This is a genomic window from Phreatobacter sp., assembly GCF_052440005.1.
Classification (GTDB): domain Bacteria; phylum Pseudomonadota; class Alphaproteobacteria; order Rhizobiales; family Phreatobacteraceae; genus Phreatobacter.
On record NZ_JBQVQL010000025.1, the window covers coordinates 1 to 49,744 of the forward strand.

Genomic DNA, 49,744 nt, shown 5'->3' on the forward strand with positions numbered 1-49,744 from the left:
GGGGCGCGCCCGCCCCCCCCCCCCCCCCCCCCCCCCCCCCCCCCCCCCCCGGCGGGGGCCCGCGGGCCGCGCGGCCCGGCGCCCCCCCCCCCCCAGACCGATCCGGATGGCACCCTCCCCCTCACCCGCCTCGCTCACGCTCGTCGACCTCTCCCCGCCGGGGAGAGGTGATAGGAGCCCTGCCCGCCGCGGAGAGGTGAGTCCGAGGCCGCCGCGCTCATCTGCCATCCCACCCACGCCTCCCCGTTCCCGCGCCTCGACGGCCGGGGTTTGCTCCTCGCGGTCCCCGCGCCTCCGGAACCGAAGCGCGAGGGGTGAAGCGCCGTCAGGCGCGGAGGCGGCAGCCTCCTGGCCACGCGGGTCACCCCGCGGGCCCGGACTTCGGTGCCGAAGCCCGCCGGCTCGCGTGGAATCCGTTTTGTGGCCCGGATCAAGCATCCGGGCTGACCGAGGAAACGGACCCCACGCGAGCCGGCGCGCCTCACGGCGCTTCACCGCGGCATTTGTCGTCGACCGGGCCGCGCGTCCGGGGCGGCGGGGCGGGAGGGATGGCGCTCGGCCAACCACCTCCCGGGCCGGAAAGCGTCGGAGGGCGGACCCCGCGACGGCTCCCGGCCTGGCCTCGCGGAGACGCGGTGTCCCGCGTGTCCGAAGGCCCCGGCGGAGAGGGTCGCCCCCACCCGCCGGTCCCGCTCGCCCGCTTGAGCGATGCTCCTCGCGCAACGGTCACCCCCGGCGCGGATGCGCCCGCAGGGCCCGAAGGGGCGGTGTTCCCGGCGACGCTCCCGCATGCCGGCTGGTGAGGCCGCCGCACGGGAGAACCGCCCCTCCGCCCCATCACCCGCACCACCGGACGATGCCTCGACGAGGACGGAAGGTGCGGGAAGCATGAGGCAGATGCGGCGGATGGGGAGAAAGGCGCGCGCGAATTTTTCGGGGGCGCGGGAAAGGCGCCGGGGGATCAGCGGGTTGGGGCGGATCGGTGAGGGCGGCGCGACGAGAATTGTCCCCGGTGCGGGACGGGCGAGGCACCCCTGCCCCCTCCCCCCGCTTGCGGAGGGGAGGGCCAGGGTGGGGGGCCGTGACGCCGGCGGCGCGCTTGCGGGAGGATCAGCCTCCTCGGATGCAGCCCGACATCGGCCCCCCCCCACCCCTGACCCCTCCCCTCGGCCAAGCGGGGGGGGAATGGCGCGCGCTTCGTCATACCCGGCACACGGCCGGGCAAGACGGATGAGGGACATCAGCCGGCAGCGCCCGCCCGCCTCAGCGGGCGGCGCGGCGGAAGGTGCGGGGATTGAAGTCGGGGCAGGTCAGGACGACGCGGTCGCGGGCGGCGACGCGCAGGGTGCAGGCCGGGGCGGTGCCGTTGGCGCCGTTGTCGCAGATGCTGCGCTGGGCGAGCGCGGCGCTGCGGCGGGCCGGATCGAAGGTGCCGGTCAGGGTCTGGGTGCAGACCGTGCCGTCGGTGCGCCAGAGCCTGACAGCTGAGATGCGCGTGCCTTCGGTGCGGATCTCCATGCCGCGCTCGTCGCGGGTGTCGGAGGTCCAGCGCCCCGCGAGGTCAGCGGCGGCGGGCGTCTGGGCGGAGGCGGCGGGGACGATGGCGGCGAGGGCCAGGGCGGCAAAAAGGGAGGCGAGCAGCGGGCGGGACATGATGGGTTCCGGTGGATCAGGGACCCGTGTGTCGCGGGGAGTGGGGAAAAGGTTCAGGGGATGGGCCGTGTTCCCTGAGGCGGCTGGCGCGTTGCATCGCCCAAGTGCGTCCTTCGAGGCTCGCCATAGCATCGCGCGAACGCGACATGCGTTCGCCTCTCGCCATGGCCTCGCACCTCAGGATGAGGGGGGTGGGTGTCCGGCATGACGCGCGCCCGGCCGGAAACCGCCGTGCAAGACACAACCGTCCTCATCCTGAGGTGCGAGCCCCCGGCGATGCGTCAGCATCGTCCGGCGGCGATGCGCAGCATCGCCCAAGGGCGAGCCTCGAAGGACCCACTTGGCTAATGCAGGCCTGGCCTCGTGGTCCGGCCGCCCGAACCATTGCCCGTCATGACCGGGCTTGTCCCGGGCATCCACGCATTCTCTTGAGGCTGCGGTGGTCAAGTCGTGGATGCCCGCCACAAGGGCGGGCATGACGGTCGAGGAAACTCAGTCGGCACCACCCCATCGGATGACTCCTCTCCCCTCGTGGGAGAGGGTGCCCGCGTCAGCGGGCGGATGAGGGGTGACGCGCCCCCCCTCATCCGGCGCCTGACGGCGCCACCTTTTCCCACGAGGGGAGAAGGACAGCGGTCGGAAGCCGCCTGATGCCGCGCCGCAAATCTTACTCAGTCGAGCTAATTCTAATCAGCGTGGCTGCTGGAATGGGCAATAAGGGGAGTGCGAGCTTTGGTGCCGCTAGACCCTACAGTCGCTTCGAGTTCGGCCAGGAACCTTGCATCCAACCGGAGAAGACTTCTGTCCTCCCGAGCGCGCTCCACTAGCGCGCTGCAAGCTTGCAAATAATACGGATACATCCAAGAGTAGCGGTCGTCATTGCTGGCTTCACCTCGACGAGCTGCCGGCATGGTGTCCTCCCCTGATTCGAACAGCCTAACTGGTAGAAAACTTCGGCGCCACGGGATGATGTAAAAAATGTCGGAAAAAATTGTTAACAACAGTAAACGAAAAGTCAATTCGGCATATCCGTCTACTATCGACAACCCTGAACTGTTTTTTGGCATTGTTGGGCCAATAGGCGTCGACATAGATTCAGTCGTCTCCAACCTTCGACAGTCTCTGATGCAAGTTGGATACGAAAGTGTTATTGTTCACCTGACGAATCGGCTTAATGTCAATGTAGCCCCTACTTCGTATTTCGACCGATCCGAGACATTAATTCGCGAAGGCAACGCATTTCGTGAAGCAGCTAAAGATAATCGGGCCATGGCAGCGCTAGGAATAACTGCGATCCACGAACACCGCGTGAATATTAACAAGTCTCCAGATAAGCCTGTCTATGGCACAGCATATATTATACGGCAGTTTAAACGCCCCGAAGAAATTCAACTTATGCGTGAGGTGTACGGTCGCAAATTCATACAAGTTTCCGTTCATGGAAGCGAAGCAAAACGAAAAGAAGTACTTTTCAGCAAGATAAAGTCGTTTAATAGTGCCCCGAAAAGCGATTCTCATTGTGAACAACAGGCAATAGAGCTGATTCACAAGGATTACATGCAGTCAGATATTGAGCATGGCCAGTCTATATCCGATGTGTTTTATCTCGGCGATGTCTTCATCGACGGCGTTAATAAGGCTAGGATAAGAGAGACAGTTGAACGATTCATTTCCGCGCTATTTGGAGACAACAGAGTGTCTCCGTCCAAGGATGAATATGGTCTATACATGGCCGCGGCAGCGGCGTTGAGGTCTATTGACCTATCTAGGCAAGTGGGCGCCTCGATATTTTCCGAGAACGGCGAAGTTATTTCACTCGGCTGCAATGAGGTTCCTAAATCTAAAGGCGGCACATACTGGTCTGATGATGACGGCGACAAACATCGCGACATGGAGGTCGGCTACGACCCCAACCACAATCGAAAGAATGAAATAATATTTGATATCGTTCAACGCCTGTCGAACGAGGGCGTACTCTCACGGGACGTTGAAAAACTTAAAACTATTGAAGATAAGGTTGCAAAAATCTCTTCGTTTAAGAGCGTTGCAGACTCCCAGCTGATGGACATAATTGAATATGGTCGCATTATTCACGCGGAGATGTCTGCTATAACAGATGCAGCGCGGCTAGGTCGCAGCACCAAAGACGCCACGCTCTATTGCACTACGTTTCCGTGTCATATTTGTGCAAAGCATATTGTTTCAGCAGGTCTTCGGCGCGTCGTTTTTTTGGAGCCTTATCCAAAAAGTCATGCAAAAAACCTTCATTCAGATTCAATAACCTTTGATGATGTCGATACAGACAAAGTGCTTTTTTCTCCTTTTATTGGAATTTCTCCCCGCAGATATCGAGATATTTTTGAAAAAAGAAAAAGGAAAGATAAAGAAGGTCGAGCTACAATCTGGACTAAGGGCAAGCCGATACCAATGATTGACGACAGAGGTTCATCCTATACTGACTACGAAGAAGAATATGTTGCAGTTATATTACATCATTTCTTCAAAAAAAGAACTCGGAGAAATAAGTCTGACAGTAAAAGTTGACTGCACCTACCCCCTCCACCCCTTCCCCGGCTTGCCCCCGCCCTTCTTCCTGACCGCCCCGCCCGCCGGCACCTCGCGGTCCGTGCCCGGACCCATGCTGTCCAGCCCGGGCTTCGCCGCGCGTGAGGGCGGCAGGTTCGCCGACCGCCCATATTTCTTCGGGCCCCTGAAGCCGCCGGTGCGGTCGTCCACCGCCTCCTGCCGCGCGAGGGGGTCGTCGGAAATGGCGAGTTCGGTCTCGCGCAGGCGCTTGAGCTCGTCGCGCAGGCGCGCGGCCTCCTCGAAGCGGAGGTCGGCGGCGGCCTCGCGCATGCGCTTCTCGAGATCGCCGATGACCGCCTGGAGGTTGTGGCCGACCGCCGCGCCCTGTTTCGTAAGGCCCGCATCCACGGTGACGTGGTCCTTCTCGTAGACCGAGTCGAGGATCTGGGCGATCTCGCGCTTGATGGTCTGCGGCGTGATGCCGTGGGCCTCGTTCCAGGCCGTCTGCTTCTCGCGGCGGCGGTTGGTCTCGGCGATGGCGCGCTCCATCGAGCCGGTCATCTGGTCGGCGTAGAGGAGCACGCGGCCGTCGACGTTGCGGGCGGCGCGGCCGATGGTCTGGATGAGGGAGGTTTCCGAGCGCAGGAAGCCTTCCTTGTCGGCATCGAGGATGGCGACGAGGGCGCATTCGGGAATGTCGAGGCCCTCGCGCAAGAGGTTGATGCCGACGAGGCAGTCGAAGGCGCCGAGGCGCAGGTCGCGCAGGATCTCGATGCGCTCGATCGTGTCGATGTCGGAATGCATGTAGCGGACGCGGACGCCCTGCTCGTGCAGAGAGTCGGTGAGGTCCTCGGCCATGCGCTTGGTCAGCACCGTGACGAGGGAGCGGTAGCCGGCGGCGGAGGTGGCCTTCACCTCGCCGATGAGGTCGTCGACCTGGGTGCGCGCGGGCCTGATGATGGAGGGCGGGTCGATGAGGCCGGTGGGGCGGATGACCTGTTCGGAGAAGGTGCCGCCGGTCTGGTTCAGCTCCCAGCCGCCGGGCGTGGCCGAGACGTGGACGGTCTGCGGCCGCATGGCCTCCCATTCCTCGAAGCGGAGCGGGCGGTTGTCCATGCAGGAGGGCAGGCGGAAGCCATATTCCGCGAGGGTGGCTTTCCGCCGGAAGTCGCCGCGGTACATGGCGCCGATCTGCGGGATGGTGACGTGGCTCTCGTCGACGAAGACGAGGGCGTCGTCGGGGACATATTCGAAGAGGGTCGGCGGCGGCTCGCCGGGGCGGCGGCCGGTGAGCCAGCGCGAATAGTTCTCGATGCCGGCGCAGGAGCCGGTGGCCTCCATCATCTCGAGGTCGTAGCGGGTGCGCTGCTCCAGCCGCTGCGCCTCCAGGAGGCGGCCGGCGCGGTTCAGCTCCTCGAGGCGCCAGTTCAGCTCCTCCTTGATGCCGGAAATGGCCTGGACGAGGGTGGGGCGCGGCGTGACATAGTGGGAATTGGCGTAGACCTTGACGAAGGAGAGGTCGGCGTTCTTCTGGCCGGTGAGCGGGTCGAACTCGGCGATGCTTTCGACCTCGTCGCCGAAGAGGTTGATGCGCCAGGCGCGGTCCTCGAGGTGGGCGGGGAAGAGTTCGATGGTGTCGCCGCGGACGCGGAACGTGCCGCGGGAGAAGTCCATCTGCGTGCGCTTGTACTGGAGCGCGATGAGGTCGGCGATGAGCTGGCGCTGGTCGAGGCGCTCGCCGACCTTCACGCCGAAGGTCATGGCCGTGTAGGTCTCGACCGAGCCGATGCCGTAGATGCAGGAGACGGAGGCGACGATGATGACGTCGTCGCGTTCGAGCAGGGCGCGCGTCGCCGAGTGGCGCATGCGGTCGATCTGCTCGTTGATGGAGGATTCCTTCTCGATATAGGTGTCCGAGCGCGGGACGTAGGCCTCCGGCTGGTAGTAGTCGTAGTAGGAGACGAAATATTCCACCGCGTTGTTGGGGAAGAAGCTCTTGAACTCGCCATAGAGCTGGGCGGCCAGCGTCTTGTTCGGCGCCAGCACGATGGCGGGGCGCTGGGTCTCGTTGATGATCTGGGCTGCGGTGAAGGTCTTGCCCGAACCGGTGACGCCGAGCAGGACCTGGTCGCGCTCGCCCGCGCGGATGCCGGAGACGAGCTCGGCGATGGCGGTCGGCTGGTCGCCGGCCGGCTTGAAGTCGGAGACGATCTCGAAGCGCTTGCCGCCCTCCCACTTCTCCGGGCGCGCCGGCTTGTGCGGCACCCAGGTGCGGCCGTCGACCTCGGGCCGGCCCTCCTGGATCAGCTTCTCCAGCGCCTTGACGGTGGCGGTGACGCCGGAGGCGCCGATCTCGCTCTCGATGTCCAGCGCTTTCGCCTGGTCGACGCCGATGCCGAGCCGATGGGCGAGGGCCTTGTCGGCCATGGTCGCCTCGCCAGCGAAGGCGGCCTGCGGCGCCTCGGCGAAGCCTCCGGTGGGGCCGGTGCCGGAGCCGAGGCCGGCGGTGCCGCGGTTGATGGCGGGGTTGAGCAGATCGGCCAGCGCCGGCCCGAGCGGCTGCAGCTCCGGCTTCGAGGCTTTCGACTTCGGCGCGCGGGCCGGCTTCGGCGCGGACGGCGGACTCGCGGAGGCTTTGGGGCTTTTCGGCATCCCGGCAATATGGGCGCGCCGGGCCGGCCGGGAAAGGGCGGCGGCGGTCTTCCCGCCATGCTGCTGCCAGGGGGTGGCAGCGGCGTCGGGCCTCAGGCCGCCCGGCGGGCCACCGCCTCGCTGATCGGCGCGTCGAACTGCAGGCCGCCGGAGCCCTCGCGCGTCCAGACCACCCGGGCGCCGACCTCGGCGCCGTCGCTGAAGCGCAGAGTCACGCGCTGGCCCTCCTGCAGCTCCGCTGCGCCCTGGACCCTCGCGCCGGTCTCGGAGATGTCGGCGAGGCGGGCGTTCATGCTGCGGCCGTCGCTGAGCACCAGCAGCGCCCGCGTGCTGCGCCGCCGCACCGCGCCGCGACGATCCTTCACGTCGCTGGCGAGGTCGACGAGGAAGGCGTCGACGCTGTCGATGAGCTGGCGCGTCGCGGCCGACAGCAGATCGCCGGCGGCGCCGACCCTCGTCGCCTCGGCATTGGTCTCGCCGACGACGCCGGAGACGTCGGTGATGGCCCGCAGCACCCGGCCGGTTCCGTCGGAGGCGCGGGCGATCGCCGCGGCGATCTCCTGGGTGGCGGCCGTCTGCTCCTCCACCGCCGCGGCGATGGAGCCGGTGAGGTGGTCGATCTCCGACACGGTGCTGCCGATGCCGCGGATGGCGGCGACGGTGCGCTGGGTGGCGCTCTGGATGGCGTTGACCTGGGTGGCGATCTCGTCGGTCGCCGCGGCCGTCTGGCCGGCGAGCGCCTTCACCTCGGAAGCGACGATGGCGAAGCCGCGGCCCGCCTCGCCGGCCCGGGCGGCCTCGATGGTGGCGTTGAGGGCGAGGAGGTTGGTCTGCTCGGCGATGCCGCGGATGATGTCGACGATGGTGCCGATGCGCTGGGCGAGGTCGGAGAGGCCGGAGACCTCTCGGTCGGTCTCGGAGGAGCCCGCCGTGGCGCGGCCGATGCAGCTGCTGGTGGTGTGGATGCGACTCGAGATCTCGCTGATCGAGCTGATCAGCTCCTCCGCCGCCGCCGAGACCGCCTGCATGTCCTCGGAGGAGGTGGCGGAGGCGTCCCGGCCGAGATCGACCCCCTCGGTGGCCTGGCCGGCGACGCCCTTCAGCGCCGCGGCCGTGCGCTGCATGCCGGAAATCTCGGTGTCCACGGTCTTCACCACATCGCCGACCGTGCCGCGGAAGGCGACGATCATCTCGTCGAGCACCGACTGGCGCTGAAGCTCGCGCTGGCGCTCGAGCTCGGCCTCCTGCTCCAGCCTGTCCCGGGCGATGGCATTGTCGCGGAAGACCGCGACCGCCCGCGTCATGGCGCCGATCTCGTCGGTGCGCCCGGCGTCCCGCAAGTCGCCGCCGGTATCGCCTTCGGCCAGCTTCTCCATGTGGAGGGTCAGGGCGCGCAGCGGGCGGGTGATGGAGCGGGCAGCGAGCAGGGCCGCGAGGCCCGCCAGCAGGGTCACGCCGACCACGAGCCCGGCGGCGACGAGAAGCCTCGTCCGGGCCTCGTCCGCGGCGCCGGCGATGATGCCGGTGAGATCCTGGGCGAACTGGTCCTCGATCGCCTTCAGCGCGTTGACGCGGACGGTCGAGGTGCGGAACCACTCCAGCGCCTCGACGCCCTTGTCGCCCGACAGGGCGGCGCGGGCGGCCACCTGACGCAGGCGCTGCACCGCCGCCGTCTCGGGCGAGGCCGCGAGCGCCTCGACGCGCTGCCCCTGGTCCGGCGTGCCGTAGCGACGGGCGACCGCGAGGTAGCTGTCCTGGACCGCTGCGAGTTGGGCGAAACGCTGGAACCGTTCCCGCGCAAAGCCGTCGGGGGAGAAGGCGCCGCCGCCGGTGGCGCGCTCCAGCCCGGCCGCCTCCTTGGCGCGGAGAATGCTGGCATAGGCGACGACGGCACGGGCCGTGGCTCCCACCCGGCCGTGGCGCGCGAGGCTCTCCACCGGCTGCAACAGGGCGTCGACGATCGCGGTGTAGCGGGCGACGGCCTGCTCGGCCGTCACGGCGCGGGCCTGGACGGCGGCGCGCAGGGCGGCGAGATCGTCGGCGCGGGCGAGGGCCTCGCGGGCGACGGCCGAGTCCTGCGGCGCACCGGCGGACGCCTGCGCCACCGCCTCGCGCAGTCGGGAGAGGACCAGGTCGACCTTGGGAAGCTGGGCTGCCCCCGCCTCCGCGGCGCTCTGGTTGCCGGGGTTGCTCAGGACGGTGTTGGTAAGGCCACGCTCGGTCTGGAGTTCGTGCACGACCGCGCCGAAATGGGGACCCGAGGTGGCGACCGCCGCCATCTGCCGGGCCGCGCCCGCTTCCCGCCAGCTCTCGAAGACGATGTCGCCGCCGAAGCCGATGGCCGCAAGGAGAGGAACGACGACGGCGATGGCGATGCGCATGCTGATCGTCGCGTTGCGGCCGAAAGACATGATTGCACACTCCATGACTGTGCAACCTTTGTCAGTTCTGCATCCCTAATGTCGCGTTAACATCGAGTCCAATTCGCACTTTTCGGCCATGGCTCCACTTTTCGGCGCATCTTTTCCGGGTCGCTGGCACAGACGGAGGCAGTAATCGCGGGACGAAGAGTTTTGGTCGACTGCGAGGCCACCTCTTTGCAGGCCGGCGGAGAACGATCTCGCTGGCGCCGAATATGGCGCGCCACGTCCGACGCCACCCCCGAAAATTACCCCGGAACAGCCCGATGCCCGGCACCGGGCCGGACATCGGGAGCTTGTGCAGCGCGTTGCCGGCTGGATGACCGTCCCCCCGGCCGCCGCCCGGATCAGGCACGGCGGGCCGACAGCCGTTCCACCGTCGCGAACAACACCACCGCGACCGCGGCCAGAACGGCGAAAATGAGCCAGGGGCTGACGCCGAGCAGCGTGTGGAGCTGCACCTTCCCCATGGCGCCGACGGGCAGGATCACTGCCTTCACCGCGTCGAAGGTGAGGGCGTAGAGGATGCCGCCAACCAGCATGCCGCCGGCGCCGACGAGGGCGTGGAGGCTGCCGCCGCCGATGGCGGCCAGCGCCGTGCCCGGGCAATAGCCGTAGAGCACCATGCCGACGCCGAAGAGGGCGGCACCGAGGGAGACGGCGAGGAGGTCGGCCGGCTTGATGTGGAACTTCACCCAGCCGAACTGGGCCATGAGGAAGACGCCGACGCCGCCGACGATGATGGCGGTCATCATGATCTTCAGGACGGTGAAGTCCTCGAAGAGGAACTGCCGGACGATGGTGTTGTAGTCGGCGACGCGGCCGCGGTGCAGCAGGAAGCCGAAGGCGAAACCGAAGACGAGGGCGAGAGCGAGGGCGGCGGTGCCGGTGACGGGAAGGGTCATGGCGTGGGTCCTGATCAGCGGGCGGTGCGGAACATGGCGAAGGCGGTGGCCGTGCCGGTGGCGAACATCACGGCGAGGAAGACCCAGCCGCTGAGCGCCAGCTGGAGGCCGCCGGAAATGCCGTTGCCGCTGGTGCAGCCATTGGCGAGACGGGCGCCGTACATGGCGACGATGCCGCCGAGGAAGGCCACCGCATAGCGCTTCATCGGCGAGGGGCCGAAGCGGCCGGCCCAGACCTCCGGCACCTGCTCGATGCGGAAGGAGCCGGCGAGGAGCGCCGAGCCGAGGCCGCCGAACAGCGTGCCGACGAGGAACAGCGTGCCGTAGTCCAGGCTGAAGAGGTTCTTCGCCCAGTAGCTGTTCTTCGCCACCGCCTCGGCACCGAGGATCGGCGCGGCGACGGCGCCCGACACCTGCGACAGCGCCGTGGTAATGCCGAGCGGCGTGTTGACGACGAGGAAGACGATCCAGCTGAGGACGCCGATGCCGACGCCGATCACGTAGGGCGTCCAGTCGATGCGGGCGGCGGCGCCGGCTGCGGGGCGCGCCCCGTCAAAGGTTGCCTGTAGGGTCATGGTGCCATCTCCGAGGACGACGCGGGACAATCGGGGGATCACATCAACATATTCGCATTTTACGATGTTTCAAGATGGATGATGGGCGGGTGGCCGGCACCGCCCTTGCCGTCTTCGCCGGCTTGCCGGGAACACTGGAGAAAGGCCCAATGCTTACCCTCCCCGCTGCGTGGGGAGGGGGACTTCGGCCGCGCGTCCGGTCTCGTCGGTCGGGCCAGGCGCGCCCCAATCAAGACAGGCGGGACGCGGTAGTCCCCCTCCCCTCGCCCGCGAGGGGAGGGTGCGGGGGGGCACGGGATCGGGCGCTGCCGCCCTGTCAGGCCGCCGCGAGATCGCAGATGCGGCGGAAGTCGTCGCAATAGGCGCGGAAGGCCGCCTCGCGCGCCGCCGGATCCGGCTCGCGCAGCAGCGAGGAGGGGTGGACGGTGAGGAAGCCCGGCCGGTCGCCGAAGCGGAAGGGCCCGCGGTTGCGGCCGACCGGCACGGCCTTGCCGGCGAGGGCCAGCGCCGCAGTGGCGCCGAGCGCCACCACGAGGCCCGGCCGGACGAGATCGAGCTCGCGCTCCAGCCACCAGCGATAGTGCTTCACCTCGCCGGCGGTGGGCGATTCATGGATGCGGCGCTTGCCGCGCTGGACGAACTTGAAGTGCTTCACCGCATTGGTGAGATAAGCGCCGGACCGCTCGATGCCGGCCTCGGCCAGGGCGCGGTCGAGGAGTTGGCCGGCGGGACCGACGAAGGGGCGGCCCTGGAGGTCCTCCTGGTCGCCCGGCTGCTCGCCGACGAAAGCGATGGCAGCCCCGATGGGTCCCTCGCCCAGCACGGCGCGGGTGGCGCCGGGCACCAGCGGCTCCGACCCCGCGATGATGCGGTTCAGCTCCTCGAGGGAATGCGGCCCCGCGTCGAGCATGGCGGCGACCGCCTTGTCGGGATTGCGCTTGCTGGCCATGACCGGCTCCCTGTCCATCATGCCGTCAACGCGCGAGACCGCCGCGCGCACCATGGCGGGGATCGCAGCCGTCTCCGGCATGTTGCGCCAGTACTTCTTCGGCATCTCCGCGCGCATGGCCGTGGTGTTGAGGCGGGCGGGGTTGAAGGTGCTCTCGTAATAGTCGCGCCAGCCCTCCTCGAAGCCGTCGCCCGCCGCCGCCTCGTCGCGGGTGGCGGGCGGGCCAAAGACGAGGGCGCCGCCGGTCCAGCTCACCCGCCCCTCGGGGGTGAGGATGGTCCAGTCGAGGCTGCCGAAGCGGTTGCGGAAGAAGGGCGCGGCGGCAGCGAGGACGTGATGGTCGGGCTCGAACCAGGCGACGAAGCGCTCTCCGCCCACCGTCTCGACGCGGCGGAAGCGGAGGAAGGCGTGCATCTTGTGGAGGTCGCGGCGGATGGCCTTGCCCATCATGGCGAGGCGGTGGACGAGCGGGTCGCTCATCACTTCGAGCAGCGCCTTCTCGCCATGGGTGAGGCGCCAGATCAGCCGGTAGAGGAGGCCGTAACGCTCGGGATCGCGGTGGCAGACGACGAGCTGGACGAGGTCCGCCGCGGCCCGGGGCAGGCTCAGCGGCTCGCCCGCGGGAAGGACCGGTGCGCCGAAGAGATCGGTCGCGCCCCCTTGCGTCCAGACCACCGCCTCGGGCGGGGTGCCGGCGGCGATCAGGCTGCGCGCGGCGGCGCGGAAGCCGTCGAGGTCGGCGCCCGGCCGAAGACGGATCTGCACGATGGAAGAGGCGGTTGCGAGCATGACGGATCAGCCGAAGAGTTCGAGCTGCGCCGGCTTCGGCGCGATGCGGGCGCGCAGGTCCTGGCGGTCGATGAGCCGCGTCGGCCTGTGGTCGGGGGTGATCAGGAAGGGCCGCGCCCGCTTCAGGCCCGGGGTGAGCCGCTGGAGGTCGTCGAGGCGGAGCGTGGTGTGGCGGCGCGCCGCGAGGATGCGGTCGACGACGCGGGTGCCGAGACCCGGCACGCGCAGCAGCAGTTCGCGATCGGCGGTGTTGACGTCGACGGGGAAGCGCTCCCGGTGCTTCAACGCCCAGGCGAGCTTCGGGTCGATGTCGAGGTCGAGCATGCCGTCGTCGCCACCGGCCGCCACCTCGTCCACCGAGAAGCCGTAGAAGCGGAGCAGCCAGTCGGCCTGGTAGAGGCGGTGCTCGCGCTGCAGCGGCGGCGCCTTCAGCGGCAGCACCTTGCTCGGCTCGGGGATGGGGCTGAAGGCGGAATAGTAGACGCGGCGCAGCGCATAGCGGCGGTAGAGCCCGTCGCTGGTGCGCAGCACGCCCTCGTCGGTGGTGGCGTCGGCGCCGACGATCATCTGCGTGCTCTGGCCGGCGGGCGAGAAGCGCCGCCTCTCGGCCTTGGCCTCGACGATGCGCTCGTGCATCTGGCCCATGGCGGCGCGGATGGTGCCGCCGTTCTTCTCCGGCGCCAGGGCCTCGAGGCTCTGCTGGCTCGGCAGTTCGAGGTTGATGGAGAGGCGGTCGGCCCAGAGGCCCGCCTGCTCGACGAGCCAGGGGCTCGCCTCGGGAATGGTCTTCAGGTGGATGTAGCCGGCGAAGAGGTGGTCGCGGCGCAGGCGCTTCGCCACCTCGATCATCTCCTCCATCGTGTGGTCGGGATTCCTGACGATGCCGGAGGAGAGGAAGAGGCCCTCGATGTAGTTGCGCTTGTAGAAATTGACCGTGAGGTCGACCACCTCGTCCACGGTGAAGCGGGCGCGGCGGACGTTGGAGGAGCGGCGGTTGATGCAATAGGCGCAGTCGTAGAGGCAGTAGTTGGTGAGGAGGATCTTGAGCAGCGAGATGCAGCGCCCGTCGGGCGTATAGGCGTGGCAGATGCCGGACCCCGTGGTGGAGCCGAGGCCCTTGACGCCGCCCGAGCGTTTCGGCGCTCCGGACGAGGCGCAGGAGGCGTCGTATTTCGCCGCATCGGCGAGGATGCGGAGCTTGGCGGCGACCTTGGTGTCCATGGGACCTCTCGTGTTCTCTTTATGTTCACATCTCCACCATGGCAATTCAAGGGCGGCCCGCTGACGCAGCCGCCCGGCGGTTGATCCATGACATGGCGGCGAACGGTCTTTCGCCGTCTCCTCACCCCGCGAACACCGGAGGGAGCGCCATGAGCCAGCATGCCATTCACCCCGACGGGACCCCCGAGGCGGAGGTGCTGCCGGCATCGGCAGGGACCGCCGGCCCGGAAGGCGCCACCGCCATCGTCCAGGCAGCCGGCGACGCGGGGACCGGGGACAAGCCGGTCCGGGCTGCCCGCGGCCGCCAGCAGCTCGCCCAGATGAAGCGCGACCCGGCGACCATCCGCCGGCTCTTCGAGAGCGGCGAATACCCTTATGTCGGCCGCATGCAGACGAAGCCCTACGAGGCCCACATGCTCGAGCTGCAGCGCGAGCTCCTGAAGGCGCAGCGCTGGATCGAGGAGACGGGCGAGCGGATCGTCGTGCTGTTCGAGGGCCGCGACGCCGCCGGCAAGGGCGGCACGATCAAGCGCTACATGGAGCATCTCAACCCGCGCACGGCGCGGGTGGTGGCGCTCGCCAAGCCGAGCGAGCGCGAGCGCACGCAATGGTATTTCCAGCGCTACGTCGCCCACCTGCCCTCGGCCGGCGAGCTCGCCCTGTTCGACCGCTCCTGGTACAACCGGGCCGGCGTCGAGCGCGTCATGGGCTTCTGCTCCCCCACCGACTATCTCGAGTTCATGCGCCAGTGCCCGGACCTCGAGCGCATGCTGACCCGCTCCGGCATCCGGCTGTTCAAGTACTGGTTCTCGGTGTCGCGGGAGGAGCAGCGCCTGCGGTTCGAGGCGCGCGAGACCGACCCCCTCAAGCAGTGGAAGCTGTCGCCCATCGACCGCGCCTCGCTCGACAAGTGGGACGCCTATACGGAGGCGAAGGAGGCGATGTTCTTCTACACCGACACCGCCGACGCGCCCTGGACCATCGTCAAGTCGGACGACAAGAAGCGGGCGCGCCTCGCCTGCATGCAGCACTTCCTGTCGTCCCTGCCCTATCCGAACAAGGACCTGTCGGTGGCGGTGGCGCCCGACCCGCTGATCGTCGGGGCGACCAGCCACGTCATCGGGCGCGACGGCGGCATCCTCGGCAAGACGGTGCATCCCGATCTGCGGCGGACGCAGGCCGGACCAGCGCCATCCTGACACGGTTCCGCCGGGTGACGGTCTTGACGGCGCCGGCGCCGGTGCGCACCAAGGCCGGACCACATCCGCCCCGGAGTTCCGCATGTCGCCCATCACCCGCCGCACGACGCTCGGCCTGATCGCCTCGGGCCTCGCCGCCCCCGCCTTCGCCCAGGCCGACTATCCGGCGCGGCCGGTCACGGTCATCGTTCCCCAGGCCGCGGGCGGGGCCAACGACATCATCGGCCGCCTCGTCGCCGAGAAGCTGTCGGAGGTGATGGGCCAGCGCTTCGTGGTGGAGAACCGCGCCGGCGCCGGCGGCAATCTCGGGTCGCAGGCGGCCGCCCGGTCGACGCCGGACGGCTACACCCTGCTCGTCACCATCTCGGCGAGCCAGGCCATCAATCCGGCGCTCTATGCCCGCACCGGCTTCGACCCGGTGAAGGACTTCGCCCCGGTCTCGCTGCTCGGCACGGTGCCCAACGTGCTGGTGGTCAACCCGGCCTTCGAGGCGAAGACGGTCGCCGACCTGATCCGGATGGCGAAGGAGAAGCCGGGCTTCTACCACTACGCCTCCGCCGGCAACGGCACGCTGAACCACCTCGTCGGCGAGATGCTGAAGTCGCGCGCCGGCATCGACCTCAAGCACATCCCCTATCGCGGCATCGCCCCGGCGCTGTCGGACGTCATCGCCGGCCACGTGCCGATCACCTTCGCCAACCTGCCGGCCGCCATCAGCCAGATCCAGGCGGGCACGGTGCGGGCGCTCGGCGTCTCGACGCTGAAGCGCAACAGCTTCGTGCCCGAGGTGCCGACCATCGCCGAGACGGTGCCCGGCTTCGACGCCGAGCTGTGGATCGCCCTCTACGGCATCGCCGGCACGCCGCAGCCGGTCATCGACAAGCTGGTGGCCGCCACGCACCGCGCGCTGCAGGCCCCCGACATCAAGGCGAAGTTCGCCCAACAGGGCGCCGAGGTCGTGACCTCCACGCCCGCCGAGCTCGCGGCGAAGCTCGACGCGGACCTCAAGGTCTGGGCGGAGATCGTCAAGACCTCCGGCGCCCGCATCGAGTGATCGCCCGCGGCGGGTGAAACGCCGGCGGCCCCGCGACCGTAGAATTGCGGAGCGGGAGGGGCGATGACCGGGCCGACGACGTCGGGAACGATCCAGAGGCGGGTGGTGGCGGCGGCCGCCACCGGGCTCGTCGTGCTGGCGGCAGGCGCCGCACATCACGGCGGAGGCACGCTCGCCGCGGCGGCGGTGCTCGGCGGCCTCGCCGGGCTCGCCCTCTATCACGCCTCCTTCGGCTTCGCGGGGGCCTGGCGGCGGGTCCTCGCCGACGGGCGCAGCGCCGGTGCGCGGGCGCAGCTGCTGCTGATCGGCGCGGGCGCGGTGCTGAGCTATCCGCTGCTCGCCGCGGCGGAGACGTACGGCTGGTCCGTATCGGGCTTCGTCAACCCGATCGGCCTCGCCCTCGTGCTCGGCGCCTTCCTGTTCGGCATCGGCATGCAGATCGGCGGCGGCTGCGGCTCGGGAACCCTGTTCACGGCCGGCGGCGGTGACCCCAGAATGGTCGTGACCCTCGCCGCCTTCGTCGCGGGGTCGCTCGCCGCCGTGCTGCACGCGCCGGTCTGGCAATCCTGGCCGGCCGTGCCCGGCATCTCGGTCATCGCGGTCGCAGGCTGGGCCCCTGCCCTCGCCGGTCTGGTCGCGATCCTCTCCCTCGCCACCACCTGGCTCATGCGGCACGAACGGCGCCGCCACGGCGCGGTCGCCTCGCTCGGCGGGAATGGCGAAAGGTCCTGGCTTCACGGCCCCTGGCCGCTGCTGCGCGGTGCGCTGGCGCTCGCGGTGGTCGCCGTGGCGATTCTGGCGGCCACCGGCGCGCCCTGGGGCATCACGTCGGCTTTCGCCCTGTGGGGATCGAAGCTCGCAGGCCTTGCCGGCGCGGAGCCGGCAACCTGGCCCTACTGGGCCGGCGATCCGTCCATCCGCACCTCCATCCTGGCCGACCGGACCTCGGTGCTCGACATCGGGCTGATGCTGGGCGCGCTCGGCGCCGCCGGCCTTGCCGGGCGCTTCCGGCCCTGGACCCGTCCGGCGCCCGGCGCGCTCGCGGCGGCTGTCCTCGGCGGGCTCATGATGGGCTATGGCGCGCGGCTGGCGACAGGCTGCAATATCGGCGCCTTCGTCTCGGGCACGATGTCCGGCAGCCTCCATGGGCCGCTCTGGCTCGTCTTCGCTTTGCCGGGCACCTGGATCGGCGCAAAACTTCGCCCTTTTTTCGGTCTCGGACACTGAACGCCATGGCTCCTGTTTCGACCACCCGCCGCCACCTCCTCGCCGGTTTCACGGCCTCGCTGGCGGCGCCGGCCCTGGCGCAATCCGCGCCGCAGCGCCTGCCCGACACCGAGACCACGCGGGCGGGCGGCATGACCGCCTGGCTGAGCGACCCGACGACGCGCTACGCCCACGGCGTGCTGGGCGACGCCATCGAGGCCGGCGGCTTCGTGGTGGAGCGCGGCGGGAGGGCCCTGCACCACCGGCTCGGACCCGAGGCCGTGTTCGAGGACCGGCGCGTCAGGCTCGTCGATCTCGGCGGTGGTACGCCCGCCGCCCTCGTGGTGAAGTCCTATCTGCGTCGGGGCTCGGCGCTCGCCGCCTATGCGATCGGCGAGGAGGCCATCACGCCCCTCGCCGAGAGCGCGGCGATCGGCACGCCGAACCGCTGGCTGAACCCGGTCGGCGTCGCCGACTTCACCCGGACCGGCGCGCCGCTGGTGGCGGCGGTGGTGACGCCGCACATCGCCGGCTCACTCCGGCTCTACCGGCGCGAGGGCGCGCGGCTGGAGGAGGTCGCCCGGCTCGACGGGGTAACCAACCACATTATCGGTTCGCGCGACCTCGATCTCGGCCGCATCAGCGACGTCGACGGCGACGGCCTGCCGGAAATCGTCCTGCCCTCGCTCGACCGCCTCCGCCTCGTCGCCGTCAGCTTCGCCGGAGGCACCGGTCGCATCGTCGCATCCGTGCCGCTGCCGGCGCCGCTCATCCGGCTGGAGCCGATGAACGACGCACGTGCGGTGGTGCATCTGCAGGACCGCCGGACCCTGACCGTCGACCTGAAGCGGTCCTGAGCGGCGTCAGTTGGTGATGCGGATGCCGGCGCGCTCGATGACCGGCTTCCAGCGGTCGCGCTCGCGCGCCACCATGGCCTTGACCTCGTCGGGGCTCGAGCCGACCGCCTCGAAGCCGGCGCCGCGCAGCCGCTCGAGGGCCGCCGGGTCCTTCATCGCCGCGGCGGCGGCGCGGTGGATCTCGGCGACGGTGGCGGCGGGGACGGCGGCGGGCACCATCAGCACGAACCAGGACGCCATCGACAGATAGGGCACGCCGGCCTCGGCGGCGGTCGGCACGCCCGGCAGCATGTCGGCGCGGGTGGCGCCGGTCTGGACGAGGGCGCGCAGGCCGCCGGAGCGGATCTGGGCGGCGGCGAGCGGGATCGAGAAGAAGGAGCCCGCCGTCTGGCCGCGGGCGATGTCGCCGATGCCGTCGGCGACGGCGCGGTAGTGCACCGGCTCGCCCTTGAAGCCGGCGCTCTGGGCGAAGAGCTCGGCGGCGATGTGGCCGGGGCTGGTCACGCCGAAGGTGCCGAGGAGAGTGCGGTCCGCCTTCTTCGCGGCGTCGATGAAGGCGGCGATGGAGGCAGGTCCCCCCTGGTCCGGCACGACGAAGGCGAAGTTGGTGCGGGCGACCTCGCTGACATAGGTGAAGTCCTTGGCCGGGTCGTAGGGGAGCGAGGCGAAGGCGAAGGGCGCGATGGCGACCGAGCCGACCTCGCCGAGGAGGACGGTTGCGCCGTCGGCGGTGGCGCGGGCGACGCGGGCGGAGGCGACCTGCCCGCCGGCTCCCGGGACATTCTCCACCACCACATTGGTATTGCCGGCGCGCTGCATGGCATCGGCGAGGATGCGCGCCAGCGTGTCGGGGGCGGTGCCGCCGGCAAAGCCCACCACCAGGGTGATGGTGCGCGGCGCCTGGGCAAGGGCCGGCGCGATGCCGGCGACGGCCATGACGGTGACGGCGGCCAGGGCCGCCCGGATCGCTCTCTTCACGATAACCTCCCTGCGGCTTTGTTGATGGTGGTTGGCGGCCGCTCGCCTGGAAACAGTGGTCGCGCTACTCCAGTTCGTAGACGTCGAGCAGCACCCGGTCGGGCAGGCGCGTGCCGACGCAGACGAAGATCGACCGCATCAGCCAGAGATGGTCCGGCGAGGCGGTCTCGAACCGCGGCACGGTGCGGAAATAGATCTGCGCGGCGTCCACCACCTCGCCCCGGCGCAGCCGCGCCACGAGGTCCGGCGGGCCGCGGCGGATGCCGGTGTTCTCGACATAGATGCGGGCGCCGGCGGGCGTCTCGATGACGTAGCGGGCGTGGATGTCGGCAAGGCCCGCGTCGCGGATCGACTGGTAGTCGGTGCCGCCGGGCAGGACCTTGCCGGTCAGGCGCGGGCCCGTGACCTCGCCGCCCAGGATCGGAATGAGCCGGCGCTCGCCGAGCGGCGTCGGGCCGACCTCGAGGGCGGGGGCGACCTCGGCGGCGATGGAAAAGGCGGGGACGAGGATGGGTGGGGGCATGGGCGTCTCCAGCGCGGGGCGAAGCTCACCAACGCCCATGGTTATTGTCAATAACCATTTGCGTCGCGGGGCGGTCCGGCACCCTGTCACCTTTCCAAACTGTCACGTGAGCGTGCGCGGGAGGCGTGTTAGAAGAGCGCCATGATACCGGGCTCCCTCTGACATGCGCCGCTGGCTCTTCCTCTTTGTCCTCGTCTCCGCGCTCGGCGCCGGCGCCTGGTGGTTCACCGGCCCGGGCTCGCTGGCAGTGGCCGACCAGCCCGCCTGGCGCACCGCGCGGGCCGACCGCGGCGACGTGGTCGCGGCGGTGAACGCCACCGGCACGATCAACCCGATCTCGACCGTCGTCGTCGGCTCGCAGGTCTCCGGCCAGGTGCTGGAGATCATCGCCGACTACAATTCCCAGGTGGAGGCCGGACAGGTGCTCGCCCGGCTCGACCCGACGCAGGTGAAGGCGCGGCTCGACGGCGCGCGCGCCGACCTCGCCAACGTGCGGGCGGCGCGCCAGGTGCAGCTCGCCCAGATCGAACAGGCCCGCTCGGAGATCAACCGGGCGGAGGCCGTGCGCCTCGACGCCACCGCCAAGCTCGCGCAGGTGGAGGCCCAGCTCGCCGAGGCCGAGCGCAACTTCGTGCGCCAGCGCGAGCTCGGCGCCCGTGGCGCGGTGGCGCAGGCGGTGATCGACACGGCCCGCGCCAATGCCGAGGGCCAGCGCGCCGGGCGCGATTCCGCGCGGGCACAGATCGCCTCGGCGGAGGCCTCCAAGCGCTCCATCGAGGCGGCGCTGCGGGTGGCGGAGGCGCAGATCGGCACGATCGACGCGCAGATCGCCCAGCGCGAGGCCGTGGTGCGGCAGATCGAGGTCGACCTCGCCAACACCGAGATCCGCTCGCCGGTGAAGGGAACGGTGGTGCAGCGCCAGGTCGAGCTGGGACAGTCGGTCGCCGCATCGCTGCAGGCGCCGACGCTGTTCCTCGTCGCCCAGGACCTGCGGTCGATGGAGATCTACGCCAATGTGGACGAGGCCGACGTCGGCCGCGTGCGCAGCGGTCAGGCCGTCACCTTCTCCGTCAACGCCTATCCGGGCCGCGAATTCCGCGGCGAGGTCAGGCTGGTCCGCCTCGGTTCGCAGACGGTGCAGAACGTCGTCATCTACACGGCCATCATCTCGTTCCAGAACCCGCGCATGGAGCTCATGCCCGGCATGACCGCGACGCTGCGGGTCATTTCCGACCGCCGCGAGGGGGTCCTGCGCGTGCCGAACGCAGCGCTGCGCTGGCGCCCGGCCGGCACGGGGGCGCCCGAGCGTCCGGCGGGACCGACGCCGGCCGCCAATCCCTTCGCCCCGCCGGGCCCCGGCATGGGACGCGGTCCCGGCGGCGGTGGCCCGCAGCAGGGCGGCGGCCGCCAGATCGGCGAGTTCGTCGAGACGCTGAAGGCCGAGCTTTCGCTGACCGCGGCGCAGAAGGACCAGCTCGACGCCATCGTCGCCGAGGCGCGGCCGCAGTTCCGCAGCCTGATGGACCCGTCCATGGACCGCGCCCAGCGGGTGACCCGCGTGCGCGAGATCCGCGCGGAGATGGGCCGCAAGATCGCCGCCATCCTGACGGAGGACCAGCGCAAGGCCTTCGCCGACATCAGCGCCCGCTTCGACGGCACGCGCAGCGCCGACGGCGGCATGCCCGGCCGCGTCTTCGTGGTGGGCGCCGACGGTCAGCCGCAGGCGGTGGCGCTGCGCCTCGGCATCACCGACGGCGCGGTGACCGAGGTGATCTCCGGCGAGCTCGAGCCGGGGCGCGAGCTGATCATCGGCACCGGCCAGGGCCCGGGCGGGGCGGCACCGGCCCGCCGCGGCTTCCGGATGTTCTGATGGCGCTGATCGACACCAGCGATCTCGCCCGCCACTACACGCTCGGCGATCAGGTGGTGACGGCGCTCGCCGGCGTGTCGGTGAAGGTCGACGAGGGCGAGTTCGTCGCCGTCATGGGTCCCTCGGGCTCGGGCAAGTCGACCTTCATGAACCTCGTCGGCTGCCTCGACCGGCCGACGGCCGGGCGCTACGTGCTCGACGGCGAGGAGGTCTCGGGCATGTCGGCCGATGCACTGGCCGACGTGCGCAACCGCAAGATCGGCTTCGTCTTCCAGCAGTTCAACCTGCTCGACCGCCAGGATGCGCTCGCCAATGTGGCGCTGCCCATGGTCTATGCCGGCGTGCCGCGCCGGGAGCGCAAGACGCGGGCCGAGGCGGCGCTCGCCAAGGTCGGCCTCGCGACCCGCGTCCACCACCTGCCGACCCAGCTCTCGGGCGGCCAGCAGCAGCGCGTCGCCATCGCCCGGGCGCTCGTCAACAATCCGAAGGTGCTGCTCGCCGACGAGCCGACCGGTGCCCTCGACAGCCGCACCTCGCTGGAGATCATGGCGCTGTTCCAGGACCTCAACCGGGCGGGCATGACGGTGCTCATCGTCACCCATGAGACGGATGTCGCGACCTTCGCCGGCCGGGTGGTGCGGTTCCGGGACGGCAAGGTGCTGTCGGATACGCGCCAGGCGCCGCTCGATGCGGAGAAGGCGCTGGGCGAGCTGGTGGAAGAGGTGGGGTGAGGGGGGGCTGGCCGCGCGTCCAGCCTTCAGTCGGCCGAACCGGACACAGCGCGCCGGCGACCTGGACCCAAAAGGTCCCTGTGCTCTTTATCTCGCCATCGAACCTGTGGGGCATTGCCGGCTACCCCGCCCTCGTCAGCACCATCGTCGGCCAGAGGAGCCAGCCGGAAAGCGGACACTTCCAATGTCCGTTCGGGGTGGACGTTAGACGCTGCGTCGGCCTTCGAAGGCTTCAGCCATCCTGGGGCGATCGTAGTCCAGGAGCCATTTGTCGAATTGCTGGTAGAGCCCGGATATCGTTTCCCTGGCGATGGAGGTGACGTCCATACCGCGGTCGTCATAGGCATTGACCGAAACGCCGCGCTCCAGGTCGACAAGTTTGGACATGACCGGTGCTTGCGGCATGACGCCAATGTCGTGCGCAACTTGGTTCCAGAGCAAAATGTCGGCTTGATCCCAAGTCAGCCGTACCGCGCGATGGACCCATGGTTCAGCCTCATCGTCGATCGCCTGATCCGGCGCACGATGACCGCTCCAAGTCGCCAGATGGGGCTCGGTCGGCACGCCCATCTCTTCAAGGTGTCCGAAGGCCGTCCCCTTCGTCCAGCCACGCCACTTCGCTCCCAATTCCCTCTTGGGATCAGGATAGGCGGCGATGACACCAATGAAGTCGTCCGTGCGAAGAGCTGCACGGGCCAGGACGCGTGCGCGATCGTAGCTGCTCGTGAACATGGTCACGTAGGAGCCCCCCTGGTTCAGCTCAAATCTGAGCCGAAACGGCGAGGCCCACAGTTCACGCTCCCAATCGGGTCCAAGGGATAGGATCATCGAGGTTCTATAGGCGGCGCCACGACGGTCAGCAAAGGGTGGAGGCCGTGTGGAAACGGGCCTTCCAAACCGCTTGGCGAAAGGTAGGGCGAGCGCTTTGGGATGCCCGGGACGAGCCCGGCCATGCCGGAGAGGCCATGCCTGACCCGAACCGGGCCAGCCCCCCTCCGTTCACCACCCCGCCCCCACACATAAAGAAATCTTTATGTCTTTATTGCCTCCGTCGGCGGCCCATGCTACAGCCCCGCCCGACAAGCCGGATATCCGTCCGGCCCGCCTCCGCCTGCGCGCACTTTTGAGGACACCATGGCTCTCGACCAAGGCACGGACTACATCGTCAAGGACATCTCGCTCGCTCCCTTCGGCCGCAAGGAGATCGACCTCGCCGAAACCGAAATGCCGGGCCTGATGGCGACGCGCGCCGAGTTCGGTGCCTCGCAGCCGCTGAAGGGCGCCCGCATCGCCGGCTCGCTGCACATGACCATCCAGACCGCGGTGCTGATCGAGACCCTGAAGGCTCTCGGCGCCGACATCCGCTGGGTGTCCTGCAACATCTACTCGACCCAGGACCATGCCGCTGCCGCCATCGCCGCCGCCGGCATCCCGGTCTTCGCCTACAAGGGCGAGTCGCTGACCGAGTACTGGGACTACACCGCCAAGCTGTTCGACTGGCATGGCGGCGGCACGCCCAACATGATCCTCGACGACGGCGGCGACGCCACCATGTTCGTCCATCTGGGTCTCCGCGCCGAGAACGGCGACACCGCCTTCCTCGACAAGCCGGAATCGGAAGAGGAAGAGATCTTCTTCGCGCTGCTGAAGAAGACGCTCGCCGCGAAGCCGAAGGGCTGGTTCGCCGAGGTCGCCAAGAACATCAAGGGCGTCTCGGAAGAGACCACCACGGGCGTCAACCGCCTCTACCAGCTGGCCGCTGCCGGCAAGCTGCTGTTCCCGGCGATCAACGTCAACGACAGCGTCACCAAGTCGAAGTTCGACAACCTCTACGGTTGCCGTGAATCGCTGGTCGACGCGATCCGTCGCGGCACCGACGTCATGATGTCGGGCAAGGTCGCCTTCGTCGCCGGCTTCGGCGATGTCGGCAAGGGTTCGGCCGCCTCGCTCCGCCAGGCCGGCTGCCGCGTGCTCGTCTCCGAAGTCGATCCGATCTGCGCCCTGCAGGCGGCGATGGAAGGCTACGAGGTCGTCACCATCGAGGACGCCCTGCCGCGCGCCGACATCTATGTCACCGCCACCGGCAACAAGGACATCATCACGGTCGACCACATGCGCGGCATGAAGGACCGGGCGATCGTCTGCAACATCGGCCACTTCGACAACGAGATCCAGGTCGCGGGTCTCAAGAACTTCAAGTGGAACAACATCAAGCCGCAGGTCGACGAGATCGAGATGTCGTCCGGCAAGCGCATCATCCTGCTGTCGGAAGGCCGCCTGGTGAACCTCGGCAACGCCATGGGTCATCCGTCCTTCGTCATGTCGGCGTCCTTCACCAACCAGACGATCGCCCAGATCGAGCTGTGGACGAACCCCGGCAAGTACGAGAACAAGGTCTACACGCTGCCCAAGCATCTCGACGAGAAGGTGGCCATGCTGCATCTCGAGAAGATCGGCGTGAAGCTGACCAAGCTGCGCCCCGACCAGGCCGCCTATATCGGCGTGCCGGAGACGGGCCCGTTCAAGTCGGACCACTACCGCTACTGATCGCAAGCTGCGGCTTTGCCAGAGGAAGGCCCGGCCCTGCGCCGGGCCTTTTCTTTGGTAAAGGCTGGTCAAGACGCACGCCTTGCTCGCACTGTTCTTGTCGATTTCAGGCGAGACCTTGCCGCGCGCCCCGTCAGCCAGATCTCTGCCGGACATTTCCGGCAACAGGCGCGCCATGATCTGGACTTATAGTCCTGATCATTTGTATTTCACATTGTTTTTGCGTCTTATTGGGTCAATTACCCAACGTTAAGACTGCTCCTTCCATAACGACGCTAGGGAAGGGAACCACTCAAGATGACATCACTCCGCATGAGATTCGCCGCGATCGCGGCCGGTTTCACGTGCCTCGTCGCCCTCATGGGCGCGCTCGGCCTGTGGCTGGGCTTCGAACTGCACGACCGCACGGCAGCCATGGACCAGGCCCGGCGCACCGTGCAGAACCACCTGAGCGCCACCTTCGCCAACGAGGAGCTGCGCGCGCTGACCAACTACGCCGCGATCTCCGGCACCATGGACCCGGCGTTCCGCGACGAGACGGTCAAGAAGCTGCAGAGCTATTCGGCGACCGCCAAGCGCCTCATGACGGCCAACCAGGCCGCCGCGCTGCCCGACGCCGTCAAGGCCGATATCGGACGCATGCTGGCGCTCTACGAGCGCTACCATGCCGGTGCCATCGCCATGGTCAACGCCATGCCGCGCGATGCCGGCCAGCGCGCCGCCCAGGCCGACGAGCTGCAGGAAATCCGCGCGCAGATCGGCAGGGTCCGCGGCGACATCTCCCGCAAGATCGACACCCATGTGGAGGCCCAGCTCGCCGAGGCCTTCGCCGAGGCCCGCATGATGCAGTACGGCGTGGGCGCCATCTTCCTGTTCGCGGTTCTCGTGTCGGCCGGCCTCGCCTTCGACATGACGCGCCGGATCGCGCGACCGATCGCGGACGTGGCCCAGGCCATCGACCAGGTCCAGAAGGGCAACCTGGAGGCGCAGCTTCCCGATACCGGCCGCAAGGACGAGATCGGCTTCCTGGCGGCGGCCGTGCGCGGCCTGATCGACCAGGCACGAGCCCTCGAGCAGAGCCGGCAGCGCGAGGCCGCCTCGGCCGATCTCGCCGCCCGTGTCGAGGCGGAGCGCCATGCCACCGCCGAATTCCGCAGGGTGGTGGGCGACGTCCTCGCCGATCTCGGCGAGAAGGCCGGCCGGATGACCGCCGCCTCGACGCGACTGATGAGCGTCACGGGCCAGGCCGAGGAGGCGACCAACGTCGTCCTCGTCGCCGGCGACAGGGTCGCCGAGGACCTCGCGGGCGTCACGGCGGAGAGCGAAGCGATGGACCAGCGCCTGGCCAGCTCCCTCCACTCGCTCGGCTCCTGCTCGGGCCAGGTCGCCGAAGCCGCGCGGGTCGCCCGCGAGGCCGACAGCAAGGTCGAGCAACTGGTGGAGGCCGCGGCGCGCATCGGCAACGTGGCGAGCCTGATCGAGGCGATCGCCTCGCAGACCAACCTCCTCGCCCTCAACGCGACGATCGAGGCGGCGCGCGCCGGCGAGGCCGGCAAGGGCTTCGCGGTGGTGGCCTCCGAGGTCAAGCAGCTGGCCGGCCAGACGGCCAAGGCGACGGCGGAGATCGAGGTGCAGATCGGCCGGATCCGCGGCAGCACCGACGAGGCCGTCTCGGCGATCCGCAAGATCTCCGACCGCGTCGACCAGGTCGCAGAGGACACCGGCACCGTCAACGCCATGGTGGAAGCCAATGTGGCGGCGACCCGGTCCGTCTGCGCCCGCGGCGCCGCAGCGACGTCGGCGACCGAGGACCTGCGCAGCCAGATCGACCATGTCCGCGACGCCATCGCCACCAGCAAGGCCACCTCGCGCGAGATCGGCGACGTCTCGGGCGAACTGGGCGAGACCTCGGAACGGCTGCGGCGGGCGGTCGACGACTTCCTCTCGCGGGTCGCGGCGTAACCGCGTGACACATCCGGCGGGCGGAGGACTGTCCCCCGCCGGAGGCAACGGCTAGAAGCGGCGTCCCGTCGATCCGCTTCGAGCCGCCCCTTGCCCCTGACCCTCTCCACCCTCGCCGCCGGCATCGTCGCCCCCCTCGTCGGCTTCGCCGGCACGGTGGCGCTGGTCATCGCCGCGGCGCAGGCGGTGGGCGCGAGCCCGGCCGAGACCATCTCCTGGCTCGCCGCCATCTCGCTCGCCAAGGCGATCGGCGGCATCGCGCTCACCTGGCGCTACCGCATCCCCATCGTGCTCGCCTGGTCGACGCCGGGCGCGGCGCTGATCGGCGCCTCCACCGGCATCGCCTTTCCGCAAGCGGTCGGCGCCTTCGTGCTGGCGGCGGGGCTCATCATCCTCACGGGCCTGGTGAAGCCGCTCGGCGACTGGGTGGCGCGGCTCCCCGCCGCCATCGCCTCGGCCATGCTGGCGGGCATCCTCGTCAAGTTCGTCATGGACGTCGCCCTGGCGGCACCCGGCGCGCCCGGGCTCGTCCTGCCGCTGGTGGCGATCTTCCTCGTCATGCGCCTCGCCCATCCGGCCAGCGCCATGCTGGTGGTGGTGGCGGCCGGCGTGGCGCTGACCTATGCGCTGGGCCTCGCCGGACCGCTGCCGACCGATCTCGGCCTCGCGCATGTCGTCTGGACGACCCCGGTCTTCGACCCGGCCGTGCTGATCGGCATCGGCGTGCCGCTCTATCTCGTCACCATGGCGGGCCAGAACCTGCCGGGCATCGCCGTGCTCCGGGCCAACGGCTACGACCCCAAGGTCGGGCCGATCATCGCGACGACCGGCTTCGTCTCGCTGGTCTCGGCGCCCTTCGGCGCGCATCCCTCGAACCTCGCGGCGATCACCGCGGCCATCGCGGCGGGGCCCGATTCCCATCCCGATCCGGCGAAGCGCTGGCCGGCCGGCATCGTCTACGGCGTCGCCTTCATCCTCTTCGCAGCCTTCGCCGGCCCCTTCGTGGCGCTCTTCGCCGCCATGCCCAAGGCCCTGATCGCCACCATCGCGGGCCTCGCGCTCAGCGGCGCGCTGATGGGCTCGCTGGCGGTCGCCATGGGCGATAGCCAGACCCGCTTTCCCGCCCTCCTGACCTTCGCGGTCGCGGCCTCGGGCGTCACCGTCGCCGGCATCGGCGCCGCCTTCTGGGGGCTGGCGGCGGGCCTTTCCGCCTTCGCGGTCGAGCGGGCATGGCAGGCCGTCGCACGGCGCCGGGCCACGTCACGAGGCGGTGAACATCCTCCCGCCTCGCCTTGAACCCGGCGTTCCCGACGCCTACCTTGTCGGCAACGTTCCGATTCCTCCCGACTGCCAGGAGAACCACCATGGGCGCCGTCGCCGCCACCACCGACGCATCATTCGACGCCGACGTCATCAAGTCGGAAACCCCCGTCGTGGTCGATTTCTGGGCCCCCTGGTGCGGCCCCTGCCGCATGATCGCGCCCGCCCTCGACGCCATCTCGGCCGAGATGGGCGACAAGGTGAAGATCGTGAAGGTCAATGTCGACGAGAACCCGAAGATCGCGTCCAACTACGGCATCATGTCGATCCCGACGCTGATGATCTTCAAGGGCGGCCAGCTGGTCGACCGAAAGACCGGCGCCTCGCCGCAGGCGGCGCTGAAGCAGTGGATCTCCGGCCACGCCTGATAGGCCTCAGCCGCATGGATCGCGAAAGCCGCCGGTTTCCGGCGGCTTTTTCGTGTGTGCCCCCGGATTCGTCCGAGTGCCGCGGGCCCATGCGCCGTGACAGCATGAAGGCGTGACCGTCGAAACCGACACCTTTCCCCCTCCCCCGCTCCGCCGGCGCCTGGCGGCGGGCGGCGCGCGCGTGCTCGACTGGCTGCTGCCGCCGCTCTGCATCGCCTGCCGCAACCCGGTGGGAAGCCACCACGCGCTCTGCCCCACCTGCTGGAAGGGCGTCGCCTTCATCACCGCCCCGGTCTGCGAGCGGCTCGGCACGCCGCTCGCCTTCGATCTCGGGCCCGGCGCCCTGTCGCCTGCCGCCATTGCCCAGCCGCCGGCCTTCGACCGGGCGCGCGCGGCCTTCCGCTTCGACGACGTCGGGCGGGCGCTGGTCCATGGGCTGAAATACGGCGACCGGCTGGAGGTGGCGGTGGCGCTCTCCGCCTGGATGGCGCGGGCCGGGCGGGAGCTCCTCGCCGATGCCGACGCGCTGGTGCCGGTGCCGCTGCACTGGACGCGGCTCGTCTCCCGCCGCTTCAACCAGGCGGCGGAGCTGACGCGGCACCTCTCCGCCCTGACCGGCGTCGCCAACGCGCCGCTGCTCTTGAAGCGCGTGCGCCGCACCCGCCACCAGGTGGGGCTGACGCGGGCGCAACGGCTGGACAACGTCACCGGCGCTTTCCGGGTGGCAGAGGACCGCAAGGGCTGGGTCGCCGGCAAGCGGCTGGTGCTGGTGGACGACGTGCTGACCACCGGGGCCACCATCGAGGCCTGCTGCCGGGCGCTGCGCCGGGCGGGCGCCGCGCGCATCGACGTGCTGACCGCGGCGAGGGTTGTGGAGGGGCCTTTCGCGGTCCATATCTGAGGGCCTGTCACAGCGACAACGGATGCCGCGATGCCGGAAATCACCGTCTACACCAAGGACTACTGCCCCTATTGCCACGCCGCCAAGGAGCTGCTGCGCAAGAAGGGCGCCGCCTTCACCGAGGTGGACATCCAGAAGCATCCGGACCGGCGCGCCGAGATGGTCCAGAAGGCCGGCGGCCGGACCACGGTTCCGCAGATCTTCATCGGCGGCCAGCACGTGGGCGGCTGCGACGACATCCACGCCCTCGACAGCGCCGGCAAGCTCGACCCCCTGCTCGGCGCCTGACCATGGCGGAGGGGGGCAACGGATCCTTCACGGCGGCCTGCGTGCAGATGCGCGCCGACGTCGCCGTCAAGCCGAGCGTCGACCAGGCCATCGCCCTGATCCGTGAGGCGGCCAGGTCCGGCGCGCACTATGTGCAGACGCCGGAAATGACCAACATCCTGCAGCCGGAGCGGCCGAAATTCTTCGAGGCCATCCGCACGGAGGCCGAGGACCCGACGATCCCGCTGTTCCAGGCCGAGGCCATGCAGCTCGGCATCTGGCTGCATGTCGGCTCCCTCGCCATCAAGGTGGGCGAGCGGCAGGCGGCGAACCGCGCCTATGTCATCTCCCCCGACGGCGAGGTGGTGGCGGCCTACGACAAGATCCACATGTTCGACGTGGACCTGCCGAACGGCCAGACCTACCGGGAGTCCGCAGCCTATGCGCCGGGGGACGTCGCCGTGACGGCCGATCTGCCGTGGGCGCGGCTCGGCGTCACCATCTGCTACGACCTGCGCTTCCCCCACCTCTACCGGCGCCTCGCCGAGCAGGGGGCGGAGGTCATGGCCATTCCCTCCTCCTTCACCGTGCCGACGGGCGAGGCGCACTGGCACGTGCTGATGCGCGCCAGGGCGATCGAGAACGGCGCCTTCGTCGTCGCGGCGGCACAGGGCGGCGTGCACGCCTGCGGCCGGGCGACCTATGGCCACAGCCTCATCGTCGACCCCTGGGGGAGGATCCTCGCCGAGGCCGACCACGACGATCCCGCGGTCATCCTCGCGGAGATCGATCCGGCCAAGGTCGGCGAAACGCGGGGGCGCATCCCCTCGCTCGCCAACGGCCGGGTGTTCCGGGTGGCGGAGACGCCATGATCCGCTACGCCCTCCATTGCGACAAGGCGCACGACTTCGAGAGCTGGTTCCCCTCCTCCGACAGCTACGAGGCGCAGCGGAAACAGGGCTTCGTCGCCTGTCCCGTCTGCGGCTCGACGAAGGTGGACAAGGCGCTGATGGCGCCGCAGGTGGCGCGCAAGGACCGTGCTGCCGCGGCCGAGCCCGCTGCGGCCGTGCCGCCCGCGCCCCCCACGCCGGTCGCCATGGTCTCGCCGGCCGAGCAGGAGCTGCGGGCGAAGCTGCGAGAACTGCGCGAGCAGGTCGTGAAGAACGCCGATCCCGTCGGCGAGCGCTTCGCCGAGGAAGCCCGCAAGATCCATTACGGCGAGACCGAGCACCGCTCCATCTACGGCCAGGCAACGCCGGAGGAGGCGCGCGAGCTCGCCGAGGAAGGCATCGAGTTCCACGCCCTGCCGGTGCTGCCCGACGACCGCAACTGATGCGACGGCGGGCGCCCTTTGCCGGAGCGGCGCGGCCTGCTAGGCGGTAGGGGAAGGAGCCCTTCCATGCATCGTCCGCTCGCCGCCGCCGCCCTTCTCGCCCTCCTCGCCGGACCCGGTTTCGCCGCGCCCGCCAGCGTGCGCATCGCCAACGAGAGCGTGCCGACGCTCTGCGCCGAGGAGGACAATGTCGACCTGCGCCTTCACGCGCCGGCGGTCCGACGCTTCCGGCTCGAGGCCGTGCATCCCGCGGTGATCGGCACCATCGTGCAGGACATCACGGCGCCGGACTTCACCGACTGCACCATCACCGACAAGGCCGACTTCCGCTTCACGCCGCGCACCGTGGTGATGCACGAGGACGCGCGGCTGAAGGTGGTCGGCATCACCTTCGACAAGTTCTGGCGGCCCGAGCAGGTGCCGGTGACGGTGGGCGGCCGCACCGAGAGCGGCTTCCACCTGTTCCAGCTCTATCTGAAGGACGGCGACGCCAAGCCCTACGAATTCCTCGTCATGTATCCGGTGGACGGCTACTGGCGCCTGAAGCCGCGCCCGCCGGCCCATCTCTCCGACATCGTCTACGGCACGTCGGCGCTGATCGGCCCCATCGAGGTGATGCAGCGCCCGGTGGTGAACCTCTCCGCCATCCGCTTCGACCCGGCGACGATGACCTTCGACCTGACCTTCCGCGCGGGCGGCACGGCCACCGTCAAGGTCGCCGAAATCGACCGCAGCCACGTGGCCCTCGACGTCGTGTTCTCGCAGGGGGTGACGGGCGGGCCCTTCGCCGGCCTGCGCTCCATGTACGTCACCGAAACCAATGCGGACGGCGCCCGCGTCGAATGGCGGGCGGCCGGCACCAACCGCTGGCAGGAGGCCCCGGTCATGGACTTCCGCGGCGGCGATGGCATCGAGATGAAGCTGACGCGGGCGGTGCCCAGCCGGCACAACACCTCGGCGCCGGACTATCGCTTCATCGGTTTCGCCGACTGAGAGACATCCACAAGACGGCCCAGCCGCACCGGAGGACACGCCCATGCACGCCATCGTCATCGAGGGGTTCGGCGATCCCGCCGCGACCATCCGCCTACGCGACATGCCCGAGCCGCCGCCGCCCGGTCCCGGCGAGGTGACGGTGGAGATGCTGGTGCTCAACATCAACCCGTCCGACCTCCTGCAGATCCAGGGGCTCTACGGCACGTCGCGCCCGCCGCTGCCCTTCATCCCCGGCGGCGAGGCGGTGGGCCGCATCGCGGCGGTCGGCGAGGGCGTGAGCGGGCTCGCCGTCGGCGACATCGTCTCGCCGATGATCCTCAACTGCTGGGTGGAGCGGGTGAACCTCAAGGCGGCGCTGGCCATGAAGCTGCCGGCCGACATCGACCTGAAGCAGGCGGCCATGCTGAAGGGCAATCCGGCCACCGCGGAGGCGCTGCTGTCGGATCAGGTGGCGCTGGCCCCCGGCGACTGGCTGATGCAGAACGCGGCGAATTCCGCCGTCGGCACCTTCCTCGTGCGGCTGGCGCAGCAGCGCGGCATCCACACGCTCAACGTCGTGCGCCGCGAGAGCGCCGTGGCGGGCGTGAGGCAAGCCGGCGGGACGGCGGTGCTGGCCGACGCGCTGGATGATCCGCGCGCGTTCCGGAAGAAGGTTCAGGAGGCGACGGGCGGCGCGCCGGTGAAGCTCGCCATCGACGCCATCGGCGGGGCGGCGACCGGCGTCATGGCCGGCGCGCTGGCGGATGGCGGTACCGTCGTCAATTACGGGCTGCTCTCCGGCGAACAGTGCCGCATCGACGCGCAGCACCTGATCTTCCGCAAGATCAGCCTCAAGGGCTTCTGGCTGATCCACTGGTTCCAGGACGCGGGCCGGGCGCGCATCGCCGAGACCTACGGGCGGATCGCCCGCGGCATGGCGGACGGCACGCTGACGACGCCGGTGGCGGAGGTGGTGCCGATGGCCGAGGCCGCGCGCGCCATGGCGCTCGCCGGCGAGGGCGGCCGGTCGGGCAAGGTGCTGATGGTGACGACGGCGGGCGTTGCGGCGGGGGTGTAGGGGGGCGCTTCTGCCTCTTGAACCGCTGGTGCCCCTCAAGGCCCCACCCTTACCCTACCCGCTGCGCGGGGAGGGGGACTTCCACGGCGGCGGCACATCCCGTCATCCCTCGCGCCGGGCTCAGCGGTTGCAATGGAAGCGTGACGTCATAGCCCCCCTCCCCGCGCAGCGGGGAGGGTTAAGGGTGGGGCCCTGCAGTGAGAGCGGCTCGCACCATGTCGTCGTCTGGACCGGGCGGCCGGCACATTGGAAGTGCGAACGGCCGCGCGAGAGGAGTCACCTCACGCGTAGAGGCGCTTGATGGCGTCGGCGTATTTCGCCTCGATCGCCTTGCGGCGGACCTTCATCGTCGCCGTGACCTCGCCGTCGTCATGGTCGAGTTCCTTGTCGAGGATCTCGAAGCGGCGGATGTTGGCGACCTGGGCGAGCGTCTCGTTGGCCTTGTCCACCGCCTGCTGGACGAGTTCCACCACCTGCGGCGCCTGCGACAGGTTCTTGTAGTTGGTGAAGGCGATGCCCTTCATCTCGGCCCACTTGCCGACCGTCTCCATGTCGATCTGGATGAGCGCCGCGACATATTTCTGCCGGTCGCCGAAGACGATGCATTCCTTGATGAAGGGGCTGAGCTTCACCGCGTGCTCGATCTCGGTCGGCGACAGGTTCTTGCCGCCGGCGGTGATCATGATGTCCTTCTTGCGATCGACGATCTTGATGTGGGCGCCCTGCATCTCGGCGACGTCGCCGGTGCGCAGCCAGCCGTCGACGATGGCCTGGGCGGTGGCCTCCTCGTTCTTGTAGTAGCCCTCGAAGATGGTGGCGCCCCGGGCCATGATCTCGCCGTCCTCGGCAAGCTGGACCTGGGTGCCCTTCATCGCCTTGCCGACCGTGCCGACCACGACGTCGTCGGGCGTCTGGCCGAGAATGCCGCCCGAGGTCTCGGTCATGCCGTAGATCTCGACCAGCGGCACGCCGATGGTGCGGAAGAAGCGGATGACGTCGGGCGAGATGGGCGCGGCGCCGGTGAAGGCGATGCGGCAGCGGGTGAGGCCGATGGCATTCTTCAGCGCCCGGAAGACCGCGGCATAGGCGAGGGCATATTTGGCCCTCTCGGCCAGCGACCATTTCGACCGCGGCTTGTCGGCGAAAGGCGCGCAGAGGTCGAAGGCCGTCTTGTAGAGCCACTTCTGGACGGGGCGGGCCTCGTACATCTTCACGCGGATGCCCGAATGCATCTTCTCCCAGATGCGTGGCACGCCGAGGAAGCTGGTGGGCGCGACCTCGCGCAGGTCTTCCTGCACGGTGCGCAGGCTCTCGCCGAAATCGACGCGACTGCCGGCGTAGAGCGGGGCGAAGACCGTCGTCGCCTGTTCGGCCACGTGGCAGAGCGGCAGATAGGACAGCGCCGTCCAGCCGGTGCCGATGCCGTAGCGGTCGAGGAGCCCGTTGGCGCCGGCGCGGATGTTGCGGAAGGAGAGCATGGCCCCCTTCGGCTTGCCGGTTGATCCAGAGGTATAGATGAGGAGAGCAATGTCGGAGAGCTGATGGGTGCGCATCAGGTCGTCGACCACGGCGGGATTCTTCTCGTATTCCGCGCGGCCGAGGGCCTCCACCTCGTCGAAGGTCATGACGAGCCCTGGCTCGTAGCCGGACAGGCCGCGGTCCTCGAGGGCGATGATCTTCTTCACCTTCGGCAGGTCGGCGCGCGCCTCCACCACCTTGTCGATCTGCTCCTGGTCCTCGCAGACGACGATGGCGCAGTCGGCATGGTCGAGCACATAGGCCACCTCGTTGGAGGGGCTGGTGGGATAGACGCCGACGGTGACGGCGCCGAGGACGCCGGCGCCCATCTGCGAGAGCACCCATTCGATGCGGTTCTCGGAGATGACGCCGATATGGCCCTTCGGTTCAAGGCCGAGCGCGCGGAAGCCGAGGGCGACGTGGCAGGAGCGCTGCCAGTATTCGGCATAGGTGGTCGGCCGCCAGATGCCGAAGCGCTTCTGGCGCAGCGCGATCTCGGATCCGCGCTCCGCCGCGTGCTTCTTCAGCATCTGCACCACGGAGAGCGGCGGCAGGGCGGCGGCGGGATCGGCAGCCGCGGCGGGGGTCGCCTCGCGGGCCATGTCGAGCGGAAGTGCGGTCGCAGTCATGACAGCCACCTCTTGCGCCTCTTGTAGTGCTTGATGTCGCGATAGCTCTTGTGGGCGAGGCCGAGATAGAATTCCTGCACGTCGCGGTCGGCGACGAGCTTCTCGGTCGGCCCATCGATGACGATGCGCCCGGTCTCCATGATGTAGCCGTAGTGGGCGATGGAGAGGGCGACGGAGGCGTTCTGCTCGACGAGGAGCATGGAGACGCCCTCCTCCGCGTTGATGCGGGCGATGATGGCGAAGATCTCCTCAACGAGCAGCGGCGCGAGGCCGAGCGAGGGCTCGTCCAGGAGAATGACGCGGGGCTTGGCGACGAGGGCGCGGCCGATGGCCAGCATCTGCTGCTCGCCGCCGGAGAGGTAGCCCGCAATGGACTTGCGCCGCTCGGCGAGGCGCGGGAAGTAGCGGTAGACGATGTCGAAATCGGCGGTGGCGCCGGGACGGCCGGTCAGCGCATAGGTCGCGGCGGTGAGGTTCTCCTCCACCGTCAGGTCGCCGAAGATGCGCCGGCCCTCCATGACGTGGAACAGGCCCCGGCGGACGAGCTTGTGCGGGGAGCTCTGCTCGACGGGCTCGCCGTCGAAGCTGATGCGCCCCTCGGTGACGAGGCCGTTCTCCATGGGCAGCAGGGCCGAGACGGCCTTGAGCACGGTCGACTTGCCCGCGCCGTTGGAGCCGAGCAGGGCGACGATCTTGCCCTTCGGCACGGCGAGCGAGAGGCCGCGCAGCGCCTGGATGGCCTTCGCGTAGACCACCTCGATATTGTTCACCTCGAGAATGAGGTCGCCGGTCGTCGCCATGAAGCCCTCGGGCGCTTGCGGATGCGAAAATGGCGGGGCGACCGCGGCGCGGCCGCCCCGGCCGATATCAGGAGCCGGCGGAGATGGTGATCCAGTCGGACGCCGGCTTCAGCATCTTGTCGGCTGCGCTGTACTGGTAGACGCGGCCGTGCGGGAAGGAGTTGCCGGTCATGGTGATCGGCACGCCGACGACGCCGCCGGTGTCGTAGTTCTTGATGGAGCGGGCGTGCTTCATCATGTTGACCGCGTTCAGCTCCTCGTTGGCCGCGAGGGTGCGCTTCAGCACCTCGATGGCCAGCATGGCGTTGGTCCAGCCCTGGTAATAGGCGTGGGTGCGGGTCTTCCCGACATTGGCGGCGCGGATCGCCTCGATCTGCGCGCCCTTGGCGGCGGGGTCGAAGTTGTAGGCGGAGACGCCCATGTAGCCGTCGGCGGCGGCGCCGGCGCGGTTCATCAGCACGGTGTCGGTGGAGTAGAACGTGCCCATGAACTTCGAGGTCATGCCGGCCTGGCGGGCCTGCGCCATGAACTCGGGGATCGGCTGCAGCACGTAGCCGTGGAAGATGACGTAGTCGGGGTTGCGGCGGCGGATCTTCAGGACATCGCCGGAGACGTCGACCGAGCCCGGCTGGGTGACGATCTTCTCCACGAGGTTGAGCTCGAGGCGCTTGGCCTCGGCCTCGCCGGCGGCGATGGGATCGCGGCCGAACTCGGTGTCGGAATGAACGAAGACGACCGAGGCGCCCTTCTTCTGGGCGGCGATGTAGCGCAGCAGCACGCGCATCTGGTCGGAATAGTTCGGGCCCGGGATCCACTGGTTCGGGAAGGCCTGCGGGTTGTCGATCTCGGAGGCGAAGGAGGCGCCGGCCATGACGGTGGTGCCGCGGCGGTTCAGCTCCGGATTGATGGCCTTCTGGAAGCCGGTGGAGTCGCCAAAGAAGACCGGCGTCTGATGCTGCGAGGTGATGCGGGTGAAGATGGCGACGGCGTTGTCGACGCGGTAGCCGGAATCCTCGTTGACGTAGCGGATGCGACGGCCGGCGACGCCGCCGTTCTTGTTGACGAACTCGAAGTGGTCGCGGCCACCCTCGAAGCCCTCGACGCCGGCGAAGGCGAAGACGCCGGACATGGGGTTGGCGGCGCCGATGACGAGCTCGGGGGCCTGGGCGAAGGCGCGGCCGGAGGCCGTCGAGACGAGGGCGGCGCCGAGGCCGAGCTGGTGGAATGCACGGCGGGTCAGACGGGTCATGGGTGTCTCCTCAGAGGGTTTGGGTCCCGCCTTGACGGCGGTTCTTTTCGTGTTGGGCTCACGTCCTGAACGGCCAGAGGGCGAAGTAGCGGCGCGTCCTGCGCCACATCTCCGCGAGCCCCATGGGTTCGAAGATGAGGAAGCCGATGATGAGCAGGCCGAAGATGATGTTGCGGACCGGCGCGAGATAGATGGAGGCGTCGGGGAACCAGGGCACGAGGGCGGTGGCCGACAGCTTCAGGAATTCCGGGATCAGCGTCATGAAGACGGCGCCGAAAATGCCGCCGACGATGGTGCCGGCCCCGCCGACGATGACGGCGGCGAGGAAGAAGATCGAGGCGAGAGCAGGGAAGCTCTCCGGCGTCACGACGCGGAAGAGATAGGCCCAGAGCCCGCCGGCGACGCCCGCATAGAAGGACGAGATGGCGAAGCTCATCAGCTTGTACTTGAACAGGGAGATGCCGATGATCTCCGCCGAGATGTCGCGGTCGCGGATGGCGATGAAGGCGCGGCCGACGCGGGTGCGGAAGAGGTTCTTGGCCGCCAGCACCATGACCACGCAGATGGGCATGACCAGCCAGTAGAGCCGGTCCGGCGTCGCCAGCTCGATGCCGGCGATGCGGGCGGTCGGCACGTTGAGGCCGCGCAGGCCGCCGGTCACCGGCGTCCAGTTGAGGAAGACGAAGCCGAGGATGACGGAGGCCGCCAGCGTCGCGATGGCGAGGTAGAGGCCCTTGATGCGCAGCGAGGGCAGGCCGACGAGGTAGCCGATGCCGGCGGCGACAGCGCCCGCCAGGACGAGGTTGAGCAGCACCGGCGTGCCGAAGCGGCCGTCGAAGAAGGCGACCGTATAGGCGCCCACCGCCATGAAGGCGGCGTGGCCGAGGCTCACCTGGCCGGTATAGCCGGTGAGGATGTTGAGCCCGGTGGTGGAGATGACGTTGATCATCACCAGCACGGCGAGGAACATCCAGTAGTTGGAGCCGTGCAGCGGATAGAGGACGAGGGCGGCGAGGAGCAGGGCGAACCAGACCTTCTGGGTGTCGGTCTTGAACAGGCCCTCGTCGGCCGCGTAGCTCTCCTTGGCGGTCCCGACGCGCATCAGAGTCTCTCAATCTCATGCGTGCCGAAGAGGCCATAAGGCCGCACGACCAGAACCACGAGCAGGATGGAGAAGGTGGCGAGGAGCTTGAACTCGCCGCCGAGGAAGCGGCCGACCATGGCCTCGAGCCAGCCGATGAAGAGGCCGGCGATGAGGGCCCCGAGGATGGAATCGAGGCCGCCGACGATCACCACGACGAAGACCGAGAGGCCGAACAGGCCCATGGCCGAGGAGATGCCGCCGACAGAGCCGACGAGAATGCCGGCGAGGGCCGCGACGGTCGCCGCCAGCATCCAGGAGAAGGAGAAGACGCCGGGTACGTCGATGCCGACTGAAGAAGCGGCGGCGCGGTCGGTGGCGGTGGCGCGAAGCGCAATGCCGCCGCGCCAGAAGGAGAAGACGGTGATCAGCACCGCCATGGCGGCGGCGGCGATGAAGAAGGAATAGGCCGTCTTGGAGGGGATGAAGGCGTCGGCGATGATGATCGGCTGCGAGGGCAGGAACTCGGGCAGGCGGCGCGGCTCGGCCGACCAGATGAGCTCGACGACGCCGATCAGCACGGAGGTCAGGCCGATCGTCACCATGAAGACGGAGACGGGATTGTCCTTCAGGAGCGGGCGGATCATGGTCCGCTCGATGACCCCGCCGATCACGGCGGAAACCGCCAGCGTCAGCGGCACCGAGGCCCAGATCGGCAGGGCGAGGCCGGCGGAGAAGCCGTAGAAGACGAAGGCGCCGATCATCAGCATCTCGCCGATGGCGAGATTGATGACCTTGGTGGCCTTGTAGATGATGACGAAGGCGACGCCGGTGAGCGCCATGAGCGAGCCGGTGCCGAGGCCGGCGAGGCTCGTCTCGACGATGTCGATGAATTCGATCGCCATCACGCCACCTCGCCGACGGGGGCACTGCCCTCGGCCGCGCGGCGGGGATCGCCGGAGGAACCGAGATAGGCCTTGATGACGTCCGGGTTGTTGCGCACCTCCTCCGGCGTGCCGGCGGCGATGCGGCGACCGAAGTTCAGCACGCAGACATGGTCGGAAATGTCCATGACCATGCCCATGTCGTGTTCGACGAGGAGGACGGTGACGCCCCATTCCTCGCGCACATCGAGGATGGCGCGGGCCATGTCCTCGGTCTCCTCGCGGTTCATGCCGGCCACCGGCTCGTCGAGCATCAGGATGCGCGGGCGCATGGCGAGGGCACGGGCAAGCTCGACCTTCTTCTGCAGGCCGTAGGGCAGGATCGCCACGGGAACGTTGCGGATGTGGTCGAGCTCGAGGAAGTCGATGACGTCGCGCTCCACCTCGGCGCGCAGCTCCATCTCCTCGCGCTTGGCCTTGCCCCAGTAGAGAAAGGCGTCGAACACGCCGGCGGTCAGGTGGGCGTGGCGGCCGAGCTTGATGTTGTCGAGCACGGTCATGCCGCGGAACAGCGCGATGTTCTGGAAGGTGCGGGCGAGGCCGAGCTTCGCCCGGTCGCGGGCGGGGACGGCGGTGATGTCCTCGCCGTCGAGCTTCACCGTGCCGGTCTTCGGCTTGTAGAAGCCGGAGATGGAATTGAAGGCCGAGGTCTTCCCGGCGCCGTTGGGTCCGATCAGCGCGGTGATGGAGCCGGGCGCGACGTGAAGGTCGATACCGTCGAGCGCCTTCACGCCGCCGAACTGCAGCGACAGGTTTTCGACGTCGAGACGAGCGGCTGGCGGCCGCACGGGCGCGGCCGGATGCAATGGCGACACCGCCAGTTCCTCCCCTGGGGTGCCCCGCGGCTTCAGCCGTCTTCGGGCACCGATGCGTTCCTTCTCCGGGCGCGCGGCCCGAACCGGCTCAGAACCTACGCATGAGTACGGCGAGGTCAATGCGATCCGGAGCCAAATCGGCCGGATTCAGCCCTTCGGAGGATGGCGAAGCGTCGCAGTGGCGCCGAAACCGGCATTTCGGCTCTCCCGATCGGGTGAGCCCGGCCAGCGTCGACGCGCCCCGCATGGGACGAACGGCGCGTCGCCGGCTCTTGCCAGCGCCCCTGCCCTCGTCCCATGATCCCGCACCATACCGGACCGCAGACGTCCGGACGTCGAGAGAAACGCACACAGGGAAGGAGGCGCACCATGTCGGAGCGCACAAAAGGTTTCGCCGTCACGCGGCGCGTCGCGGTGGCCGGCATCGGCGCCGCAGTCATGGCCCCCTGGGTCTCGAAGGCCCAGACGCTGAAGACCGAATACAAGCTCTCGGTCGTCGGCAACCGGCCCATCGCGCTGTCGGAAGGCGCGTTCCAGTGGGCCGAGATGGTGACCCAGCGCACCAACGGCCGCATCAACGTGAAGGTCTATCCGGGCTCGCAGCTCGTCGGCGGCGACCAGACCCGCGAGCTCGTGGCGATGCGCCAGGGCATCATCGACTTCACGGTGTCCTCCACCATCAACATCTCGCCGCAGGTGCGCGAGATGAACATCTTCTCGCTGCCCTTCCTGATGCCGAACCACAAGGCCTTCGACGCCATCGTCAACGGCGAGGTCGGACAGGCGCTGTTCAAGGTGATGGAGAGCCGCGACGTGGTGCCGCTGGCCTGGGGCGAGAACGGCTTCCGCGAGCTGTCCAACTCCAAGCGCCCGATCCAGAAGCCGGAGGACCTGCGCGGCCTGAAGATCCGCTTCGCCGCCGGCGCCATCTTCGCCGACATCTACAACGGCCTCGGCGCCAATCCGGTGCAGATGTCCTTCGCCGACCTGCAGCCGGCGCTCTCGACCGGGGCGGTGGACGGCCAGGAGAACCCGGTCAACCTGTTCCTCGGCCTCAAGATGGACGCGCTCGCCCAGAAGCACATGACCATCTGGAACTACTGCGTCGACGCCGGCCTCTTCCATGTCGCGAAGCCGGTCTGGGACACGTTCTCGGCGGCCGACAAGGAGATCGTCCGCGAGAGCGCGCGGGACGCCGCCAAGGTGCAGATCGGCGCCACCCGCAAGGGCCTCGGCGTGCTCGACCCCAACGACAAGTCGTCGATTGAGGAGCTCGCCAAGCGGGGCGTCGCCACGGTGACGCTGACGGCCGAGGAGAAGCGCGCCTTCGCCCGGGCGACGCGCCCCGTCTTCGACAAGTGGGCGGCGCAGGTCGGCGCCGATCTCGTCAAGAAGGCAGAGGCCGCAGCGAACGCCGCGAGCTGATCCTCGCAACCCGCCACACGCGACGCAGCCGGTCCCCCGCCGGCTGCGTTCTTCTGCCGAAAGCATCCCGCCTTGCCCGTCGACCGCGACCCCACGGCGCCGCCGCCGTCCCCGAAGACCCGCGTGCCGCTGCGGCTCGAGGAAATCCTGATCGCCGCCGCCATGGCGGCCATGGCGCTGATCACCTTCGGCAACGTGGTGGTGCGCTATCTCACCAACGTCTCCTTCGCCTTCACCGAGGAATATTCGGTGGTGCTGATGGTGGTGGTGACGATGATCGGCTCGTCCCTGGCCATCGCCACCGGGCGGCACATCCGCATCGGCGTCCTGGTCGACGGGATGACGCCGGCGCGCTGGCGGGCCTGCGAGATCGGCGCCCTGGTCCTGGTGATCATCTGTTTCGGCATCCTCCTCGTCCATGGCGGGCGACTCGCCTGGGACGAGTACCGCTTCGAGGTCCTCTCGCCCGGCCTCGGCAATCCGCAATGGCTCTACACGGGCATGCTGCCGCTTCTCTCCATCGCGGTGATCGCGCGGGCCGCCGGCCGCATCGTGCGGCTCGCCCGGGGTGAAGACGCATGACCGCCCTCGTTCTCTTCGCCGCCTTCGTTCTCATGCTCGTCGCCGCGGTGCCGGTCGGCGTGTCCCTCGGCCTCGCCGGTGCCCTCGCCATCTGGCTCGCCGGGCAGAGCATCATGGCCATGCCGACCAACGTCTATGCCGGCATCGCCAAATATCCGCTCATCGCCATCCCGATGTTCGTGCTGGTCGGCGCCGTCTTCGACCGGACCGGTGTCGCGCTGCGTCTGGTGCGCTTCGCCACCGCCCTCGTCGGGGCCGGACGCGGGGCGCTCGCCACCGTCTCGGTGCTGGTCGCCATGGTCATCGGCGGCATTTCCGGCTCGGGCCCGGCGACCTCGGCAGCGGTCGGCCAGGTGGTGACGGATTCCATGGTGAAGGACGGCTATCCCCGTGCCTTCATCGCCTCGACGGTGGGCGCGGCGGCGGCCACCGACATCCTCATCCCGCCCTCCATCGCCTTCATCATCTATGCGGTGATGGTGCCCGGCGTGTCCGTCCCGGCCATCTTCGCCGCCGGCATGATCCCGGGCATCCTGGCGGGCCTCGCCATCATCGTGCCGATCCTCGTCATCTCCTGGCTGAAGGATTTCGGCGGCAAGACGCGCACCACCAGCGATGCGCTGACCATCTGGGGCACGTTCAAGGAGGCGATCTGGGGGCTGATGGCCCCCGTCATCATCCTAGGCGGCATGCGCATCGGCGCCTTCACGCCGACCGAGGCGGCGGTGATAGCGGTCGCCTACGGCCTGTTCATCGGCTTCTTCGTCTACCGGACGCTGACGCTGCGCGACGTCTACGAGATGCTGGTGGAGGCGGGCGAGCTCTCCGCCGTCATCCTCATCGTCGTGGCGCTCGCCTCGGTCTTCGCCTGGTCCATCTCGACGCTCGGCATCGTCCAGCCGATCGCCGACGCCATCGTCGGGCTCGGCCTCGGCGGGGCCGGAACCCTGGCGCTGCTCGTCATCCTGCTCATCGTCGTCGGCATGTTCCTGGACGGCATCTCGATCTACCTGATCCTGCTGCCGATCCTCATCCCCATCGCCAACTCCTTCTCCTGGGACCTCGTCTGGTTCGGCGTCATCCTCACCATGATGATCGCCATCGGGCAGTTCACCCCGCCGGTGGCGGTCAACCTCATGGTCTCCTGCAAGATCGCGCGGGTGCCGATGGAGGCGACGATCCCCTGGGTGATCTGGATGGTCGGCGCCATGACGGTGGCCATGGCGATGGTGGCGGCGGTGCCGGACCTCGCCCTGTGGCTGCCACGGGTGCTGGGGCTCTAGGCGGGCGGCACGGCGCGACCTGACGAGCGGTTCATCCTTGATGCACTGCGGAAAATCCACCATTGTCCGCCGGTCGGCTGCAACCGGCTGCGGCACAGGTTCACCAGAGGCCGTCGAGGCCCGCTGAGAGGCGAATACGCGATGAGTTCAAAGGTCTATACCTCCGCCAGGGAGGCCCTGGCCGGCCAGATCAAGGACGGCATGACGATCATGTCGGGCGGCTTCGGCCTCTGCGGCATTCCGGACGTGCTGATCGAGGCGGTGCGCGATTCGGGCGCCAAGAACCTCACGGTCATCTCGAACAATGCCGGCGTCGACGGGGCAGGCCTCGGCATCCTGCTGGAGACCAAGCAGATCGCCAAGATGATCTCGTCCTACGTCGGCGAGAACAAGCTCTTCGCCCAGCAGTTCCTCTCCGGCGAGCTGCAGCTCGAGTTCAACCCGCAGGGCACGCTGGCCGAACGCATCCGGGCGGGGGGCGCCGGCATCCCGGCCTTCTTCACCAAGACCGGCGTCGGCACGGTGATCGCCGAGGGCAAGGAGGTCCGCGAGTTCGACGGCGAGACCTATGTGATGGAGCGCGGCCTCTTCGCCGACATCTCCCTGGTCCACGCCTGGAAGGCCGACAAGGAGGGCAACCTCGTCTTCCGCAAGACGGCCCGCAACTTCAACCCGATGATGGCCACCGCCTCGCGCATGACCATCGTCCAGTGCGAGCATCTGGTGGAGGCCGGCGAGATCGACGGCGACGCGATCCACACCGCCGGCATCTACGTGAAGCGCATCGTCCATGTGCCCAATGCCGTGAAGCGCATCGAGCAGCGGACCACCCGCCCGAAGGCGGCCTGAGAGGAGACGAGACCATGGCCTGGACCCGTGACCAGATGGCCGCCCGCGCCGCCAAGGAACTGCGCGACGGCTTCTACGTGAACCTCGGCATCGGCATTCCGACGCTCGTCTCCAACCACATCCCCGCCGGCATGAACGTGCAGCTCCAGTCGGAGAACGGCATGCTCGGCATGGGCCCCTTCCCCTATGAGGGTGAGGAGGATCCCGACCTGATCAATGCCGGCAAGCAGACCATCACCGAACTGCCGACGACGAGCTTCTTCTCGTCCTCGGACAGCTTCGCCATGATCCGCGGCGGCCACATCAACCTGTCGATCCTCGGCGCCATGCAAGTGGCGGAGAACGGCGACCTCGCCAACTGGATGATCCCGGGCAAGATGGTGAAGGGCATGGGCGGCGCGATGGACCTCGTCGCCGGCGTGCAGAAGGTGGTGGTGGTCATGGAGCACTCGGCCAAGGACGGCCCGAAGCTCCTGAAGCGCTGCAACCTGCCGCTCACCGGCGCCGGCGTCGTCGACCTCGTCATCACCGACCTCGGCGTCTTCGCCATCGACAAGAAGGGCGGCACCGGCATGACGCTGCTCGAGATCGCCGAGGGCGTGACCCTCGACGAGATCAAGGCCAATACCGAGGCAAGCTTCCAGGTCGCCCCGGGCCTCGCCGCCGCGGCCTGACCTCAAGGCGGGACGGGAGGCCGCAGCGGCCTTCCGTCACCCTCCGCTACCATTGCCATTGCCGCGCCGCGTCAGGCATGATCGGGACGGTTTGCGGCCATCGAAATGCCATGTCGCCTCTCCATGGTCCCGGGCTCTTCAGGATTGTGACACCTCATGGTCCGCCCTATCGGGGGCGGCCAGGCCGGGATCGGGACCGCTGCGCTTGAGCCTTGCTCCACCCATCCGCCGGATCGCGATCGTCGTCGGCGCCACCATGCTCGGGCTTGCGGGAACGCTCGCCCTGGTGCCCGTGCTGCTGCCGGTGGAGACCGTGCGGCGCACGGTGGTGTCCGAGCTGAGCGCACGGCTCGGCATGCCGGTGACGATCCGCGGCGACATCGCCGTCGCGGTCATCCCGCAGCTGTCCATCCGCCTCAACGACGTGCGCTTCGGCGAGGGTGACGCCGGCACGGGCGAACCGCCGGCCCGCGCCGACGCGGTGGTGGGCGCGCTGCGCCTGTTCCCGCTGCTGTTCGGCAGCGTCGCGGTGTCGGACTACACGCTCATCCGGCCGCGCATCGCCGTGCAGGTCGCGGCCGACGGCGCGTCGAACTGGGACAAGGCCTTCGAGCGGCTGCGCGAGGCGACCCGGCAGCGGCGCGGCGGCCTGACCGACTTCCGCATCGCCGACGGCACCGCGACGGTGAACGACGGCAAGAGCGGCCAGAGCTTCGACATCTCCGGCATCGAATTCGCCGTCTCCTGGCCCGGTGCCGACCGCCAGGCCAACATCACCGGCAAGCTGACGGTCAACGGCGAGCCGATGGAGGTCAACGCGGTCCTCGCGCGGCCGCAGGCGCTCTTCGTCGCCGAGCCCACCGGCCTCAAGATGCGCTTCGCCTCGGGGCCGGTCCGCGGCGGCTTCGAGGGCTCCCTCACCAACGGCGACACCGTCACCGCCGCCGGCGCGCTGACGCTGGAGGGCCCGTCGCTGCGCGGCTTCCTGCGCTGGATCGGCCAGAACCCCGGCGTCGGCCCCTCGCTCGGCGCCTATGCCCTGAAGGGCCAGGTGGAGGTGCTGCCGAACTCGCTCGCCTTCACCAAGGTCAATGCCGAGCTCGACGGCAATGTCGCCGACGGCGCGCTGTCGGTGAGCTTCGAGGGCACCCGGCCGCAGGTGCGCGGCACGCTGGATGCCGGACGCTTCGTCGCGACCACCTATTTCCGCGATCTCAATCTCGCGCCGGACGACGCACGCGGCTGGAGCCGCCGGCCCATCGACCTCTCGGCGGTCTCCACCATCGACATCGACCTGCGCGTATCGGCGCGCGAGCTGGTCGTCGGCGGCGCCCAGTTCGGCCGCTCGGCCGCGGCGCTGACGGCGCGCAACGGCCGGCTGGCCGTGACGCTGGGCGAGGCGCAGGCCTATGGCGGCATCCTCAGCGGGGCACTGGTGGTATCGCCCGCCGGGGAGAACATGGACGTCAGGGCTTCGCTGACCGTGCAAAAGGGCCAGCTCGGCCTCGGCCTCGGCGAGTGGTTCGGCTTCCGCCGGCTCGACGGCACGGCCAACATCCAGCTCGGGCTCGAGGCGCGCGGCGGCAGCATGGCCGATCTCGCCCGCACCGCGAACGGCCAGATCACCCTCACCGCCGTGGAGGGCGCCGTCCACGGCTTCAACGCCGAGGCGATCCTGCGCCGGCTGGAGCGGCGGCCGCTGTCCATCGTCGGCGCCGACGCGCGCTCCGGACGCACACCCTATGAGCGCATCGCCGCGACGGTCCGCGTCATCGGCGGCGTCGCCACCACCACCGACATGACGCTCGACGGCCAGATGGTGCGCGTCAACGTCGAGGGTTCGGCGCAGCTGCCGACCCGCGAGCTCGACATGCGCGGCATCGCCACGCTGAAGCGCACCGCCACGGCCACCCCGCGGCCGGGCGAGGGCGACTTCGAATTGCCCTTCGTGGTGCAGGGCTCGTGGGACGACCCCTTCATCCTGCCCGACCCGCAGATCCTGATCCGCCGGTCCGGGGCCGCCGCGCCGCTGCGCGACATCACCCGCGACCGCGATGCCCTGCGGGCCGTGCTCGACGCCATCAACCGGCAGGCGGGCTTCGAGGCGGAGTCCGCGCCGGTGCCGTCCTCCTCCTCCTCGTCATACGCCCCCTATCCGCCGCTGCGGCCGTAGCGGACGCCCGGCGGCTCCACCGCGCGTGGAGCCGTGCCATGCTCCGCTGCCCTCCGCCCGCCTCGAGTCGCCATGCACAGCCCTCCGACACCGTCCTTCCTCTCGCGCCTCACGTCCGGGCGCACCCGCCTCGCGATGCTGGCCGTCCTCGCCGCCCTCGCGCTGGCCCCGGCCCTTTCCGCCCTCGCCCAGACGCCGACGGCCCCGGCCGCGACACCGGCGGCTCCAGCGGCCGCGGCACCGCTGTTGCCCGCCGCCGCCGCCGCGCAGACGGTGCTCGATTCGGCCCGCACTGTGCTCGACCAGGTGGAGGCGACGCTGGAGCGCCAGCTCGGCGACGGGGAACTGGGCGGGCTGCGCGGCCGTCTCGACCCTGTGCGCGACGCCCTCGGCGAAGCCGTCCGCCAGATCGAGCCGCGGCTCGCCGAGGCGCGCGACCGGCTGACCCAGCTCGGCCCGAAGCCGGCGGAAGGCGCCAGCGAACCGGCCGAGGCGCGCCAGCAGCGCGAGGAGCAGACGCGGGTGGTCGGCGAACTCGATTCGCGGGTCAAGGCCCTCAAGGTCCAGCAGGTGCGCCTCGACCAGCTCGGCGAACGCATTACCGACCGGCGCCGCCAGCTCTTCACGGCCCAGCTCTTCGAGCGCTCGGTGCCGATCGTCGATCCGCGCTTCTGGATCCAGCTGTCGGAGGCGCTGCCGCGGCTCGGCCTGTCGGCCCGCTATCTCGCCGAGGACTGGTGGCACCACCTGACCGAGGTCGCCGGCATCAGCCGCATCGCGGCGGCCAGCGGCCTCGGCGTCATCGTCGCCGTCATCCTGTTCTGGATCTACCGGCAGGCCCGCCGTTACGGGCTCTACGCCACGCCCGCCGACGTCCCCGCCTCGCGACTGGCGGCGGTCAAGGCGGCGATCCGCACCGCCCTCGAGCGATCGCTGGTCGTGCCGATCCTGGCGGCGACCCCGCTGCTCATCATCGAGAACTTCGACCTCGTCCTGCCGCGGGCGCAGCCCATTCCCTTTGCGCTCTTCGTCGCCGTGCTCATCGTGTCGGTGACGCGCGGCGTCATGCAGGCGGTGATGGCGCCGGGGGCTCCGGCCTATCGTCTGGTGAACCTGCCGGACCCCTTCGCCGAGGCCCTGTTCGCCTCGGTGCGGATGGCGGCCTGGATCCTCGCCACCACCGCCGTCGCGCTGGCCTTCGCGCGGGTGATGATCGCCCCCGTCGCCGTCACGGTGTTCATCACCGGGCTGAGCGCCATTGGCATCTGCGTCGTCATCTTCCTGTTTCTGCGCGGCACCACCGAGCGCCCCGTCGACAGCGAGGACGGCGGCGTCCCCGAGGCGAGCCCGGCGATCACGCCGCCGCCCTGGGCCTGGACCCGGCCGGCGCTGTGGATCGCCATCGCCGCCATCGCCGTCGCGCTCGTCGCCGGCTTCACCGCGCTCGCGGGCTTCCTCGCCAGCCGCATCGCCGGGTCGGTGGTCATCGCCGCAGTTACCGTGATGGTGCTCGCCTTCATCGACGCCATCATCGCCGAATGGTTCGGGCCCTCGACCGTGCGTGGCCGCTCGCTCTCCGCCGCCATCGGCATCCGGCCTGACCGGCTCGACCTGATCGGCACGCTGTTCGGCGGCGCGCTGCACGTCATCATCCTCATCGCCTCGGCGCTGGCGGTCTTCGGACCCTGGGGCTTCGGCGGCGCGGGCGCCTCGCTGGAGGACGCGCTCTTCGGCGTCCGCTTCGCCGAGCTCCGCTCCCTCGCCGTGACCCTCCTCGGGGCCAGCGTCATCCTCGCCGTCGGCATCCTCATGGTGCGCGCGGTGATGAGCTGGCTGCGCGAGAAGGTGCTGCCGCGCACGGGGATGGATTCCGGCCTGCAGAACTCGGTCGCCACCATCGTCGGCTACGCCGCCTTCGCGCTGGTGGCGAGCGTCGTGCTGCGGCAGATCGGGCTCGACCTCTCCAACATCACCATCATCGCCGGCGCCCTGTCGGTCGGCATCGGCTTCGGCCTGCAGTCGATCGTGCAGAACTTCGTCTCCGGCCTCATCCTGCTGGCAGAGCGCCCCATCCGGGTCGGCGACTCCATCGTCGTGAAGGGCGAGGAGGGCCACGTCCGCAAGATCTCGGTGCGCTCGACGGAGATCGAGACCTTCGACCGCGCCACGGTGATCCTGCCCAATGCCGAGCTGATCACCGGCGTGGTCAAGAACTGGACGCTGTCCAACACGCTGAGCCGCATCTCCATCGCCGTGCGGGTGGCCTACGATTCCGATCCGGACATCGTGCGCGACCAGCTGATCGCGGCAGCCTGCGAGAGCCGCTACATCGTCCAGGACCCGCCGCCGCGGGTGTTCCTGATGCGGTTCGGCGACAACGGCCTCGAGTTCGAGCTGCGCGGTGTCGTCACCAACGTCGAATATGCGCTGACGACGCGCTCCGACCTGCAACTGACGATCCTCTCCCGCTTCCGGCAGCACGGCATCATCATCGCGCCGCCGGTGCAGTCGGTGCAGAGCAAGGCCGAGCCGCCGAAGGATCCCTTGGAGCCGGGCCCCGCCCCGGAGGCGCCCCTGCGGGATGCGCCCGGGAAGCCGACCGGGGCGAAGCCGGCGCGCTGACGCCTCAGAACAGACTGCGCAGGGTGTCGCGCGCCCGCACCAGCGAGCCGGTGACCGTCTCCTCGTAGGGCAGGCGCGGCAGCGGGATGCCGAGCACCGAACGCCGCGCCGGTCCGGGAGCAGGCGCGGTCGCCGCCGTCATGGCGGCGAGCTGGAGGGGTTCGCCGGCAGGTGCCGCAGGCGCGGCGGCCCTGGCAGGAGTGCTCCGGGGGGCGTAGCCGCGCTGGGCCTGCTGGTGCGC

Annotated in this window: 41 protein-coding genes; 24 read left to right on the forward strand and 17 right to left on the reverse strand. The window is 69.2% G+C overall.

Annotated elements, in window-relative coordinates; genetic code table 11:
• Positions 1–1,263 precede the first annotated feature (1,263 nt).
• Complete coding sequence (locus tag ACT6XY_RS08440) at positions 1,264–1,653, reverse strand: hypothetical protein (protein ID WP_444747890.1); 390 nt, start codon at positions 1,651–1,653, stop codon at positions 1,264–1,266.
• 978 nt (positions 1,654–2,631) lie between these two features.
• Here ACT6XY_RS08440 and ACT6XY_RS08445 point away from each other — a divergent pair.
• Positions 2,632–4,197: an anti-phage dCTP deaminase gene (locus ACT6XY_RS08445; RefSeq protein WP_444747891.1), complete on the forward strand. Its 1,566-nt coding sequence runs from the start codon at positions 2,632–2,634 to the stop codon at positions 4,195–4,197.
• A gap of 6 nt (positions 4,198–4,203) precedes the next feature.
• Here ACT6XY_RS08445 and uvrB read toward each other — a convergent pair whose 3' ends face one another.
• The 6 genes from uvrB to ACT6XY_RS08475 all read right to left on the reverse strand — a co-directional run bounded on the left by uvrB (position 4,204) and on the right by ACT6XY_RS08475 (position 13,690).
• Positions 4,204–6,831 carry an excinuclease ABC subunit UvrB gene (gene uvrB / locus ACT6XY_RS08450; protein ID WP_444747892.1) on the reverse strand — a complete coding sequence of 876 codons (2,628 nt, stop codon included), beginning with the start codon at positions 6,829–6,831 and terminating at the stop codon, positions 4,204–4,206.
• Between the two features lie 92 nt (positions 6,832–6,923).
• Positions 6,924–9,242 (reverse strand): methyl-accepting chemotaxis protein, encoded by a 2,319-nt coding sequence (locus ACT6XY_RS08455; RefSeq protein WP_444747893.1) that lies wholly within the window; start codon positions 9,240–9,242, stop codon positions 6,924–6,926.
• Positions 9,243–9,598: 356 nt separating this feature from the next.
• Positions 9,599–10,156, reverse strand: coding sequence for a YeeE/YedE thiosulfate transporter family protein (locus ACT6XY_RS08460; RefSeq protein ID WP_444747894.1), 558 nt, complete (start codon positions 10,154–10,156; stop codon positions 9,599–9,601).
• A 14-nt stretch (positions 10,157–10,170) separates the two neighbouring features.
• A complete protein-coding gene (locus tag ACT6XY_RS08465; RefSeq protein ID WP_444747895.1) occupies positions 10,171–10,731 on the reverse strand; it encodes a YeeE/YedE thiosulfate transporter family protein in 561 nt (186 codons plus the stop codon).
• Positions 10,732–11,047: 316 nt separating this feature from the next.
• Positions 11,048–12,469, reverse strand: a complete 1,422-nt coding sequence (locus ACT6XY_RS08470) for a UdgX family uracil-DNA binding protein (RefSeq protein WP_444747896.1) — start codon at positions 12,467–12,469, stop codon at positions 11,048–11,050.
• Between the two features lie 6 nt (positions 12,470–12,475).
• Entirely contained in the window at positions 12,476–13,690 is a 1,215-nt protein-coding gene (locus ACT6XY_RS08475; RefSeq protein WP_444747897.1) for a putative DNA modification/repair radical SAM protein, read from the reverse strand.
• A gap of 149 nt (positions 13,691–13,839) precedes the next feature.
• Between ACT6XY_RS08475 and ppk2 the strand changes: the two genes are divergently transcribed.
• The 4 genes from ppk2 (at position 13,840) to ACT6XY_RS08495 (ending at position 18,006) form a co-directional block, all read left to right on the forward strand.
• Positions 13,840–14,889, forward strand: a complete 1,050-nt coding sequence (ppk2, locus tag ACT6XY_RS08480; protein ID WP_444747898.1) for a polyphosphate kinase 2 — start codon at positions 13,840–13,842, stop codon at positions 14,887–14,889.
• An 82-nt stretch (positions 14,890–14,971) separates the two neighbouring features.
• The gene (locus ACT6XY_RS08485) at positions 14,972–15,943 is read left to right on the forward strand and encodes a Bug family tripartite tricarboxylate transporter substrate binding protein (RefSeq protein ID WP_444747899.1); all 972 of its coding nucleotides are present in this window, start codon (positions 14,972–14,974) and stop codon (positions 15,941–15,943) included.
• 63 nt (positions 15,944–16,006) lie between these two features.
• Complete coding sequence (locus ACT6XY_RS08490; RefSeq protein WP_444747900.1) at positions 16,007–17,170, forward strand: YeeE/YedE family protein; 1,164 nt, start codon at positions 16,007–16,009, stop codon at positions 17,168–17,170.
• 5 nt (positions 17,171–17,175) lie between these two features.
• A complete protein-coding gene (locus ACT6XY_RS08495) occupies positions 17,176–18,006 on the forward strand; it encodes a hypothetical protein (RefSeq protein WP_444747901.1) in 831 nt (276 codons plus the stop codon).
• Between the two features lie 6 nt (positions 18,007–18,012).
• On the opposite strand, the gene ACT6XY_RS08500 is transcribed toward ACT6XY_RS08495, so the two are convergent.
• Positions 18,013–18,984 carry a Bug family tripartite tricarboxylate transporter substrate binding protein gene (locus ACT6XY_RS08500; RefSeq protein ID WP_444747902.1) on the reverse strand — a complete coding sequence of 324 codons (972 nt, stop codon included), beginning with the start codon at positions 18,982–18,984 and terminating at the stop codon, positions 18,013–18,015.
• A 64-nt stretch (positions 18,985–19,048) separates the two neighbouring features.
• Complete coding sequence (locus ACT6XY_RS08505) at positions 19,049–19,507, reverse strand: DUF3237 domain-containing protein (RefSeq protein ID WP_444747903.1); 459 nt, start codon at positions 19,505–19,507, stop codon at positions 19,049–19,051.
• Between the two features lie 163 nt (positions 19,508–19,670).
• Between ACT6XY_RS08505 and ACT6XY_RS08510 the strand changes: the two genes are divergently transcribed.
• The gene (locus tag ACT6XY_RS08510) at positions 19,671–21,377 is read left to right on the forward strand and encodes an efflux RND transporter periplasmic adaptor subunit (protein ID WP_444747904.1); all 1,707 of its coding nucleotides are present in this window, start codon (positions 19,671–19,673) and stop codon (positions 21,375–21,377) included.
• A complete protein-coding gene (locus tag ACT6XY_RS08515) occupies positions 21,377–22,108 on the forward strand; it encodes an ABC transporter ATP-binding protein (RefSeq protein ID WP_444747905.1) in 732 nt (243 codons plus the stop codon). The genes ACT6XY_RS08510 and ACT6XY_RS08515 overlap by 1 nt, the downstream gene beginning before the upstream one ends.
• A 204-nt stretch (positions 22,109–22,312) precedes the next feature.
• On the opposite strand, the gene ACT6XY_RS08520 is transcribed toward ACT6XY_RS08515, so the two are convergent.
• Complete coding sequence (locus ACT6XY_RS08520; protein ID WP_444747906.1) at positions 22,313–22,936, reverse strand: DUF3885 domain-containing protein; 624 nt, start codon at positions 22,934–22,936, stop codon at positions 22,313–22,315.
• Positions 22,937–23,242: 306 nt separating this feature from the next.
• On the opposite strand from ACT6XY_RS08520, the gene ahcY reads away from it, so the two are divergent.
• From ahcY to ACT6XY_RS08570, 10 genes are all read left to right on the forward strand, one after another.
• Positions 23,243–24,655, forward strand: a complete 1,413-nt coding sequence (ahcY, locus tag ACT6XY_RS08525; protein WP_444747907.1) for an adenosylhomocysteinase — start codon at positions 23,243–23,245, stop codon at positions 24,653–24,655.
• Positions 24,656–24,967: 312 nt separating this feature from the next.
• Positions 24,968–26,617: a methyl-accepting chemotaxis protein gene (locus ACT6XY_RS08530; RefSeq protein ID WP_444747908.1), complete on the forward strand. Its 1,650-nt coding sequence runs from the start codon at positions 24,968–24,970 to the stop codon at positions 26,615–26,617.
• A gap of 90 nt (positions 26,618–26,707) precedes the next feature.
• Entirely contained in the window at positions 26,708–27,913 is a 1,206-nt protein-coding gene (locus tag ACT6XY_RS08535) for a benzoate/H(+) symporter BenE family transporter (protein ID WP_444747909.1), read from the forward strand.
• Between the two features lie 68 nt (positions 27,914–27,981).
• Complete coding sequence (gene trxA / locus ACT6XY_RS08540; RefSeq protein WP_444747910.1) at positions 27,982–28,305, forward strand: thioredoxin; 324 nt, start codon at positions 27,982–27,984, stop codon at positions 28,303–28,305.
• A gap of 112 nt (positions 28,306–28,417) precedes the next feature.
• Positions 28,418–29,206: a ComF family protein gene (locus tag ACT6XY_RS08545; protein ID WP_444747911.1), complete on the forward strand. Its 789-nt coding sequence runs from the start codon at positions 28,418–28,420 to the stop codon at positions 29,204–29,206.
• Positions 29,207–29,236: 30 nt separating this feature from the next.
• Complete coding sequence (gene grxC / locus ACT6XY_RS08550; protein ID WP_444747912.1) at positions 29,237–29,494, forward strand: glutaredoxin 3; 258 nt, start codon at positions 29,237–29,239, stop codon at positions 29,492–29,494.
• Positions 29,495–29,496: 2 nt separating this feature from the next.
• Positions 29,497–30,345: a carbon-nitrogen hydrolase family protein gene (locus ACT6XY_RS08555; protein ID WP_444747913.1), complete on the forward strand. Its 849-nt coding sequence runs from the start codon at positions 29,497–29,499 to the stop codon at positions 30,343–30,345.
• Entirely contained in the window at positions 30,342–30,806 is a 465-nt protein-coding gene (locus ACT6XY_RS08560; protein ID WP_444747914.1) for a DUF1178 family protein, read from the forward strand. The genes ACT6XY_RS08555 and ACT6XY_RS08560 overlap by 4 nt, the downstream gene beginning before the upstream one ends.
• Positions 30,807–30,872: 66 nt before the next feature.
• The gene (locus ACT6XY_RS08565) at positions 30,873–31,799 is read left to right on the forward strand and encodes a hypothetical protein (RefSeq protein ID WP_444747915.1); all 927 of its coding nucleotides are present in this window, start codon (positions 30,873–30,875) and stop codon (positions 31,797–31,799) included.
• 43 nt (positions 31,800–31,842) lie between these two features.
• Positions 31,843–32,859 (forward strand): zinc-dependent alcohol dehydrogenase family protein, encoded by a 1,017-nt coding sequence (locus tag ACT6XY_RS08570; RefSeq protein ID WP_444747916.1) that lies wholly within the window; start codon positions 31,843–31,845, stop codon positions 32,857–32,859.
• Between the two features lie 281 nt (positions 32,860–33,140).
• On the opposite strand, the gene ACT6XY_RS08575 is transcribed toward ACT6XY_RS08570, so the two are convergent.
• The 6 genes from ACT6XY_RS08575 to ACT6XY_RS08600 form a co-directional block, all read right to left on the reverse strand.
• Positions 33,141–35,006 carry an AMP-dependent synthetase/ligase gene (locus ACT6XY_RS08575; RefSeq protein ID WP_444747917.1) on the reverse strand — a complete coding sequence of 622 codons (1,866 nt, stop codon included), beginning with the start codon at positions 35,004–35,006 and terminating at the stop codon, positions 33,141–33,143.
• Positions 35,003–35,806, reverse strand: coding sequence for an ABC transporter ATP-binding protein (locus ACT6XY_RS08580; protein WP_444747918.1), 804 nt, complete (start codon positions 35,804–35,806; stop codon positions 35,003–35,005). Before ACT6XY_RS08580 ends, ACT6XY_RS08575 begins: the two co-directional genes overlap by 4 nt.
• Before the next feature lie 67 nt (positions 35,807–35,873).
• On the reverse strand, positions 35,874–37,055 hold the full coding sequence (locus tag ACT6XY_RS08585; protein ID WP_444747919.1) for an ABC transporter substrate-binding protein: 1,182 nt from the start codon (positions 37,053–37,055) through the stop codon (positions 35,874–35,876).
• A 58-nt stretch (positions 37,056–37,113) separates the two neighbouring features.
• Positions 37,114–38,157: a branched-chain amino acid ABC transporter permease gene (locus tag ACT6XY_RS08590; protein ID WP_444747920.1), complete on the reverse strand. Its 1,044-nt coding sequence runs from the start codon at positions 38,155–38,157 to the stop codon at positions 37,114–37,116.
• The gene (locus tag ACT6XY_RS08595) at positions 38,157–39,041 is read right to left on the reverse strand and encodes a branched-chain amino acid ABC transporter permease (RefSeq protein ID WP_444747921.1); all 885 of its coding nucleotides are present in this window, start codon (positions 39,039–39,041) and stop codon (positions 38,157–38,159) included. The genes ACT6XY_RS08590 and ACT6XY_RS08595 overlap by 1 nt, the downstream gene beginning before the upstream one ends.
• Complete coding sequence (locus tag ACT6XY_RS08600) at positions 39,041–39,895, reverse strand: ABC transporter ATP-binding protein (RefSeq protein WP_444747922.1); 855 nt, start codon at positions 39,893–39,895, stop codon at positions 39,041–39,043. Before ACT6XY_RS08600 ends, ACT6XY_RS08595 begins: the two co-directional genes overlap by 1 nt.
• Before the next feature lie 369 nt (positions 39,896–40,264).
• On the opposite strand from ACT6XY_RS08600, the gene ACT6XY_RS08605 reads away from it, so the two are divergent.
• The 7 genes from ACT6XY_RS08605 to ACT6XY_RS08635 all read left to right on the forward strand — a co-directional run bounded on the left by ACT6XY_RS08605 (position 40,265) and on the right by ACT6XY_RS08635 (position 49,503).
• Positions 40,265–41,320 (forward strand): DctP family TRAP transporter solute-binding subunit, encoded by a 1,056-nt coding sequence (locus tag ACT6XY_RS08605; protein ID WP_444747923.1) that lies wholly within the window; start codon positions 40,265–40,267, stop codon positions 41,318–41,320.
• 72 nt (positions 41,321–41,392) lie between these two features.
• On the forward strand, positions 41,393–41,902 hold the full coding sequence (locus tag ACT6XY_RS08610; protein WP_444747924.1) for a TRAP transporter small permease: 510 nt from the start codon (positions 41,393–41,395) through the stop codon (positions 41,900–41,902).
• A complete protein-coding gene (locus ACT6XY_RS08615) occupies positions 41,899–43,185 on the forward strand; it encodes a TRAP transporter large permease (protein ID WP_444747925.1) in 1,287 nt (428 codons plus the stop codon). Before ACT6XY_RS08610 ends, ACT6XY_RS08615 begins: the two co-directional genes overlap by 4 nt.
• Before the next feature lie 141 nt (positions 43,186–43,326).
• Positions 43,327–44,034, forward strand: a complete 708-nt coding sequence (locus tag ACT6XY_RS08620; protein WP_444747926.1) for a CoA transferase subunit A — start codon at positions 43,327–43,329, stop codon at positions 44,032–44,034.
• A gap of 14 nt (positions 44,035–44,048) precedes the next feature.
• Positions 44,049–44,708 carry a 3-oxoacid CoA-transferase subunit B gene (locus tag ACT6XY_RS08625; RefSeq protein ID WP_444747927.1) on the forward strand — a complete coding sequence of 220 codons (660 nt, stop codon included), beginning with the start codon at positions 44,049–44,051 and terminating at the stop codon, positions 44,706–44,708.
• Between the two features lie 205 nt (positions 44,709–44,913).
• Complete coding sequence (locus tag ACT6XY_RS08630; RefSeq protein WP_444747928.1) at positions 44,914–46,881, forward strand: AsmA family protein; 1,968 nt, start codon at positions 44,914–44,916, stop codon at positions 46,879–46,881.
• A gap of 72 nt (positions 46,882–46,953) precedes the next feature.
• A complete protein-coding gene (locus tag ACT6XY_RS08635) occupies positions 46,954–49,503 on the forward strand; it encodes a DUF3772 domain-containing protein (RefSeq protein WP_444747929.1) in 2,550 nt (849 codons plus the stop codon).
• A gap of 4 nt (positions 49,504–49,507) precedes the next feature.
• On the opposite strand, the gene ACT6XY_RS08640 is transcribed toward ACT6XY_RS08635, so the two are convergent.
• On the reverse strand, positions 49,508–49,744 hold a 237-nt coding region (locus ACT6XY_RS08640; protein WP_444747930.1), incomplete at its 5' end, for a hypothetical protein.

What these genes read in the sequence shown, in the direction of transcription:
- ACT6XY_RS08440 (WP_444747890.1), bottom strand. Translation starts at nt 1,653, where the DNA reads ATGTCCCGCCCGCTGCTCGCCTCCCTTTTTGCCGCCCTGGCCCTCGCC.
- ACT6XY_RS08445 (WP_444747891.1), top strand. Translation starts at nt 2,632, where the DNA reads ATGTCGGAAAAAATTGTTAACAACAGTAAACGAAAAGTCAATTCGGCA.
- uvrB (WP_444747892.1), bottom strand. Translation starts at nt 6,831, where the DNA reads ATGCCGAAAAGCCCCAAAGCCTCCGCGAGTCCGCCGTCCGCGCCGAAG.
- ACT6XY_RS08455 (WP_444747893.1), bottom strand. Translation starts at nt 9,242, where the DNA reads ATGTCTTTCGGCCGCAACGCGACGATCAGCATGCGCATCGCCATCGCC.
- ACT6XY_RS08460 (WP_444747894.1), bottom strand. Translation starts at nt 10,156, where the DNA reads ATGACCCTTCCCGTCACCGGCACCGCCGCCCTCGCTCTCGCCCTCGTC.
- ACT6XY_RS08465 (WP_444747895.1), bottom strand. Translation starts at nt 10,731, where the DNA reads ATGACCCTACAGGCAACCTTTGACGGGGCGCGCCCCGCAGCCGGCGCC.
- ACT6XY_RS08470 (WP_444747896.1), bottom strand. Translation starts at nt 12,469, where the DNA reads ATGCTCGCAACCGCCTCTTCCATCGTGCAGATCCGTCTTCGGCCGGGC.
- ACT6XY_RS08475 (WP_444747897.1), bottom strand. Translation starts at nt 13,690, where the DNA reads ATGGACACCAAGGTCGCCGCCAAGCTCCGCATCCTCGCCGATGCGGCG.
- ppk2 (WP_444747898.1), top strand. Translation starts at nt 13,840, where the DNA reads ATGAGCCAGCATGCCATTCACCCCGACGGGACCCCCGAGGCGGAGGTG.
- ACT6XY_RS08485 (WP_444747899.1), top strand. Translation starts at nt 14,972, where the DNA reads ATGTCGCCCATCACCCGCCGCACGACGCTCGGCCTGATCGCCTCGGGC.
- ACT6XY_RS08490 (WP_444747900.1), top strand. Translation starts at nt 16,007, where the DNA reads ATGACCGGGCCGACGACGTCGGGAACGATCCAGAGGCGGGTGGTGGCG.
- ACT6XY_RS08495 (WP_444747901.1), top strand. Translation starts at nt 17,176, where the DNA reads ATGGCTCCTGTTTCGACCACCCGCCGCCACCTCCTCGCCGGTTTCACG.
- ACT6XY_RS08505 (WP_444747903.1), bottom strand. Translation starts at nt 19,507, where the DNA reads ATGCCCCCACCCATCCTCGTCCCCGCCTTTTCCATCGCCGCCGAGGTC.
- ACT6XY_RS08510 (WP_444747904.1), top strand. Translation starts at nt 19,671, where the DNA reads ATGCGCCGCTGGCTCTTCCTCTTTGTCCTCGTCTCCGCGCTCGGCGCC.
- ACT6XY_RS08515 (WP_444747905.1), top strand. Translation starts at nt 21,377, where the DNA reads ATGGCGCTGATCGACACCAGCGATCTCGCCCGCCACTACACGCTCGGC.
- ACT6XY_RS08520 (WP_444747906.1), bottom strand. Translation starts at nt 22,936, where the DNA reads ATGATCCTATCCCTTGGACCCGATTGGGAGCGTGAACTGTGGGCCTCG.
- ahcY (WP_444747907.1), top strand. Translation starts at nt 23,243, where the DNA reads ATGGCTCTCGACCAAGGCACGGACTACATCGTCAAGGACATCTCGCTC.
- ACT6XY_RS08530 (WP_444747908.1), top strand. Translation starts at nt 24,968, where the DNA reads ATGAGATTCGCCGCGATCGCGGCCGGTTTCACGTGCCTCGTCGCCCTC.
- trxA (WP_444747910.1), top strand. Translation starts at nt 27,982, where the DNA reads ATGGGCGCCGTCGCCGCCACCACCGACGCATCATTCGACGCCGACGTC.
- grxC (WP_444747912.1), top strand. Translation starts at nt 29,237, where the DNA reads ATGCCGGAAATCACCGTCTACACCAAGGACTACTGCCCCTATTGCCAC.
- ACT6XY_RS08555 (WP_444747913.1), top strand. Translation starts at nt 29,497, where the DNA reads ATGGCGGAGGGGGGCAACGGATCCTTCACGGCGGCCTGCGTGCAGATG.
- ACT6XY_RS08560 (WP_444747914.1), top strand. Translation starts at nt 30,342, where the DNA reads ATGATCCGCTACGCCCTCCATTGCGACAAGGCGCACGACTTCGAGAGC.
- ACT6XY_RS08565 (WP_444747915.1), top strand. Translation starts at nt 30,873, where the DNA reads ATGCATCGTCCGCTCGCCGCCGCCGCCCTTCTCGCCCTCCTCGCCGGA.
- ACT6XY_RS08570 (WP_444747916.1), top strand. Translation starts at nt 31,843, where the DNA reads ATGCACGCCATCGTCATCGAGGGGTTCGGCGATCCCGCCGCGACCATC.
- ACT6XY_RS08575 (WP_444747917.1), bottom strand. Translation starts at nt 35,006, where the DNA reads ATGACTGCGACCGCACTTCCGCTCGACATGGCCCGCGAGGCGACCCCC.
- ACT6XY_RS08580 (WP_444747918.1), bottom strand. Translation starts at nt 35,806, where the DNA reads ATGGCGACGACCGGCGACCTCATTCTCGAGGTGAACAATATCGAGGTG.
- ACT6XY_RS08585 (WP_444747919.1), bottom strand. Translation starts at nt 37,055, where the DNA reads ATGACCCGTCTGACCCGCCGTGCATTCCACCAGCTCGGCCTCGGCGCC.
- ACT6XY_RS08590 (WP_444747920.1), bottom strand. Translation starts at nt 38,157, where the DNA reads ATGCGCGTCGGGACCGCCAAGGAGAGCTACGCGGCCGACGAGGGCCTG.
- ACT6XY_RS08595 (WP_444747921.1), bottom strand. Translation starts at nt 39,041, where the DNA reads ATGGCGATCGAATTCATCGACATCGTCGAGACGAGCCTCGCCGGCCTC.
- ACT6XY_RS08605 (WP_444747923.1), top strand. Translation starts at nt 40,265, where the DNA reads ATGTCGGAGCGCACAAAAGGTTTCGCCGTCACGCGGCGCGTCGCGGTG.
- ACT6XY_RS08615 (WP_444747925.1), top strand. Translation starts at nt 41,899, where the DNA reads ATGACCGCCCTCGTTCTCTTCGCCGCCTTCGTTCTCATGCTCGTCGCC.
- ACT6XY_RS08620 (WP_444747926.1), top strand. Translation starts at nt 43,327, where the DNA reads ATGAGTTCAAAGGTCTATACCTCCGCCAGGGAGGCCCTGGCCGGCCAG.
- ACT6XY_RS08625 (WP_444747927.1), top strand. Translation starts at nt 44,049, where the DNA reads ATGGCCTGGACCCGTGACCAGATGGCCGCCCGCGCCGCCAAGGAACTG.
- ACT6XY_RS08635 (WP_444747929.1), top strand. Translation starts at nt 46,954, where the DNA reads ATGCACAGCCCTCCGACACCGTCCTTCCTCTCGCGCCTCACGTCCGGG.